This window comes from Myroides guanonis (genome assembly GCF_900114085.1).
In the GTDB taxonomy this organism is placed as follows: Bacteria; Bacteroidota; Bacteroidia; order Flavobacteriales; family Flavobacteriaceae; genus Flavobacterium; species Flavobacterium guanonis.
Window position 1 is genome coordinate 1 of record NZ_FORU01000007.1, and the last position, 57,671, is coordinate 57,671.

Here is a 57,671-nt window from a genome sequence, read left to right on the forward strand (position 1 = left end):
TTTATGGTCATAACACTTGTGATTTCATAAGCCACCTTAGCTTCCTGAATACTCATCTTTCCTTCTTTAATACTCAAAAGTACTTTCCGCTTTAGATTAGTTGAATATCTACGAGCTTGTCGAGTATTAAAAAACTCTTGACTACCGTATTTTTGCATCCAACCATTGACCGTGGTTTTATTTAAATTATATTTATTTATAACTGAAATTTGTGTAGCTCCAAACTCAACTTCCTGGACCACTTTTTCTATGAACTTTAGATGGTAACGTTGACTGGTTTTTTGTCCTGATTTTTCCATTTTTTCTTGTTTTGAACTGTACAGCTATTTCAGGACGGGTCAGAGGTTAAATGGACTTTGAATAGAGCTTTAAAGGATGTTGGATATAGAATAGGAGAGGTAAAGTATAGTTTTAAAGGAGATTGCGGATTGACGGTAGAGAATCTACCAACCAACCAGCAACATAACTTCCTAACCTCGTAACAGCATAACAACCAACGAATATCGAGCATCTAACAACTAACAACCAATTACTATTCTCCCTTAGCTTCTTTGCTCATTAGCCTCTTAGCTATAAAAGTGACTTTCAATTACTCAAATTATAACTAACCCAAGTCTCGAACTATCGAGTTCTGAGCATTTAGTGAGTAACAACATAACTTCCTAACCTCGTAACAGCATAACAACCAACGAACATCGAGCATCTAACAACTAACAACCAATTACCATTCTCCCTTAGCTTCTTTGCTCATTAGCCTCTTAGCTATAAAAATGACTTTCAATTACTCAAATTATAACTAACCCAAGTCTCGAACTAACCCAAGTCTCGAACTAACCCAAGTCTCGAACTATCGAACATCGAGCATCGACTAACGACTAACGACTTTCGAACATCGAGCATCTAACATCGAGCATCTAACATCTAAAAACTAAAAATGAAAATCCGTATTACTAACAAGGTTTTGCGACCTCAGATTGGAATTCTACACACTTGTTTACGGATACCTACAAGTAAAAACACACAACAATTTACGATGCTTTCAACGGGATGTTGGAACGCGTAACGGAAGAACTATGTCTTTAAAAAGGGGACAGTAGACAGTAGACGAGGGGGGGGGCGGAGCGTTAAATAAATGTCTAGTAGACATTTATAGCGAACGAGCCAGCAGGCGTGGTGGCCATAAAGGGGACAGGAAACTGAAGACAGTAATCAGATTTTAACTCCTTCGTCTCTTCGCAAATTTGCAGGACCGATCGTTAAGAAAATGTCTAGTAGACTAAAACTTTACGCTCGACCTTACTCCTTTGCTTCTTCGCTCCTTTGCAGGATCGAACGTTAAAAAAATGTCTAGTAAACATTTTTAGTGAAGAGGCCAGCAGGCGCAAGGGCTTCTAACAACAAATCAACAAATTCACAGATATACAAATCAACGAATTAGCTAATTAAAAAAATACAACCAAATGAAAAACTCATTACAACTATTAATCAAAACTATATTGATTATAACAACACTTATGCTAAGTGGAGCGAACTACGCTCAAAAGAAAGAAAAAGTAACCATTACAGGAAAGGTAACGGTAAAAGACACCGGAAAACCGCCGATAGGGATCATCACAGTCATTGAAAAGGGAGTAGCGGATTATTTGGTAGACGGAAATGAAATAGGAACAAACAGACACACCTTTGTGGAGAAAGATGGGAGTTTCAAGTTCACTATCAACAAAGGCGGAACAATCGTTATTCAAGATGGATATAACAGATATATGCCTAGAACACTTACTAAATTAGACAAGACTCAGACCATAGATGTTGTTTTAAGTCCGTCTAAAAGAACGAGTCCACCTCCTTATCCAGCCAATCAATTAACAGATTTTGAAAAGAAAATAGATATTCATAAGCGCATCAAGATATCAGGTAAAATCAGTTTTCCTGACGGCAAACCTATGAAAGATGCAACTATAGGGCAGGTAGATGTATTTACTGAAAAAGTGCCTGGTAATTGTGCACATATTTTCTCTGATAAAAATGGAAAATATGACTATACAGTGCTTAAAGGTGGTCGGATTGTTATAGGAGCACATGGCTATGAAATTTTAGAATTTACGGCAACTAAAGATACCGTGATTACCGTGAAGATGATGAAGGTTAATCCTTTTAAATAGCTTACTAGATGTTAGTTGCTCGATGCTCGATTTTAGTGGTATTGGGTCAGTCTATAATCTAATCACCAACAACCAGGGCCGAGTGTTAAGTTTTAGTCCAGTGGACTAAAATAACGATGGAGCCAGCAGGCGCACGGGCTCCTAACAACGAATAATTGCATTCACAAATCAACTTTTAAATTATGAAAAACAAATACAACATAAGCTGTATCGGCTTACTGTGGTTGTTCTTTTGTTTATCTACTTCACTCTATGCACAGGAAATTATTTCTGTGCAGGGTAGAGTAGATGGAGCAGAAGGTCCACTAGTAGGGGTGACCGTTCTTATTAAAGGAACACAGTCCGCTACAGTAACTGACTATAACGGATCTTTTAAGATTAAAGCACCTAAAGGAGCGAGTTTGCTCTTTGAATATATGGGATACACTTCCCAAGAAAGGGAGGTGAAGGCAGACGTGCTAATTGTAAAACTCAATGAAAACACTGAGTCTTTGAAAGAGATTACGATCAACACGGGGTACTATTCTGTAAAGGAACGAGAACGCACGGGAAGCATCGCTAAAATTACCGCTAAGGATATAGAGTTGAGTCCTGTGGTGAATCCATTGCAAGCTATTCAAGGACGAATGGCAGGGGTTCATATTACACAAAACACCGGAATAGCTGGAGGAGGGTTTGATATTGAAATACGTGGTAGAAATAGCTTTCGTTCAAGTGGGGTGGGGGCAAATATTCCTTTATACATCATAGATGGATTACCAATCTCAGAAAATATTACAGCTAATAACTCCCTGCTTTCAGATAAGCTTTTCCAAAATAAAATAAGTGTTTTAAATGGGATTAACCCGAAAGACATTGAGAGCATTGAGATTTTAAAAGATGCAGATGCTACGGCTATTTATGGCTCACGTGGAGCAAATGGAGTGGTGTTGATTACTACAAAGAAAGGAATAGCGGGTAAAACGCGTTTTACGATTAATTCTTCTACCAGCTTTTCAAAGGTTGGAAAGTTTATGGACATGATGAATACGCAACAGTTCAACCAAATGCGAGACGAGGCCTTTTCTAATGATGGAATCACCGTTTTTCCTGCAAATGCATATGATATGAACGGAATGTGGGATAGAAATCGCTACACCGATTGGCAAAAAGAATTGATAGGTGGAACTGCGATTAGTAAGGATATTGCGTTGGGTGTTTCAGGAGGTAATGATTTCACAAGGTTTAATGTAAATCTTGCACATGGTGAGAATGGAACCGTTTTTCCACAATCGGGTAAAGGTTTTGTTAGAAACTCAGCTTTGATTAATTTAAACCATCGTTCGCAAGATGATAAATGGAATATTAGTGTGATGGCGAATTATTCTGTTTCAACCAATGATTTACCATCAGCGGATTTAACCACTCCTGCGTTGAAACTACCTCCAAACGCACCTGCTTTATACCAGCCAAATGGAAAATTAAACTGGCAGGATGGTACTTTTAATAACCCTTTGGCTCCTCTGGGGAAAACCTATGATAGTGAAACACGACTATTGGTGTTGAACACACAAATCGGTTATAAGATTTTGCCATCAACGAGTATTAAGCTAAATGCTGGGGTGACCACTAATAGTATAGAAGATCGGGTTTTAGAACCTCATACTATTTGGAACCCTTCCTTTAATCGAACTAGTGATTTTTGGTCTATTTCTCAAAAAGGAACTAATAACTCCGATTCATTTATCATTGAACCTCAAATTCATTTGGAAAAGAAGTTTAGAGACCATAGTCTAAAAGCTTTGGTCGGGGGAACCTTTCAATCGAATTCAAGTGATTTATTTAGCAATATGGGAATTGGGTTCAGTTCTAATGCTTTTATAACCAATATAGGTTTAGCTCAAATGCAAATCATCAACCAAGTTAAAGGGAGTGAGTATAAATATGCAGCACTTTTTATTCGTTTGAATTATGCTTATAAGGATAAGTATATAGTGAACTTAACAGGGCGTAGAGATGGTTCTAGCCGTTTTGGAGATAACAATAAGTTTGGAAATTTTGGAGCGTTGGGTGCTGCTTGGATTTTTTCTGAAGAAACCTTTGCTAAAAATATGTCTTGGTTGAGTTTTGGTAAACTTAGAGGGAGTTATGGAACAACGGGCTCTGACAATGTAGGGGATTATATGTATTTGGATACTTATACCGCTAACACCGATCTTTATGATGGATTGTCGGGTTTATATCCCTCTCGTCTTTTTAATCCCAACTACAGTTGGGAGAAAACAACTAAGTTGGAGATGGCGTTGGAATGGAGCTTGTTTAAGAATAGAATTAATGCAAGTTTGGCGTGGTATCAAAACAGATCATCCAATCAGCTAATAGATATTAAACTACCCGGAATAACTGGCTTTCCTTCCATCACCGATAATTTCGGCGCTACCATTCAGAATAGAGGGTGGGAGTTCACTTTAAACACTATCAATGTTCGAAAGAAAGATTGGAGCTGGACTACGAACTTTAATATTTCACTTCCTGAAAACAAATTAATTGCTTTTGCTGGTTTGGAAGAATCTACTTATAAGAATAGCTATGTGGTTGGAAAGAGTATTAATCTAGTTTCGACCTACAATTATGAAGGTATTGATCTTTCAACAGGGCTTTACAAATTCACAGATTATGACAATAATAATATCATAAACACTCAAGATAAAAAAGTGTTTGTTGAACGAGAGATGAAGTTCCACGGTGGACTTCAAAACACCCTTTCGTATAAGAACTTTAGTTTAGACTTCTTGTTTCAATTCGTAAAACAAACAAATTTCAATTTTGATAATATAATGACCAGACCAGGCACTTTGATTACTAATTATCCCGAAAGAGTTGTAGATAGATGGTCACCCTCCAATTTAGAGGGAAAATACCTGCAAGCTCATTCTTCAAGTAGTGCAGCTTCTAATAGTTATGGATTCTTAAGAGAAAGCAACCGTGCTATTTCGGATGCGTCTTTTATTCGCTTGAAGAATCTGTCTTTAGGCTATCAACTAGCTTTACCTAAACTTGGTATAGAACTATTGAATTTATATGTGCAAGGACAGAACCTTTGGACTTGGACTAATTATTACGGTATAGACCCAGAGTTTACATCTATTGGAAACTTACCTCCATTGCGAACCATTTCTTTTGGAATGCAATTAACTTTTTAATTTATTTGTTATGAACAATTTATATGCTCCTATAAAAAAGGGGGTAGGCCTATTGATTTTAAGTCTATTCCTAATCGCCTGCGAAGACATGGTAGAAATCGAACTACCCGACAATCAACTCAACACGCCAGCTGTGTTTTCAGATAAGCACACCATCAATGCGGCGCTTTCAAACATATATTCCAATTTTAGAGGAGCCTTCTTATTTGATGGAATGGGAGATGGAAACTTAAGTAAATACACGGATGAATTGGAATCATTTCTTCAAGAGGATTTTTTTTATGCGAATAGTTTAACAGCTTCTGAACCTATTGTTAGCCAATTATGGAATCTATCTTATTCCGATATTTATCACATCAATGCTTTTATAGAAGGATTAGAGGCTTCGAATGCTTTGGAGGAAAGGGATAAGAAAGCGCTGTTGGGAGAAGCTTATTTTTTAAGAGGCTTGTATTATCATTATCTCACTCAGCTTTTTGGAGATATTCCCTATGTGACAACTACTGATTACAAAGCGAACAGTCGCATTGGAAAAAAGACCTATTTAGAGGTTTTAGATTTAGTGGAAAAAGATTTGAAAACAGCTTTGGAGTCTATGGATAATGCATATAGACATCCTGATCGTATTTATCCCAATAAAGCAGTAGTAGAACTGGTATTAGCAAAGAACTATCTATTGCAAAAGCGCTTTGATTTGGTGGAGCAATATGCTCAAAACATAATTGATAATCCACTTTATGTTTTAGAAACCGATTTAAACAAAGTGTTTAAAAAGAGTGCTTTTTCCACACTTTGGCAAAGAAGTCCTTACGATATATATCAAACAGAATCAAACACTCCAGAATCCGCAATTTATAATTTTACGACTTTACCACCAACTCGAATAGCTTTATCCAATACTCAAATGCAAGCTTTTGAACCAAATGATTTAAGATTGCAACAATGGACGAAAGAAGTAACCAACGGTGTGGATTCTTATTGGCATGTTTATAAATATCAAGGTCTTTTTAATGCACCTATAGAATACTCTATCGTTTTCCGTTTGGAAGAGGCTTATTTTATAAAAGCAGAAGCGTTGGCTTATCAAGAAAAAGTGTCAGATGCAGTGAATGTTTTAAACGAGATTCGAACTCGAAGAGGATTAATGGGTTTGCCTACTACCTTGAACAAAGCTGATTTTATAACCGAATTGCTAGCTGAATATCAACGAGAGTTTTTCACAGAAGGTGGGCATCGTTTTCTAGATTTAAAGAGAAACAATCGTCTACAAGATTTAGAACTCATTAAACCAAACTGGGAAACGAAGCACGCTTTACTTCCAATACCTGAATCTGAATTACTGTTGAACGAGAATCTAAAACCACAGAATTATGGGTATTAGGAAGTTCGGTTTGCTAGTAATTTTGTTATTATACTATACTATCTCGTTGGCTTCGCACCAACGGGATAGTATTTCTATAGATACTAGATGGAATCAATGGTTAATTTCATCCATTTCTTCGAAAGGAGATTGGGTATCTGTATATCTAAATTATCCAAATAACAGAAGTCAAAGTAAAGGATTCGCATTGCATATAGAAACTAAAAAGAGAATCGAGATAACAGGTATTTCTCAACACCAATTTACAGCGATAGATTTTCTAATCGGAAGGAGAGCAGCAGAAACAGTGGAGTTAGATTTAAAGACTCAAAAAGAAATTTCTTTAGGAAAGCTAAAACAGCAAGACTGGATAGAAGCCATGCAAACATTGTACTTTATAAATGAAAATAACCAATTGGTACTAAGAAAATATGAGAAGAAGGGCGCGAAAGAGATTCTTAAACTTGAGAAAATAGCGAGTTATTCCATGAACCCTTCCAAAAACCAGTTGTTATATCAAAAAGAAGGAGAAACCGTACTATACCATTTAGACTTAAAAACTTTGAAAGAGAAAAGGTTATTAGATTTAAAAGAAAGTTTCAGCGGAGCTACATGGAGTTTCTCAGAAGATGTCATAAGTAGTATTTTGGAAAATAAGAATATTGTATTGATAGATTTAAGCAAGGGAAGTTTTAAAACAATAGAACTGCCCAAAGAAGAAAGATCAATAAGTAATGTTTGGAGTAGTTTCTTTTCTAATAACGACCTTTTTATTAGTTATCAAGTTCTAAATGCTGTTGAAAAAGATCCTATTAAGGACTATTTAGATATATGGAATGGAAATGATCGAGAATTGAAATATAAAACAAGTGGTGCAGGATGGGGAGAATCGGGTGTTTATCCTCCAAAAATGGAAGGTGAAACGAAAGCGGTTGTTTATCAAAGTTCGAAAGAAGAACTTATTGTATTACCTCAGGATGCTAAAAAAAAGTATCTGAATATAGGAGTCCCGAATTATCTATTGGTATATGACCCTTTAGAATTGCAAGATTATTCAGAGACCTTTGAAAAGGTGCGCTATCGACTGTTTCAAATTGATACTGCAAAAGAAATAGGAGATTTAATTACCGCAATAAATTTTGAGAGTTACTATAGAAAATCACCTGATAATAGATATATTTTATACCCTAAAAACGATATATGGGAGATTTATGATTTTGAGACTGGGAAGCGAATGTCTTTTTTGAATACAGATACATTTAATTTTCCTATATGGTCGTCTGATTCTCGATTTATTTATTATCACAACTATGAAAACTTATTGCAATATGATGTTACAACCCAAAAAACTCGAAAGATTACGAATCTGAAAGGGAAGAATAGATTTTCAATAGTCAATTCAATACGAGAGGGCAATTCCGTTTATGTAGATGTAAATAAACCGACGCTTTTTTATATTGACCAACCCAATAATAAAACTTCATATTACAGTTTCTTTAAAGGAAAGTTGACAAATATTGTTGATACTACATCAAATAGATTAAACACCTCTTATTTGAACAGAGGAGTTTCAGATGATGGACAAACATTGGTGTGGACGGAGGAGAATTACAATCAACCCCCAACTGTGAAAGTATTTAGAAAAGGAAAGGTGACTACACTTTTAGAAGCTGCTGTTCCCAAAGAATTATACAATTGGAGAAAACAAAAAGTGATTCACTACAAAGACAAATATGGAGTGGACTTAACAGGAGTACTTTGGTATCCAAAAGATTTTAACCATTCTATAAAATACCCAATGGTGACTTATATTTATGAGAGACAAAATGCTATAGGTTCTTATTTTGAGATTCCTAAGGTTTTTGATACTAAAGGATTTAATAGAACAGTTTTGAACGAACAGGGTTATTTTGTTTTTCAACCCGATACCTATGTGTCGGAAGAAGGTGCTGGACTCTCTGCCTTGGAATGCGTTACTAAAGGCATTGAGACAATCACTGCTTTAGAACCTGCTATAGACAAAACAAAGCTTGGCTTAATGGGACATTCATTTGGTGGTTATGAGACTAGTTTTATATTGAGTCAATCAAAATTATTCGCAACAGGGGTAAGTGGAGCAGGGGCTCATGATTTAATTAGTTTTAATTATGAATATAATTATATGTTGAAAATGCCGAATTGGTTTAGAGTAGAGGGCCCTCAACAAGATTTAAGAGATTCATTTGGGGATAACTCAACCAAGTATTATAAAAATTCACCGATTCACTTTGCTCAGAATTTTGAAACACCTGTCTTGCTGTGGACGGGAATGAAAGACGATAATTCGAATTGGGAACAAACACGACATATGTACATTGCTTTAAAGCGTTATCAAAAACCTGTTATTGCACTGTTCTACAAAAGGGAAGGGCATAGTTTCAATAATAAAAAAGAACAACTCGACTTGACCTATAGAGTGTTGGATTGGTTTGATTATTATTTGAAAGGGGAGACGAATAAAGAGTGGATTGCAAAAGGAATTGACTACAATAATTATTAAAAAAGACGCCCAAAAAGGGCGTCTCTATAAATGGTTATTATTAAATTAAAGAGGTTTTCTAAGTGGTAACACACATATCCATGGACTGCTAGTGGATGGTCGTGTCATAAAATACATTGGATAGAGTATCTCGTCAATTTCTATAGTACATATATCTCCATTATTCATTATCGAACAATTTTGAGGGGGTACTGCTGAATGAAAGACACAGTTTCCTGAACCATCTTTATATCCATAACCCATTAAAACTTGTTGAGGTGCTTCTTCAACCACTTCTGTTTCAATAACTACTTTTACTGGCTCTGTCGGTGGATTGGTGTCCATTGCAAAACCGCTTACTATCATCATAGTGAAAACTCCTAGAGCTACTATGATATTTTTAATTTTATTCATAATTTTAAAAATTATAATGCTAGTCCTAATAGATTAATAGGAGAGGGCTAGCGTTCTCCTTTTAATGGCTGCCTATTCCTGAACTGAGAATAGTTCCATTAAGCATCACAACAGTTTTTGACTGCTGGTGTTGAAAGTGGAATGGTTCGTTTTGAATGCGCATTTCTAAATCGTCAACTCTTCTTTCAAAGGGCTTGGAACTCCAATATTTGCAGAAAACACTAATTTCTTTTGCTGTAGGAACTCTTTCCAATGCTATTATTTTTAGTAAATAGGTTTTCGCTTATATAGTGTTAAATATTTTTTTGTTCTATTTTCTTTTTGTAATTTTATAATACTAAAACGAAACAGTATGGATCTCATATTAATAGTTTTAGCAATAGCTCATATTACATTTTAAGGTTAAACGTCTTTTTTTTGTGAGACCAGAAAGGCTTTTGAAAACTTTTTTCAAAAGCCTTTTTTGTTTTTTTACTGATTAGTAAAATTCCAAAATAGATTTGAGAAATCTTTTTGCTATTTTCTCTATATTTTGGTGATAAAATCTTTTTTTGGACGATTCACTCCTCTTTTTGGGTGATATATTTTATTTTAGGTGAGAATTAGACTTAAATCGCTTAGTTTCAATTAAATGTTTTCACAGTAAATCCTTTGCTTTAGTGTAGTTATATCTTTTTATCTCTGAACTATTGTGTTTGAAGTGTTTTGAGATATCTCCATACAAGGTGTTGTCTGAATTATAATTTAAGTCAATAGCTATTTCTTTTATAGCCTTATCTTCAAAGTATAGTTTTTGCAATACGAGGTTCATCCGCTGATGAAAGTGATATTCCTTAAGTGTTAAACCAATAATTATTCTGAATTTTGAAATTAAATTAGGATACGATTGGCTTATATAGTTTTCCAAATTATGCTCATCTAAATCCAAAACCCTCTTTGGATCTTCTTTGTAATAGGTTGCACACATTAACTTTAAATTGAAGTATCCAATGTTTCTGGTATGGTTTGCATCAGGTGAAAAGTGAAAATTGAAATCATAAATCAATATCCATAAGCTTTCGGTAGTGCCGTCTAGATAGATATAGCCAAAAAGAGTAGTGTAGGTATCTTCTTTAAAAGGAAGTATAAATGAAAAGGGAGTTAGTTTGTTCTCTTCCCTAATTTGAAATTTAGATAGGTTTAGTTGTATATAGCTAGAAACAAACTCTTGCCGATCCGTAGTGGAATAAACAGAACTGAAGACAGATTGTATCTTATCATTATCAATTTGAAAACACATATCTACAGTATGTATAAGCGCTTTTTTTTCTTTAAAATTGTTAAAATACTTAGTCTCTAACTGTAAATCGAGTAATCGATTTATAAAGTCAGAACCCTTTTCTAAGAGACTTTGTGGTAAAAGCCCCTCAATTTCCAATTCCCTTTGTAAAATAATAGCGTATTGCTCGCAAAAAGAGATTAAGACATCTGTTAGATTTTGGTGTAGTTCTAGAGTCATTCCATGATGTTTTAGGTGTTTACATATTTAGTTTGTCATTAATTGTATTACTAATACCCTCTGTAGTAATTGTTTGAAAAATCTGTAAATATATTGCATTCAATTAAGATATAAAATGATAATTATCAGTTTCAGTGATTATTTTAATATAATTTTTAGATAAATTACTTGAATTAATGAGTGATGGGGCGCGGTTTGCGCATTTGCCTCTTTGCTCTTAGCGCTTTGCGCTTTGCGATTAGCTTTTTCGCTCCTTAACAAATTCTCTTATAATAAAATCATGCAAAATGTGTTTTTTAAAACATACAAATGATTAATGTTGAGATATTTAATTATTTATAGCCTGTTTTTATAGTGCGTTTAGAAAAATATGTAAAATTTAATATAATTTGCATAGATAAAATTTAAACTGTTTTATTAAAACACTACATTTATCGACTATAAAACACCCAGCTAGAACCTTGATAACTGGGTGTTTTGATACATAAAATCATAAATAGAAGCATGGAGAAGAGCCCCATTTTCGAGAGTGAAAAAAAGAGACTTGATAAACTGAGATTATTAGATCTCTTAAAAATTGAGAAAAACACAGAGTTGGATGTTTTCGCAGAGGCTGCTTCTCTTGTTACAGATTCTTTTGGTTCTCTGATTGGTATAATGGGAGCCGAAACTCAAATAGTTCAAAGTTGTGTGGGAATGTCTCTGGATGTTGTTGATAGAGAAAATACTATTTGTCAATACGTGATTGTGGGGAAAGAAACCCTTGTGATTAACGATACCCTGTTGGATGAAAGAACCGTTGGTAATGAATTAATGAAGAGTGGTGGAATTCGTTTTTATGCCGGGGTTCCATTAATTGATGAAGATGATAATGTTTTGGGAACAATTTGCATATTTGATACAATGCCTAAAACGCTTACTGAAAAACAACTTTCTTTTTTAGAGCGTTTAGGAGTAGCTGTTTCCAAAATATTAATTAGTAAAAGCAGGAAAAAACATGCGGAATACTTTTCCCAGACTTTTGAAATAACAAATAATATTATATGTGTTTTAGATAAGGACTTTACATTAAAGGACGTTAATCCGGCCTTTGAAAAGACTTTTAAAATAGAGGTTGATGAGATTATCGGTTCTGACTTTAGAGATGTTTTAGGGCATAGTAATACATTGGATATTCATGTCGACAGATTAAGCGAAGGAGTCGAATTCAATTCAACCACACAACTTATAGAAGGTGATTCTGTAGTAATAGAATGGCTTTTTAAAATGAATAGTGAGAGCAATGAAATCTTTTGTTTTGGAAGAAACATTACTCAAGAATTAGAAGAACGTTTAAAATTAGAACGATCTGAACGCAGGTTCAGGAATTTTTTCGAAAACGGTATCGGATTGACTAGCATGCATGACATGCAAGGTAATATTTTAGGTGTTAACGAGAAGGGAAGAGAGTTGCTCAAATATTCGAAAGAGGAAACAGCAAATATGAATCTGAACCAACTTGTTCCAGAACACCGAATTCCTTTGCTGAATCAATACCTAGAACGCATTGCTGAAAAAAAGGAAGATAGCGGTATGATGTTGTTGAAATCCAAAGATGGAAATGAGATTTTTTGGATGTATCACAATATGGTAGAAATTGACGACGATGGAAACCCATATGTTGTTAGTACGGCATTAAACATGACCGAACGTATTAATTTGGAGAAAGATCTACTTTATACAAAGAAAATATTAGAACAGACAAGTCTTGTTGCTCAGGTGGGTGGATGGGAAATAGACTTGAAAAAGAATACGATTTTCTGGTCTGAATCTACTAAGAATATTCACCAAGTAGAAAATAATTTTGTTCCAGATCTAGATACAGCTATTCACTTTTATGAACCTAAAAGTGAGGAACGAATTAAGTTTCTGTTTTCACAAGCTATAGAGAAAGGAATTCCATACGACGAGGAATTACAACTAATGAGAAAAGACGGATCTACGATTTGGGTTCGTGTGAAGGGAATTCCAGAGTTTGAAAATGGAGTTTGTGTAAAAGTGTTTGGAATAATAAAAGATATAGATAGTTTCAAAAACATGTATGACGAATTGGAACAGAAAGAAGCGATGTTACAGTCTTTCATCGATTATGTTCCAGCGGCTATAGCTATGTTAGACAAGGATCTTAATTATGTTTCTGTGAGTAAATGTTGGATGGATGAATTCCATATTAAAGAAGAGAATCTCATTGGAAAAAACATGTATGATATTTTCCCTCACATTACAGAGGAAAGAAAAAACATATATAAAAATGCTTTAAGTGGAATACCATATAAAAATGAGGATCAGGTTTTTGAAGTTAGTGGATTAGATGAACCACAACATCATAGTTGGGAAGTTCGTCCATGGAATATTTCAAATGATACTATAGGTGGAATGGTCATTTTCACACAGAACATCACTGCTTCTGTTAAGGTAAATCAGGAGTTAACCCTGGCTAAAAAACAAGCTGATATTGCCAATAAAGCAAAATCTGAGTTTTTGGCCAACATGAGTCATGAAATTCGAACACCTCTTAACGGAGTAATTGGCTTTTCTGATTTGTTGTTGAGAACCCCTCTGAACGAAGTTCAAAAACAATATCTCAACTACATAAATGAGTCGGGTAATAGTCTATTGAGTATTATTAATGATATCCTTGATTTTTCTAAAATTGAATCGGGCAAGATGGAATTGTTCATCGATAGACATAATATTTATGATTTAACACATCAGGTGGTTAACGTTATTCTATATCAAGCTCAGAAAAAAGATATTGAATTGCTGCTTAACGTAGAACAAGGATTGCCAAAAACGATACTCATTGATGAGTCAAGAGTAAAACAGGTGATGATGAATCTATTGGGGAATGCAGTGAAATTCACCGATCACGGAGAGATTGAATTTAAGGTAGAAAAGATTAAGAGTGAAGATAGAAATATGACACTTCGCTTTTCAGTTCGAGATACGGGAATAGGTATTCCTTTAGACAAACAACAGCGCATTTTTGATGCTTTTACTCAAGAAGACAGTTCGGTTAGTAAACGCTATGGGGGAACAGGATTGGGATTGACTATTTCTAATAATATCCTAAAGTATATGGGGAGTAGTCTTTCATTGGTTAGCGATTTAGGTAAAGGGTCTATTTTCTATTTTGATATTGAAGTGCCCTATGAAAAAGAAGAATGTGAAACCATGGATGAATTGGGGATTAACCGAGTGCTTATCGTAGATGACAATGAAAGCAATAGGGTTATTCTAAGTCACATGCTTGCTTATAAGAACATTGAGTCGGTAATGGCCGCAAATGGTATGGAGGCTTTGAACTTTTTAATGAAAGGAGAGCGCTTTGATATTATTCTGATGGATTATCACATGCCTGTTTTATCTGGTTTAGAAACGATTGATAAAATAAAGGAGTTGTTTATAAAACAAGGAGAGACGATTCCTCTTGTAGTGTTGCATACCTCTTCTGAAGAACACGAGGCTATTTCGTCATTCTTGAAGAACGATAGATCTTATTATTTGTTGAAACCTATTAAGTCTGAGGAACTATACAGTATTTTAAAAAGAGCCATTAACAATGCCAAAAAGGATGTTGAAGTTCTAAAACCTGTAACTAGCCTCCAGAATGAAGTCTTTTCGAAGTCTATGAATATTCTGTTGGCAGATGATAATGCGGTTAATAGAGTGCTTAATTTAAGAATGATGAATGCGCTTACACCAAATGCGAGATTGATTGAAGTAGTGGATGGAAAGCAGGCTGTGGAGCAATGTTTACAGGAGCAGTTCGATCTTATTTTAATGGATGTTCAAATGCCTGTAATGGACGGAATCGAAGCAACGAAACAAATTAGGTTGATTCCAAATTATGTTGAAGTCCCTATCATTGGTGTAACTGCTGGAAATGCAAATGAGGAAAGAGATGTTTGTTTGAATGCAGGAATGACAGATTTCTTGCCCAAGCCTCTTAGACAGGTTGATCTCTCTACAATGTTGGGTAAATATTTGAAATCAGATTCGTTGGATGCTGAATTGATTCTAGAGGATTTTGTAAATACCGAGATGCTTGAAGAACAGATTGGTAACGACCAAGAGTTTAAAGTTTTCTTCCTGAATCTTGTGATTTCAGAATTGAAACAATCTGCTGAAAAATTGTTGCATTTCTCTGATATACAAGCATTAGATGAGTTGAAGGCTTATTTGCATAAACTAAAAGGAACCGCTGGAACTGCAGGCCTGTTTAAATTGGCGGATAGCGCATCTATATGGGAGAAAAATATAACTCCAGATAACTTTCAACTGATGTTGGATGAAATTGGAAATGAAATAGAACAATCACTTAAAGTGATGAATAAACTTACTAACAACTAAATAAAATATTGAAATATGTTGATTTTAATTGCCGAAGATGATGAATTGATTTTGAAAACAATAGAATATAAGTTAATCAAAGAAGGGTACTCAGTTATTTGCACAAGAAACGGGAAAGATGCTATAGAAACTATTAAAAATACTGATATAGATTTAATTATTACAGATATTATGATGCCGTTTGCATCGGGTACGGAGATACTTGCTGCTATGAAAACACTTAATAAAAAAATACCTGTAATTATGCTTTCAAGCATGGGGCAGGAAGAAGTGGTTTTAGAGGCATTCGATTTAGGAGCTTCTGATTTTATGGTTAAACCCTTTAGCCCTAATGAATTGTTATTGAGAATTAAAAAGCTTTCAAATTTATAATTATGATAGGACTATCTTTAGCTATTGGAGTGCATAATTTATTTTTGGCTTTAGTAGCTGTCTTATTTATAGTTCTTGCTTTAATTGGTTTCGTACTCATTTATGGTTTTTATAGATATCGGGTTCAAAATCGCATTAACGTCTGGACAAGGTATATCGACATGAAAATTACGGAAGCAATCGTTAATGGATCGCATGAAGATCTAGATGAAAGTGTTTTCAATAGACTGATGAAGAGATCATCGTTCCGATCGCTATTTCTTGAAAGATTGGTTGCATCTGAAAAAAACTTTTCAGGGGTTGCACATGTTGAGATTAGAAATCTTTTCGTTAAGTATCAATTGCATTTAGAAGCTCTTAAGCGATTAAATCAAAGAAAGAGTTATATGATTATTGGCGGTATTCAAGAACTAACAGCTATGGAAGCTCGCGAGTTTCTTCCAGAAATAGAGCGCTTTCTACACTATAAATATGCCAATGTATATCATGAAGCTCAATATGCTATGGTAGCGCTTAAAGGTTTTGAGGGTTTTAACTTTTTAAAAACCTTTTCAAAACCTATCTCTGATTGGCAACAGCTACGGCTTTTAAATTCTATTGTGAATATTCCAGATACGGGAACTGAACAAGTGATGGAATGGTTGGATAGTCAAAATACTACAGTTGTTGTTTTTACTTTGAAACTAATTCGAAAATTCCAATTATTTGCCTTTTATGATAGAGTAAAAGAATGCTTGTATCATCAAGAAGTTAAAGTTCGTGTTCAAGCGGTGAGAACCTTACAGACTTTGGAGGGTTTTTCTACTGTAGATGATTTGATAGAAAGCTATGATTCGCAACCTCAAGAAATTCAATTAGAAATAGTTAAGGTTTTAAAAGCCGCTAAAGATTCAAGATTTGTCGAATTTTTTAAAACGCAATTGTCTAATCACACATTGGCTTCTATAAGAATAATTGCTGCTGAAGCACTTATTGCTCTTGGACTAAAAGATTATTTAATTGAACTTATAAATAATCAAGAAACATCAGAAGAATTGATTCTTATTGTTAAACATGCAATGCAGGTAAAGAGATGGTAGGATTTGCACACATATTATATGAAATATTTATCTGGTTGTTTCTGGTCTATTCATCGGCTGTTTTTCTAATATATGTATGGATAGGTATCTATGCATTGGGAGCGGTTGTGAGATACAAAAAGGAAAACACATTTACGGATTACAGTAAAATTGCTGTAAATCCTAATGGACCTGTTTTTAGCTTAATAGCCCCCGCATATAATGAAGGAATGACCATTGTAGATAATGTAAGGTCGCTTTTATCCTTGTTTTACTACAATTTAGAAATCATTATTGTCAATGATGGCAGTAAAGATGACTCGATGCAAAAGCTCATTGAAGTATATGAGCTAGAAGTGGTTTCATTTTTCGTTCAAGGCAAGCTGAAAACAAAGGATATTAAGGCTGTTTATAAAAGTAAGAATCCCGCTTTTAAAAAGCTTATTGTTGTTGACAAATTCAATGGTGGCAAGGCAGATGCATTGAATGTGGGAATTAACGTCTCATCTGGTCAATACATTGTTTGTATTGATGTTGACTGTATTTTGGAACAAGATGCAATTCTTAAGTTAGCCAAACCTTTTCTACAGCAAACAGATAAGAGAGTAATAGCTTGTGGCGGGGTAATACGCTTGGCAAATAACTGTGTGATTGAAAACGGTAAAATCACAAGTGTAAACATTCCAAAAACATGGTTGGGAAGATCACAAGCTTTGGAATATATTAGAGCATTTGTATTGGGAAGAATGGCATGGTCTCGAGCATCAGGATTGATTTTAATCTCAGGCGCTTTTGGTGCTTTTGACAAGGAAATTGTTTTGAAATGTGGAGGTTATGATAGCAGTACAGTAGGTGAGGACATGGAGTTGGTCGTTCGTATGCGAAGGTATATGGAAGATAAAAAAGAGGCTTATGAAGTAGTTAATATACCAGATCCTTTGTGCTGGACAGAAGTTCCTGAAACGAAAGAGGTCCTTATGAAACAGCGTAATCGATGGATGCGTGGAACCATGGAAACTCTTTGGAAACACAGAGAATTAATTTTTAAAAGAAAATATGGTAAGCTTGGTATGATTAGCTTTCCATATTGGTTTTTCTTTGAATTTTTAGGTCCTTTAGTGGAGTTCTTCGGTTATATAGTTTTTCTGCTTTTTTTAGTTTTAGGTATTATAAACTGGTCGTTCTTTTTGGTTTTATTTGCCCTTGTTATTTCTATTGGAATACTATATTCTATCTATGCCATATTGGTTGATCTAATTAGTCATCAGGTTTATACTAAAAGAAAGGATTTCCTTATACTGATTGCTACGGCTGTTTTTGAGCCTTTTTATTTTCACTTTATCGTTGTTAAAGCAAGTGTTGGTGGATTTATTGATTATTTTAAAAAATCGACGGCTTGGGGCGATATGACTAGGCAAGGTTTTGCTCAAAACACAAAAGGTTTAAACCGCAAAGAAAGAATCGTTGCAATTGGTAAATACGCATTACAGTCCTTTGGATCATTTGCTCTTGTCTTCACAATGTTATTTGCTATAGCGGTGTTGGCAGAATGGTTATGGTATATGCATGTTTTTGGAGAAATGAATCTAGCTGTTATTGGGAAAAATCTCTTGTTTCAAAATTTTACATTTGTAATAAAGACACTCCTTATAGGCGGAATACTTTTTATTGTTCTTAATTTTTTGAAAGAAAAATGGGCTAGAATTACCATACAAATAGTTGGAACACTATTGGTAGTGGGACATTATATTTTGTTTATCTATTTCTCTGAATCGAATAATCTTTTGGGAGCTGATTTATTTTACTACTCCAAAAACGAGTTACAACAGATTCTGCAAGCTGGAGATATGTTGAATTTTCAGAATATAGCCTTGCTAGTATTGCTATTTATGATAGTATATATACCATTTTGGTTAGCGGACAAGTATAGGTTAAAATCAATTTATACAAGTGTGATTTTGTTGGGTATCGGGTTTTTAGCCTTTTTAATTCCTGATACCATTCTTTCTAAATCGTTTGGTGAAATCAACGAATTCGAACTAAACGCAGGAAAATCTAAATGGTCTTATTTTGCAGAGTCTTCTTCTGTTGATTTTGTTCAAAATCAGTCTTTTATTGCTGAGTTTACAGGTCTATTCAAAGGTGATACTAAAGAAGATTCAAGCACTAATAAAAACTATCCATTTCTTAAAAAAGAGAATACCCCCGACCTTTTAGGGAGCTATTTTAATAAATCAGACGTGACACCTAATTTAGTTGTCATAGTAGTTGAGGGATTAGGTCACGCGTATAGCTCTAAGAATGGTTATATTGGGAATTTTACACCCTTCATAGATTCTCTAGCTGGTAGAAGTTTGTATTGGGAAAATAATGTTAGTTCTTCTGGTAGGACATTTGCTGTGCTGCCTACTCTTTTGGGATCGCTTCCTTTTGGTAAGAATGGATTTTTAGAGATGAAAGAAACAGCCGATCATTTCAATTTGTACAATGTATTGAAAGCAAATGGATTTGAAACAGGTTATTTTTATGGTGGTAATGTATCTTTTGACAATGCTAAACCTTTTTTAAAATATAGTCAAGTTGATTCGATTATAGGTGTTGAATCATTTGGACCACCTTATCGAAAATTACCTGAAAGTAATGGAGAGAGTTGGGGCTATGAGGATCAAGCGGTATTTGGAAAAATGATGGAAGTTAAAGACGTTCAAAAAGAACCCTACTTTAATGTGGCATTAACACTCTCTACACATCACCCTTTTCTTATAAATGATACTAAACATTTCGAAGAGATCTTTCAGAGAAGAGTGAAGTCTAATGAATTATCAGACGATCAGAGAAAATGGGCTTTAGAAAATAAAAAGCAGCTTGTATCGGTTTTAAATTTAGATGAAGCTTTGAAAGATTTCTTTAAAGAATACAAAAAACATCCAGATTTTAAGAATACAATTATTGTTATTACAGGAGATCACAGTATGCCAGAAATTCCTTTTGAAACCAAGATAGACAGGTATCATGTGCCTTTGATTATTTATTCACCTTTATTAAAGCAAAATAAGCATTTTCGAAATATTGTGAGTCATTTTGATATTGCACCATCGGTTTTAGCCTTTTATAGAGAGAACTATGGTCTGATAACACCAACCAATGTGACTTGGATAGGAAATGGTTTACAGATAGATGAAAGAGACAATAGAGTAGGTATTCCTATAATGCAAGCTAAAACCATATTGAATGATTATATATATGGGAATTACCATTTAGTGGGTGATCAAGTTTTTAAGTTAGACAATAGACTTTCAGAAGAAAATGTCGAAGATGAGCTAGAATTGAATAGACTTAAAACAAACTTTGAAAAATTCAAGAAAAGAAATGCTGTGTTCTATGAACAAAAGAAATTAATGCCAGATTCTATATATAATAGTTACAAAAAAATAAATATTCCAAAACCCTAAAAGGTTTTGGAATATCCTATACTAAAATCGTATTGTGATCCTTTTTGATTTGGTTTAAACTCTTGATTATAATACGTAGCAGATACTGAAAAAGCATTTGTCTTATTAATTGTGAAATTATAATCAGCTCCAATTTTGTACGTTTTGAGCTTATAGGTATCGTTTATCAATAGGTTGTTAATGACCTCTTCTGGACTGATTCCCGTTCCAATTTGAAATGCAAAATAATCATTAGCTCCTTTGGTATAATAACGTACAGTTCCAGTATAGGAATGTGAGATGTTTTCGTTACTAGGAGTGATGTAAGTACGTAAATTGAACCAAAAGTCTTTGTAATATTTTCCTATAGATGCTGTATACATCCAAATATCGCTGCTGAAATAAAGATAACGAAAACCAATTTCCCCTTCAAAACTGCGAGGGAGATTTGCATAAAGAGAAACACCTGATCTGTATTTTGAGAAAATTCCTACATCATCAGAATATCCTACACCCGCATAGAGGTAAAAGGTTTTGGAAATACTTGGATAAGCCTCTAACTCTATTTGTGTACCATTCTCATTAAACTTATTTGCAAAATTACCCTTTAAAATAACCGAACCTAAAGGAGTTGTTCTCTTATAACTTACTGTTGCAATATGCCAATTATCGTCGAATTGCTTGTCGAAATGCGAAAAATTATAGGTTATTCCAATACTATTCTTTGCAGTTAACTCTTTAATTCTAGCCAAAAGCGCTCTTGCTTCTGCATTTTGTGGATTGATATTTAAAAGCGCAGTTAAAGTGTTCTCTGCTTCTTCATAAGCGTTAGATCCAGAACTAACTTTCGCTTTTAAAAGTAAAAGGTCTTCCGATTTAGGGTGATTAGTTAAACCTTTATCAAGTATGAAAAGTGCCTTTTCAGGTTGATCATTCCAGTATTCTAAAGAGGCATAAGCCATGAAGAAATCTTCATCTTGTACATTTCTTTCATCAAGGGACTCAAAGACCTTTCTAGCTTCTTCAATCTCATCTTTCCAAGTGTAGAGTCTACCTAGGAAAACAGATATATCGACATAATCAGGGGATAGTTCTAAAGCTTGTTTTGCCAATATGATTGAAGCTGAATAATCTTTTTCTTCAAAAGCTTTGTTACGAGCCATCGAAAATAATTCATCGGAGTTTTTAGTTTCTTGACTATAAAAAGTAATGGGGAATACTAACAACAATATTAAGCCAATATATCTTTTCATTTAACTTTGTTTTTTATGTAAAACTAAGTGTTTTTAGACAGATTTTATTGATTAGAACCTTTAATTTTAGAATGAATTGTAAATCTTAAAATGTAAAAACTAAATGTTTATATACAAGCATTTTTGTGTTTTTAAACTACTAGGAGTTGAATATATTATGATAAGATGTTATATACTAAATGAGATTGTGGATCAAGCGCGAAATGATTGGACGAAAGTTAGATGCAGGAGATTGAATAGCCGAATTTGTACATTCACGAATTTACGCATTAGCTTCTTCACATCAACAACTCACCATATCAACGCATTAACACATTGACAAATCAAGAAATCAAGAAATCAACAAATTCACGAATTTGCCTCTTAACCCGACGCGCCTGCTGGCTCCGTCTCTATTTTAGTCTACTAGACTAAAACCTAACGCTCGGCCCTGCTTCTTTGCTTCTTAGCCTATTAAAATCCTGTTAATTTTAATAATTAAAACTATATTAGCGCCCTAATAAATATCACACTTTAGAAAGATTAAAATGTGTTGTTTAAAAAGAATAATTAGGAAAACTAATGAAAAAAATAGAGAAAATAGTATTGCTCATAACGGTCGTTATCTATCTACTAGCTTTTATAGATTTTGGCAGTTATGAGGGGCTGTATAATGTGATCTTTTATACCATTCATTTAGTATGGATGTTTATTTATGGAATGCTGGGGTATAGGGTTTTAAAACTTCATGGTGATTACATCTACTTATCTATGATAGGAGGCTTTTCTTTTGCTATGGCCATTTTTGCTTTCTTGATAGCTTTTTATAGTGTTGAAGTAGATGGTCTAAGAATGCTGGTTTTTTTGGGACCTAATTATGTTATTGCGATTGGGATATCTATTGTTCTATTGATAGGTAAACTATTTTCTAAAGATTTTCAATTTCTAAAACCGATTTGGTGTCGTTCTCTTATCTTGGCTCTGTTTGTTACTTTTTTTATATATACCCCTAGATATTCGAAAGTATATACAAAAACTATGTTGGCTTTACATAATGGAAATAAACCACTTTGGTATAATCTAAAGGCTTTAGATTATATGGTGGCTTATGAAAAATTCAGGGATGATGGGAAAGTAGATAAAGCTATCGAGGCCGCAGAAATAGGTGTAGAATATGCTTTAAAATGGGTGAATCTAGGTCATGAAAATTTTTTTACTGAGTTTAAAACGAGAGCGCAAGTGCTTCTATTGGAAGATTATGAATCTAATACCATTAAAGAAGACTTTAGTTGGTTATTAGGTGATGAGGATTTTAATAAGTTTAGAGGGGCAATAGAACAGTTAATGGATGCTTATTTAGCTAAAGCTGAATCTGAAATGGATGTTAACAATTACGAGGAAGCAATTTCATTTTTGAATAGAACGTTTGTTTTATCTGAAATTTTGAAAAATGAAAGTGAAGGATGGAATCTTCATATGATTTCTGTTTTTTGGAAGCTAGCTATTTCTTCTATGAGATTGAATGAATTGGAGAATGCTGAATATTTCAATTCACTAACTTCTGAATTGATTGCAAAAACCGAAACTGAGAAACAGTTTTATGTTGGTGATTTCTTAATGAATATTGCCGAATTGGCTGTAAAACGTCAAGAGTATGATGCAGCAATCAAATTTTTAGAAGAAGCATTGAATTACTTTGAAGTAGATCCACAGAATAAAAACTATAAGAAATATAAAGTTTTGACCTATACAGATTTGGCTCAAAACTATATGCTAACTGACGGTATTGAAGAGGCTGAACATTATTTACAGCTAGCTTTAGAACTTTATGATGAGAAGCAAAACAATGCTGATATAGCACATATGTATCCTAAAGTAGTTCTAAACCAGGCACTATTGAGATATTTGAAACAAGATTATTATGGCTGTAAAGAGATTCTAGAGCGCAATTTCAATTTAATACCAGAGGGGTCTTTTGAATATATTACTTTTAATATGTTGTTTCACTTCTATATAGCGCAATGCAATTATGTATTATCTGAATATGAGGCTTCTGAGAAATCTTTAAAAGAAGCTTTAGAATATGCAAATAAAGGTGAATCAGTCAGAAGTGAGCTTATTTTGTTATCGGCAAATCTAAATTTTGCAGTGGGGAATTATGACAAAGCGGCAACCTTGTTTCAAGAAGTTTCGGTGCTTTATGAGCAAACTAATAATGAAAGTGGTTTTATTCCTCTTTATATGCACTTAGCGAATTTCTACGTTAAATTGATTGATTATTCTAAGGCAGAAGAATACTTGGAAGAATCAACTAGTTTATCCAAAGAGGAAGGGTATATGGTCGTAGCTAGAAACTTAGAGTTTTACAATACGATGGCTTATGTGAATTATCATTTGGGCAATTATCAAAAGGCAGATTCTATTTACAGTGAAGTTATCCACTACAACGAGTCAAAAGGAGAACCCAATGCTGCAAGTTCTGGTTCTGCTAAAAATGGATTGGGATTGGTTAAAATGGATACTCGTAAACACGAAGAAGCAGAGCGATTGTTCAAGGAATCAATCGAATCATACAAACTGAATTTCGAGGGTAAACACGCACATCTAGGAACGGTCTATTTGAATTACGCTATAGTAATGATAAAGACTAATCAATTGGAAAAAGCTTCTCAATTATTGTCGGATTCAAATGCAGTTTTTAGCGCGTTTTACAAACCTACACATGATCTTTTTGGGGATTTGTATTATGAATATGGAGTTCTATATGAAAAGAAAAATGATGCCATACTTGCTAAGCAATTTTTTCAAAAAGCCCTTCGAATCTACACAGATGCATTCGGAGAAAATAATTTAAAAGTGAAATTGATAAAACAGAAATTATGATTAAAAAACTAAGTGTTGTAGTTCTATTGCTGTTGAATACAGTTGCTGTATTCGCACAGGAAGAAGTGTTGTTTAAGGCTGTATTTAAACCCAATAAGGTTTATAAAACCTATATGAAAACCACCTCTTATACGGAAACTGATTTTACAGGAAACGCCGCGATAATAGAAGAAATAACTAAGAATGGAGTTAGTTTACCAATGATTTCAGATAATGAGATGTTTATTAATCTTGAACTTAAAACATATAGTTCAAATGATTTAGGCGAATTTAAGGGAGTGTTGGAATACAAAAACATGGTTAATAACATGACCGTCAATGGACAAACTACCGATCAAGGAAACCCGTTTTTAGGAGTAAAGATTATGGGAACCTATGATTCTAATAATAGATTTTCATTGGACACTATAGTTGGAAATCAACTCACAGACCAATTGAGAGATATTATGAAAACTACTGCGGAGAACATGCAAGAGGCTGTCAAGTTTCCAGCAAACCCTTTGAAAATAGGTGATTCTTTCGATATGGATATTCCAATGAGTATTCCTATTGATGGTATTGGTACTATCTCATTTATAATAAGAACCAATTATTTATTAAAGGAAATCAAGGGAAGTTTAGCACATTTTGATATAGTACAATCAATTGAATTAGAAACTACTGGATCCAAAACCAATATGAGTGCTAGTGGAGAAGGAGTTGGTACTTTAGACTATGACATTAAGGAAAATTATATAGTGCGTAATGATGTAAATCTACCGATGGAAATGTCTATAATTATCAATGAAGATTTATCATTAGTGGTTAAAGTTAAATCTATAACAGAACAACGAGTTGTGATGAGTAAAGGGTAATGCATCTCCACCTCTCACGTCATTGCGGGCTTGACCCGCAATCTCTTTATGAACGGACTACTCTCGTGAGTGATTTCGATACGATTATCAAAAATGCGAAAACACAATTACCAGAACAGAGCATTAATAAATAGTCTAGTAAATTGTTTCAGTGAATGGGACATTCTAGCCTTCAGGTTATATAAAAGTAGTCAGTTGGCTGGATAGGAGTTGAAGATTACTGAATTATTTTTTAAATAGTGAGACTATAAGAAATAGAACGACCAAAACCAGATACATGTAATACATTTTTATTGGTTAAGTCTTGTAAATCACGAGTAGCAGTTGCTTTTGAAATCTTTGTAATTGACATGTATTTTTTTGCTGTCATTCCTCCTTCAAATCCTTCACCATCTTTGTCAAGCATTTTGAGAATTACTTTAAGCTGACGTTCGTTTAGTTTTGACTTGTTCTTATCTAGAAAACTTGATTTATTTAATATAAAATGGATTGTCTTTTTTGCCTGTTTCTGAGCATGTACAATTGTTTTTGAAAAGAAATAAATCCATTTTGAAATTTCTAAAGTTCTTTGTGCATTTTTAAGAGCGTCATAATAAGATTTTTTGTCCTTTTCAATTGAACTTGATAAACTCATGAGTAGAGGTCTTTGTAAACATTGAGCTAAGCACTTTTCTGCAATAGCACGACCAATACGTCCATTTCCATCTTCAAATGGATGTATAGTTTCAAAATATAGATGAGCTATAGAAGTTTTAATTAGAGTATTTTTTATGTCACTGCTTTGTATATTGTAAGAATTATACCAATTTACAAAATCTTTCATCTCATTAGGTACATTTGTTGAAGGAGGCGCCTCATAGTGAATAACTTCACGACCATGAGCACCTGAAACTATGACCATAGGTTCGTTACCTTTGCGATATTCCCCTGCTAGAATTGTCCCTGTATTATTAAAAAGTAAACTGTGCCAATGTTTGATTAAATTCTCGCTTAATTCGGTATTATATTGTTCCCTAACCTCTACCATTAATTCTCCAATTCCACGAGCTTTTATGTCTTTGATATGACTGATAGAAGGGTGGATACCTATTCTGTTCTTAATAGACGACATAATATCTTTACGACTATAAAACTCTCCTTCTATTTCAGAAGTTTTTATTGCTTCATCAATCATGAACTGAATGATGGTGTCTTGTTTTATATCTTCAGCAAGCGTGTTTACAATTCCCTTAAGTTCACCAGTCTCTAATGCAAATTCTATGACTATTTCGTCTATAATAGAAGAATCATATTCGAAGTTTTTCCAGTTTTCATGTTGCCAATTGTATTTCATGAGCCAATTAATTGTAGTAATCGGCTCAAATATACGAAAATAATGAGCCGATTATCTAGTTTAATCGGCTCATTGTATAATATTATTTTAGGGAATTAATAGATTTATAGTTTTGGCTTTTCATTTTCCTGTATTTTGCGATTTAGTGTAATATATTAAGTAGTACTATTTCAAGCATTCACGTATTTACAGATAACCAAATTCACGTATTAACGAACCAACACATTCACACATTCACGCATTCACGTATTTACAGATAACCAAATTCACGCATTAACGAATCAACAAATCACCAAATTCACACATTCACGCATTTACAGATAACCAAATTTACGCATTCACAAAAACACAATAAAAATTATTTCCCTATCTTTGAAATTCATTCTTCTACATAAATTGAACAAATAATGAATGCTACATTTCCATCATCTGGGTTTGAGTTTTTAAAAGAACTTGAAAACAACAATAACAAAGAATGGTTTACTGATAACAAAAAGCTTTTTGACACTACTTTTAACGAGGTTAAAGCATTTTTTAAGGTAATACACGATGAAATGGCTACGAAGGACTCTATTGAGAAATTCCACGTGCACAGAATTTATAGAGACGTTCGCTTTTCTAAAGACAAGACTCCTTATAAAACCTATTTTGGTTTGCATTTGGGAAGAAAGAAACCTTTTCTACGTGGTGGATATTATGTGAATATTGAACCAGGTCGTAGTTTTGTTGGTGGTGGATTTTGGGAACCTAATAAAGAAGATTTAAACCGCATTCGAAAGGAGATTGAATTAGACGATTCTGAATTGAGAGAGTTGATTTCAGCACCGGAGTTTGTAAAGTATTTTGCAGAACTAACTGGAGAGGAACTCAAAACAGCTCCTAGGGGATTTGAAAAAGACCATCCCGCTATAGATTTATTGCGCAAGAAACAGTTTTTAGTCATGCGTCCCTTTACAGATGAGGAAGTTATGAGTCCAGAGTTCATAAATGAGGTTATGAATACTTTCGAAGCAATGCGTCCTCTTTTTGATTATTTCTCACAAGTATTGACTACAAATGCCAATGGTGAGCCATTGTTTGAACTAACTATCTAGGTTCATTCATCCAAAACTATCTTTTCAGATTTTTATTTTCAGCTTTTTTATGATTTGAATCATAAAAACCATTTTAAAGTGGAGACTATCTTTGTGTGAAATCACGGAATAAAACAAGGTCTACAGTTTGAATTTAAGCTGTATTTATAAAAACATCAGAAGATGAATCACAAAACCGATGCTATAAATTGGAAGCAATTTATCATCAAATGCAAAGTAGAAGAATCTAGTAACGTATACTCCTTTTACTTAACTCCACTTAAGGCTGGTATGGTTACCCTACACAAGCCAGGGCAATATGTTCCCATTCGAATTTATAGCAATAAATCAAACGAGTATTTTTCGGGCAATTTCAGTATTTCTTCTGCTCCTAATGAAGATTACTATAGAATTACAGTTGCCAGTACAACTTCCAATCAGTTAGAGAATTATCTGATTGCGTATGTAGAAGAGGGCTTTGTTGTAGAGGTTGGTGAACCAGTGGGTAGCTTTGTTTTGCGAGACAACAATCACAATAAAGTTTTTATAGCAGATTCCTTGGGGCAAGCTCCTTTGTTATCTATGTTGGAAACGCTCGATTTGAAAGAAACACTCAGTGAAAAGATTATATGGATAAGCCAGTTAGACAGTCTGGAAAATCAAGCTTTTCGAACGAAAATAAACTACATCAAAGATAATTGCAGTGCATTGCAAACCCATGTGTTTTGCAATTCCTTAGAAAATGGAAACGCAGATTCTCATATCTATGAAGGAACTGTTGATTTAAATAAAATCAAAGGTTGGGAATTGGATTCTTCTGCGGATTACTACGTTTGTGGATCTTCGTTATTTACCCAAAAACTTCAGAGATTTTTGAATAAGCAGGATATAAAGACCTCTCAATTATACGTTGAAAACACGACTACATCTCTTAATTAACTATATAAAAAACGGAAAGGAAAACAGGGCAATGAAGGTTACTGAATTGTTTTATGGATTGATATTATGAGTGTAAAATTACAAGTTTCTAAGAGAAACGTTTATTGGATTAAATGGAGTAAAATTGCTATATGTTCTTCGCTACTTGGTTTTGTAGCAGCCATTTTCGCATTGTTATTTAAAGAGTTGGTAGAGAACTATGAGCATCTGTTATTGAACAGAGCTTTTGATTCAAAGTGGTTGTTTTTCATACTTCCATTAATAGGGTTGTTGGTTATTTACTATTTGCGTTTATACGTTTTTAAGAACAGAAAGAACAAAGGAATCTCTGAAGTATTAGAAGCGATTGAGTTTAAAAAGAAGCTACCGAGTTTTAAAATACCTTCTCACTTTTTCAATGGTTTTTTAACTGTTGTCTTTGGAGGAACAACGGGGATTGAAGTGTCTACAGTGGTATCTACAGCCACGATGGGGGAGTTGGCGTCTAAGAAAGATCCCATTTTTAAAAAGTATAAAAAGGAATTTATGGGGGCGGCAATTGCTGCGGGAGTTACTATCTTATTTTGTAGTCCACTAGCGGGTTTCTTCTTCTCTTATGAAACCATAAAAAAACAACATTCTAAGGTTTTTATAGTCACTCATTTTTTCTCTATACTAGTTGCAGTGGGGCTTTTGTTTTTGGTAGAGCTAAAAACTCCTTTCAAACCCTTGATACCAATATTAGGTTATAGAACTGAGGCATTGCCTTATTTTCTAGGGTTGGCTTTGATTGCTTCTTTTTATGGTGTTTATATGACTCGTATGGTGAAATGGGTAAAGGGTAGTTTGCCTATGGGAGACAAACCATTGTTGCAGTTACTGATAGGTGCTCTTTTGTTGGGAACTACTTTGTTTTTCTTGCCGATGCTCTATGGGGACGGATACCACGCTATTCAAAAACTAACTGCCACGTCGAATTGGAATGAAATACCTTTCTCTATTTTAATGATTGTTTTAGCATTGATCATAAAGCCATTGATTACGGGTTTAACTCTTGGTTTGGGAGGAGATGGAGGTGTTTTCGCACCGAGTATTTATTCTGGTGCTTTCCTAGGGTTGTTGATTGGAATCTTTGTCAAAACCTATATGGATACCGATATCATGTTGTTGAATTTTGTAGTGATTGGTGTAGCAGTAACCGTTAGTGCGGTCCTTCATGCTCCATTGACTGCTTTGTTTTTAACCTGTGGTCTTTTTGATGGTTATGAATTGTTCTTTCCTTTGTTGGTTTTAACGCTACTTAGCAAAACGATTGCTAAATATATCTTTCCATACACCGTATATAGCCTAAAAGCAAGTTCTTAAAGCAGTTTAAGGGGTAGCAATTGTTGTGTATAAAAAGACTTTAAAAGAGTTATATTGCAGTAAATTACAAGAGAGATATGATTGATTTGAATCTTTTGCTAGAGTTCGGAGGTGAGCACAGAAAAGTAAAGAAAAACGAACTGATATTTGAAGAGGGAACTTTTCCTGCTTTTTACTATCAGATTGTAGAAGGAGAAGTGAAAATGAACAATTTTACAGAAGATGGAAAAGAGTTTATTCAAAATATATTCACTCAAGGACAGAGCTTTGGTGAGCCACCTTTGTTCATAGACGAACCCTATCCAGCAAATGCTGTTGCCATTACACCTTCGGTTTTGATGCAAATTCCGAAAAACGCATTTTATTCACTCCTAAATCAATATCCAGAAGTATCGTTTGCTATCAACAAAAGTTTAGCGAGAAGACTTTATTATAAATCGGTTATGGCACCTGAAATCTCTTCTCAGGATCCGGAAAAAAGGTTATTGACTCTAATGGATTATTTAAAGTCTCATTACAACGAAGATTTAAAAGAGGAATACATTATTCCCATGACTAGACAACAATTAGCAGATTTAACTGGTTTGAGAGTGGAGACTGTTATACGCACTATAAAGCATCTTGAAAGACGAGGAGAATTGAAGATTATTCAAAGAAAAATATATCGTTGATTCTATATGATTAGGCTCATAAAATAACGCTTTTTAGGCACTTACCTTTACTGTATTAAATAAGTAAATGGTAGGATTATGTTATATACAAAGGTTTTCAATCAGTTTAAAGAAGGTTATCTAGGTTATGCTACATTAGGTTTGTTATTTCAAAGTTGTTTAGGTGGTGTAGCCGCTATGGCAATACTACATGAGAGAACGGGTTTTTCACAACACGCTCAATTGTTAACGGCCGTAGTGTTGTGTATGATGTATAACGCCTCGATGATGGCAGGGTTTAATAAAAAATGGGTGTTTAACTTACTTATTGCAAGTTTGTTATTAAATGGTACCTTTATATTATTAGCTATTTTAGTATGAAAAAAGAGATAAAAACAAGAGAGGATTTGTTCTTTCTAGTAGATGAGTTCTACAAACGCGTCAGGCAGGATGAAGAGATTGGATGGGTTTTTAATGAAATAATTACCGATTGGCCCAAACACTTGGAGTTAATTACTGATTTCTGGGAGTTTCATGTGTTTAAGACCAGTAAGTATAAAGGAAATCCTTTGCAAGCACATATAGATGTAGATCAAAAAATAGGGCAGAAGATAACTCCAAAGGATTTTGGAACTTGGTTGTTTCATTGGCTAGGTGTTATAAACGAATATTTTGAAGGTGACAACGCAGAGGTTTTAAAGTTCAAGGCTCGAAAGATGCAAACCATGCTATATATGGGAATTCACGAGAGTAGAACTACAACGGATTAAGTATTTGAATTAAAATATATAGAACTATTTTAAAATTATATTATGAAAAAAACGATTGTAATGGCCTTTGCATTAGTAGCAATGGTGGCTTGCAAGAATCAAAATTCAGCTGCTCCTGAAACGGAAGAACCAACAACGGAAGCTGTGGTTGAACCTATTGTTGAGAATGAAGAGCAACCCGTTGCTTTGGTTCTGGATAATGGTAAGAAATGGGTAGCAAACGCTGAAACTACTGAAGGAGTTGCTATACTTTCTCAAAAGATAAACGATTTTGAGGTTTCTGAGAATATAGATTCTTATCACACCTTAAACAGAGAGCTACAATCTGCTTTTAAAGACATTTTTCAAAAGTGTACGATGACTGGAGAAGGGCATGAGCAACTACACAATTTTCTAATTCCAATACACGAAGAATTATTAGTATTAGAAGGAGACGATTTGGAGGCATCAAAAAAGAGTATTGCCAAATTGAAAGAGCAATTGGTAGTCTATCCACAATTTTTCGAATAGAGTTCTTATAAACAAAAAGCGCAGAAATTTAAATCTGCGCTTTTTTTATTTAAGGATTTAGAAGTAGGGTTACAGTATTTGAAGTTCTTTCATACACATAACGATATTTTGAAAAGTTCTTTCGATATCGTGATCCAAACCAATTGAAATTCGAATTAATCCATCACTCAATCCCATTTCTTTTTGTTCTTCCATTGGTATTTCAGAGGAAGTAGATGTGCCAGGAGCGCTGAACAAGGTTTTATAAAAACCTAAACTAACCGCTAAATAACCGATATTTCTCTCCTGCATTAATTCCATTAGTGCATTTGCTTTATCTAAACTCCCTGCGTCAATGGTCATCATTCCCCCAAATCCGAATTGAGCATTTATCATTTTTTTGTAACGCTCATAACTTGGATGATTCTTCAATCCGGGATAAACGGTTTTAACCCCCAATGCGTCTAGCTTTTCGGCTAGGTAGCTCGCATTTTTACTGTGTTGCTGCATTCGAATAGGTAAAGTGCGTAGGTTTTTCAAAATACTAGCAGCTCTTAAACTATCCATAGTCGGTCCTAGCAACATAGTAGCTCCTTGATTGACATCTTTTAAGCTGTTTATAAAGTCTTCTGTACCACAGATTACCCCACCAACCGTATCACTACTTCCGTTGATGTATTTGGTTAAACTGTGGATTACCACATCTGCACCTAATTTAATAGGAGATACAGAAAGAGGAGAGAAAGTATTGTCTACAACTAACGTTACGTTGTGCTTTTTGGCAATTATTGAAAGTGCTTCTATATCTGCAACTTCTAGTAACGGATTACTCACAGTTTCGCAATAAAGCACTCTAGTTTGTGGTGTTATACTATCTTCTACTTGTTTTAAGTTTGTTATGTCTACAAAACTCGTTTGGATTTGATATCTCGGCAAGAAGTTCTTCATGAAGGCATATGTACCCCCATATATAGTTCTACTAGAAACGATGTGTTCACCAGATTTACACAATTGCATTAGGGTAGAAGTAATAGCTCCCATACCAGAAGCGGTAGTATTAGCAGATTCACTGCCTTCCATAGCAGCCAAAGCCGCCGATAAATATAAATTACTTGGACTTGAATGTCTTGAATATAAGTAACAACCATCTGCATTACCTTCAAAGGTATCGAACATGGTCTTAGCTGCCATGAACGTATAGGTTGAGGAATCGGAGATAGATGGATTTACTCCACCAAACTCTCCAAAGAATTGCAAATCTTGTATCTCATTTGCAGGTTCAAAATCTTTCATATTATAGGTTTTTAATTGGGTAATCAATATAATAAATAGTTTTGTATCTGCAATGGTGATTAAACTTCAATATTTCCGTGATTTTATTGATGTTTACAGAATATATGGATTGAAATTAAAGAAGTTTAAGTAGTATTATAGAAAAAGATGTTCAGTTGGAGATGGTAGAAATTGGATAAATTAAAAAAATTAAGACAAGCGTTGTAATTAAAAACGGAATCAGTCGATAGAAGCTTAAAACTTTCTTGTAAAACCTTCCTCGATTCGTTAAAAATCGTAACTTTGCTCTTCATTTATTAAAATAAAAAAAACGATAATACTATGAATTCATTTGACGTAGTTGTAATAGGTTCAGGACCTGGAGGATATGTGTCAGCTATTCGTTGTGCACAATTAGGATTAAATACAGCAATCATTGAGAAATATTCAACTTTGGGTGGGACTTGCTTAAATGTAGGTTGTATTCCATCTAAAGCGTTACTAGCCTCTTCACACCACGTTGAAGAAATGGGGCATTTTGCAGAACACGGTATTGAAATCGGTGGAGATGTGAAAATTGATCTACAAAAAATGATTGACCGCAAGCAAACAGTAGTTGACCAAACTAGTGCTGGGGTTAAATATTTGATGGACAAAAACAAAATTACTGTTTTTGAAGGAGTAGGTTCATTTGAAAGTGCAACTAAAGTTATCGTTACTAAAGCAGATGGAACAACTGAAACTTTAGAAGCAAAAAACACTATTATTGCTACAGGTTCAAAACCATCTAGCTTGCCATTTATCACTTTAGATAAAGAGCGCGTAATTACTTCTACTGAGGCACTTAAGTTAAAAGAAGTTCCTAAACATTTAGTAGTTATCGGAGGTGGAGTTATCGGATTAGAATTAGGTCAAGTTTATTTGAGATTAGGAGCTCAGGTTTCTGTTGTTGAATTTGCTGACCGCGTTATTCCAGGTATGGATGCAGCTTTGTCTAAAGAATTGACTAAAGTTCTTAAGAAACAAGGTATGAAGTTCTATACTTCTCACAAAGTTCAATCTGTTGTTAGAGCAGGTGATCTAGTTACTGTATCAGCGGAAAACAAAAAAGGAGAAATCATTACTTTAGAAGGAGATTATGCATTGGTTTCTGTAGGACGTCGTCCTTATACTGATGGATTAAATGCTGATAAAGCTGGAGTTAAAATTACAGAAAGAGGTCAAGTTGAAGTAAATGATCATTTACAAACAACTGCATCTAATATTTATGCAATTGGAGATGTTGTTCGTGGAGCAATGTTGGCTCACAAAGCAGAGGAAGAAGGTGTAATGGTAGCTGAGTTTTTAGCTGGTCAAAAACCACACATCAACTATAACTTAATTCCAGGTGTTGTTTACACATGGCCAGAAGTTGCAGCTGTAGGTCAAACTGAGGAGCAATTGAAAGAGAAAGGTATCGCTTATAAAGCAGGTAGTTTCCCATTCCGTGCTTTAGGTAGAGCTCGTGCTAGTTCTGAGACTGATGGATTGGTTAAAATCCTTGCAGATGCTACAACAGATGAAGTTTTAGGTATCCATATGATTGGAGCTCGTGCGGCAGATTTAATCGCTGAAGCAGTAGTTGCAATGGAGTTTAGAGCATCGGCTGAAGATATTTCAAGAATGTCTCATGCGCATCCAACTTTTGCAGAAGCAATCAAAGAAGCAGCGTTAGCAGCAACTGATAATAGAGCATTACACGTGTAATTAACACCGTAATCTGATAATATTAAAGGCCTATTTGTATTTTTTGCAAATAGGCTTTTTTTTAGCTCGTTTAAATTATATATTTGAAATCTTTTAAAAAATTTAGTTATGAAAAAGTCAATATTGTTTCTTTCACTGCTTTTTATAGGAGTTTCGTGTGAATCAGATGATAATAGTAAACCAGATCCAGGCGATCCGTTGTTTGAATCTGAATACACTCCATTGAAAAGCTTAAATGAATTGAATTCTACATATGTATATTATGGAGCTAAGATTGGAAGTAGACCTTTTGGAGCTATAGCTAGTTCGAATTGTTTATCTAAAAACACATTTTCAACTTTTATAAGCGGATCAAACGATTTCTTTTCTAAGGATTCTATTGTTTTTCAAAGCTATTTGCAAGATAAAGTAAAAGGGGAATGTGCAGTAGATTTTATTCGTACTTTAAGAAAAGTAAAGTTAGTAGAAGAAGGAAAGATGTATGCCGATATTCACGATTTTTCTTACGAGGAAGTAAAAGTTAATTATCAGGACAAGATTACTGGTGAATTTTTAGATTCAATTAGGATTGATACTATTAAAAATGTCTATTTTGAAGGAAATATTGATATTGGTGTTCAAGGTGGTTATTTGAGAGTAGAAGATAAATTTTCTCGCTATAACGGTAAAGATAAAGTGTATCAATATTTTAAAAAGAGGTAATGTTATTTAAAAGGAATTTGATTTACGTCAAAAGGACTTATTCGATTTTAATGTTGTTGTTTGTATTAGTATCATGTAATTCAGATGACGGGAAGGATGTAGAAAAAGATCCTGTTTATGATTCAGAATACACTCCTTTGAAAAGTTTAAACGAATTAAGTGGAGTATATTTTTATGAAGGAGCTAAGATAGGTGATCGTCGTTTCGGAGCTATTTCAAGTTCAAATTGTCTATCTGGAAACTTAATGATTTTTGGGAGTAATAATGAACCGGATAGCGAACGTAATTTTGTTTTTAAAAGCCATAAGCAAGATAAATATGTAGATAATTTATGTACTGATGATTTCACACGTATCATTTTTAACATGGAGATGTCTTCTGAAGAAAAATTACTTGTAAAAATATCTGGTCCACGATATGGAGAAGATGGCTCTATATCTTCTATGAAAAAATTAGATGACGATAGAGAAGAATTAGAAATAGGATTTCAGGCCGGATATCTTAGGATTGAAGATAAATTGTCTTTAAACGATAATAAGAGTAAAACATATCTATATTTTAAAAAAATGTAGTACTGTTGAAAAGTATTAGAAAAAGGGAGCCTATTTTAGGTGTCCCTTTTTTTGTGATTATTGTTTTTGAATCACTAAAGATTGATTTAATGGTTGTTTTAAATAAACTAAAATAGTACTATATTCGTTTTATGGTAACAGGTTTTAAGAATGAGCAATGTGAATTAACGTCATTGCCTAAACATGAAGAGGTTGTCTTGCAACCGCTTCATGAAGATTATAAGAAAGTGGTGTTGATTGAATCTATTTTAATTGGTTTGGTTTGTGTTGTTTTTGGGTTTATTCCCTTATTTGCTAATCTACTAGTGGAAGAGGATTTTCATCTCAGCACTTATATGTTAGTCTCTATAGGTGTTGGTGTCGTGATTGCCATCTTGCAAGCTGTTATTAGAATATTAGGTGTCGACAAGAAGGGATATGCGCTTCGAGACCACGATTTGATTTATAAAACGGGATTGATCAACATCAAAACTACGGTGGTTCCTTTTAATAGGATTCAGCATGTGAAAGTATTCGAAGGTGTACTTTTAAGAAGCTTTGGTCTTTCTAAACTTATCTTCTATACAGCTGGTGGAAATTTTGGAGATTTGATTATTCCTGGTGTTTCTAAAGATAATGCGGATTCTATTCGCGCTTTTGTCATGCAAAACATAGAAAAGCAATCTGAATTAGTAGAATCAACTCAGAATGATGAAGATGAGGAATAATTCTTTTAAGACCCCTACACGTCAATCTAAAATTGGGATAGTCGCTAATTTTCTGTTCTTTATGCAGAAGTTCGTAAGGGCTTTTATACCTGTCATTATATTATTTATTGTTAAGGACTCTTCGCGTATTCCTCTTCCATGGGTTGTTATAGGATCTGGTATTTTGTTCTTACTGGTAGCAATTTGGTCTTATTTAGCTTATAGAAATTTTTTCTTCTACATCGATGAAAAAACTGATTCTTTTATAATTATGAAAGGGGTACTAGCAAAGTCTAAAACGATTGTACCTTTAGAGAATATTCAGCAAGTTACGCTTAATCAAAAGTTTATACACAAATTAGTGCAGGTTTATGCTGTTGAAATTGATTCAGCGGGGAGTACCGAGAAAGAGGTTGAAATTCCTTCTGTTTCTCATGATATTGCTTTGGAACTAAAGAGCTTACTGTTGTCATACAATAAGACTGAAGTCAATAATCATATTCTTATTGATGCTAATACTACGGAACAAAATGATTTGGTTCAAAAACTAAGTATTTGGACTCTTATTAAGCTTGGATTAACTACTAGTTATTTGCAAACACTTGGTTTGATCTTGGCGTTCTTTATAACTTTTTTTGAACAGTATTCTAATATTTTTCTCAAAGATTATTCGGATGAAGAGGTGTTTGATATGTATAGAACGTCGGATGTTGAGTCTTTGGTAATATTATACGTTTTAGTAGTGTTGATTTCATTGGTTCTGATGGTTAACGTGGTTAGGGTTATCATGAAATTCTTCAATTATAGTATATCTGTTCAGAACAACACTTTTTTAGTTAACTATGGTTTGTTGTCTACCCATAATGTTATACTACGACCAAGGAGGATTCAATTATTAAAAGTTACTCAGAACTTTTTTCAAGCTAAGATGGACTTGTTTCACTTGAAGATAAATCAAGTTATCAGTGGTGAATCTAAAGGAAAGAATGTTGGTTTAGAGATACCGGGATATTCAAAGGCTGAAAAGAATGCGTTTTTTAATTTAGTTTTTGAACATGAAACAGAAAAGTCTCTTTTTGAATTGGCTCCTAATTATCGTTTTTGGGCTTTTCGATTCTTTATTTTCGCAATCATACCCGCAACAGTTGGTGTGTTGATTTATATGAATCATTATGATTGGAAGATTGTTTCTGCGTTCTGTATGGCCTATATATTATTGATGGGACTGATACAGTATCGCATTTTTAAAGTTCGTAAGTTGATAGTTTATAAGGATTTGATTTGCTTGCGTAGCGGTTTTTGGGATGTTACAGAAACTTGGTTAGAACCCAATAAGATACAGAAGCTTTCTGTTTCTCAATTATTTTGGCAAAAGAAATATGACATCGGGACTTTAACTCTGCATACTGCTGGAGGGAATGTGAGCTTTCAAACAACATCTTACTCAGAACTAACTCAATTATCTGATCTGTGGTTATATGAGATTGAGAGCGCTAACAAAGGTTGGATGTAAGTGTTTTTCATCTGTTTTGGTTCTCTTAATGTATGTTTTATAACTTAGAATAAATTCAAATATGTAACTTAGTTATAAATTGTAATTATGGAAATAAGTCATATAAGTAAAAAAGATATTGCGGATGGGGAGGCTATTCGCGGTCTAGATATTAGAGCAGGCATATTTAGTTTGTTGCAAGCTGATTTTCCTGGATTTACTGAGGATGATTTCATTTCTATCGACGAACTGAATCTCTATAGAAGGCTTTATCTCGCTTCTCTAGTGTCATTAGAGAAAGGAGAACTGGCTGTTATTGATCAGGATGTGATGGAAGCGATTAAGAACAACTCTATTCTTTCTGAAAACATACAGGATGAGATTGAGGCTGAGCTTACTTTTGCACAAAAGATTGCTGACAAAGTAGCTGCGTTCGGAGGTAGTTGGACATTTATAATTTCTTTCTTTACCTTTATTTTAATATGGATGCTTATTAATATTTGGTTTCTTTCTACCAAGCCATTCGATCCATATCCTTTCATCTTACTAAATCTTATTCTTTCGTGTTTGGCGGCTATTCAGGCTCCTATTATTATGATGAGTCAGAATAGACAAGAGCAAAAAGACCGACAAAGAGGGGAGCATGACTATAAAATAAACCTGAAGGCTGAGTTGGAGATTAAACTATTGAGTGAGAAGATAGATCATTTGCTAGTTCATCAAAACAAAAAGCTTTTGGAGATTCAAGAGGTTCAAATAGATTATTTAGAAGATTTGATGAAGGAAATCAAGAAAGGGAATGCTTAATCAAATTGTTTTAAAGGCTTTAGGTATTGCAATTGATACTGACAGAACACGTTTTTATTATTAATTTCTTTACTTAAATAATCGATTCTAGATTATACCGACTTTGTGGGGTTTAGGTTCAATTAAATAAAATTCGGAAGCTCGTATTTTCTCAGTATTTTTGGCAAAATAAACACCATATTGATATTTTAAAGGTTCGTATGACTTCGTAAGAGGGATAGTTTTATGCTAAATGCTAGAAGTTATTTCTCTTTGTAATTGTCTGATATACTTCTTTAAGAGCGTTCAGTAGAGAGGAAATATTTTAAATGTATTATGAATAAATTTAAAGCTTGGGTGGATGCAGCCCGATTGAGAACCTTGCCGCTTTCTGTTTCTGGAATAATCGTTGGTAGTGCATGTGCATATGAGTCTTTTGAGGGGAAAACTTCCTTCTTAGGTATTTTCAGCTTAGCAATCTTAACTACTTTGTTGTTGCAGATTTTATCCAATTTCGCAAATGATTATGGAGATGGGGTTAAGGGAACGGATAATGATACGCGAGTAGGGCCAAAGCGAGCTGTTCAAAGTGGAGTAATCACTGCGAAAGAAATGAAAAATGGGGTTATTGTTACGTCTTTGTTGTCGTTGATTTCTGCTATTTTATTGATTTACATCTCTTTTGGTAAAGATGATTTTGGTACTTCTCTATTCTTTTTTGTATTAGGTATAAGCTGTGTAGGTGCTGCTATTAAATATACAGTTGGTAAATCTGCTTATGGCTATAGAGGGTTAGGAGATTTATTTGTCTTTATTTTCTTTGGCTTGGTGAGTGTTTTAGGGTCTTATTATCTCTATAATCAAAGTTTAAATGCTTGGCTGTTACTACCAGCAATTGCTGTTGGCAATTTGAGCATAGCGGTTTTGAACCTAAACAATATGCGTGACTTAATAAGTGATAAAGCGTCAGGTAAAAACACTTTGGCTGTGAAGTTAGGTGCTGTTCGCGCAAAGTATTATCACTATTTTATTATTCTTTTCGCTTTAGTGGCTATTCTTATTTATGCTATTCAAAGGGATATTCCATGGCAAGGTTATTTCTTTGTTGTAGCTTTTATTCCTTTCATCAAACATATTGTTGTTGTATATAACAATAAAATCCCAAGAGAGCTTGATTCTGAAATGAAGAAGGTTGCATTGGGTACATTTTTCTTATCACTATTATTTTCTATAGCTTTATTACTTAAAAATTTTATATTATGATTATTACATATTACGGACACGCTTGTGTGGGGATTGAAGTAGAGGATGTGAAAATCATTGTAGATCCTTTTATTTCTGGAAATCCATTGGTTAAGGATCTTGATGTAAATGCACTTGAAGTTGATTATATCTTGATTACACATGCACACGGTGACCATATTTTAGATGTGGAAACTATTGCAACCAACAATCCAGAAGCAATTATTGTTTCTAACGCTGAGATAGCGGGATATTATGAAAATAAAGGATTTATCGCTCATCCTATGAATCACGGTGGGAGCTGGCAGTTTGAATTTGGAGTATTGAAGTATACAACGGCTATTCACTCTAGTTCTTTTCCTGACGGTACATATGGTGGACAACCAGGAGGTTTTGTGATTGAGAGTGAACGTAAGAACATCTATATCGCTGGAGATACTGCATTGACAATGGATATGAAGTTAATCCCTATGCGAACCAAACTAGATCTTGCTATTCTTCCTATCGGAAGCAACTTTACAATGGATGTAGAAGATGCTGTAATAGCTGCTGATTTCATACAGTGTGATAAGGTAATGGGGTATCATTATGATACTTTTGGTTATATAGAAATAGATCATGAAGAGGCAAAGAAGAAGTTTTTCGAAGGAGGAAAGGACTTGATGCTTTTGAGTATTGGTGAATCAATTGAGTTGTAATATGAAAGCTAGTTACGCTAAATATGAATTAAATTTTAAACGCCCATCTGGTACTTCCAGGGGCGTTTTACATATAAAAGAAACTTGGTTTTTAAAGATAGAGAATGAGGATAAAGTTGGGGTAGGAGAGTGCGCTATTTTTAGAGGATTAGGGTTTGATGACCGACCAGATTATGAAGAAAAGTTGCAATGGGTTGTTGACAATATCTTTTTAGGTAAGGATAAATTGTGGGACGAATTGCGAGATTTTCCTTCTATTCAATTTGGTGTTGAACAGGCGTTTTTGTCTTTGGAAAGCAGTAATCCATTTATTCTTTTTCCATCTCTATTTACAGAAGGGAGAGCGTCAATTCCTATCAATGGATTGGTTTGGATGGGTGATGAGAATTTCATGAAATCTCAAATAGACGAGAAGATAAAAGAAGGGTTTTCGTGTGTGAAGCTTAAAATTGGTGCTATTGATTTCGATCGTGAAATAGGGCTTTTGAGTTATATTCGCGAGCAGTTTTCTCCTCAAAAAATGGAATTAAGGGTAGATGCTAACGGTGGATTTAGTAGTAGTGAAGCTTCAGATAAGTTGTTTATTTTATCTGAATTTCAAATACATAGCATCGAACAACCTATTAAACAAGGCCAGCATGACAGCATGGCAGGGTTATGTAAGATTACTCCATTGCCTATTGCCTTAGATGAAGAGCTAATTGGAGTTGTAAATTACAGCGATAAAGAAAATCTATTGAAGAAAATCAAGCCACAATGCATCATTTTGAAGCCTAGTTTGGTCGGTGGTTTTAAAGGAAGTATGGAATGGATTGAAATAGCTAATAGGTTGGGAATAGGATGGTGGATTACCTCAGCATTGGAAAGTAATATCGGTTTAAATGCAATTGCCCAATGGACATTTACATTACAATCTGCGATGTTGCAAGGTCTGGGTACTGGTGGTCTTTATACCAATAATTTCGATTCGCCATTGGAAGTTCGTCAAGGTGCTTTGTGGTATAATTCAACTTTAGATTGGGATTTCAATTTGAATAAATTGGCTTTTTAAAACAAGAATAAAAGGTCTTGTTTTTCGTTTTATATAGGCATAAAAAAACCGCTCTCTCCAAATCGGATTTAGCGGTTTTAGTATTTAACCAAACCAAATTACTGCTGTTTTAAAAACAGTATTCGTTCTTGTCAATTAATTTGCTAGCGATAATTTCTCTAAGCGCATTGATATTTGGAAGATTGGTGTATTTCGTAAATCTTCTTAATCCCATCAACATCATTCTTTGTTCGTCTCCTTCTGCTAGAGCCGCAATTCCTTCTTTTGCTCTTAATGAGATTATATCCACAGCGTGGTATAAGTATAATTGAGCCATTGCTATTTCTTCCTTCACAGCTTCTTCACCTTTCGCTTTAGCAATTTTTTCTGTTCTTAACAAAGCGCTTTCCGCCATGTATATTTCAATAAGCATGTCTGATGCAGCTAATAAAAGTGCTTGATGTTTCTCTAAGTCTGGTCCGTATTTTTGCACGGCACTTCCTGCAACCATTAAGAATGCTTTTTTCAGCTTGCTTATAATCTCTTTTTCTTCGGAGAACAATTCTGAGTAATCAGGTACATCAAAATCAGGAATAGATAGAAGCTCATCAGCAACTTTCATAGCAGGGCCGATTAGGTCTACATGTCCTTTCATCGCTTTCTTGATTAACATTCCCACTGCTAGCATGCGGTTTATTTCATTGGTACCTTCATAAATTCTTGTAATACGAGCATCTCTCCAAGCACTTTCCATTGGAGTGTCTTCTGAGAAGCCCATTCCTCCAAATATTTGAATTCCTTCATCTGCACAATTTTGCATGTCTTCAGAAACCGCTACTTTTAAAATAGAACATTCGATTGCAAATTCTTCTACTCCTTTTAATTCTGCTTCTTGATGCGAATTGCCTTCTTCTATGCGTTGATTAATTCGATCCTCAATAGCAGCTGCTGCTCTATAAGAAGCACTTTCTCCAACATAGGCATTGGTTGCCATTTCTGCCAATTTTGTGCGTATCGCTCCAAACGAAGAAATGGGTGTGTTGAATTGAATGCGCTCATTGGCGTATTGTACTGATTTGGACACGATTCTTCGCTGTGAGTCTAAACAGGCAGCAGCGAGCTTAATACGACCCACATTAAGGGCGTTCATTGCTATTTTAAAACCATTGCCTCTCTCAGATAGCATATTCTCAACTGGTACTTTTGTTTCATTGAAAAATACTTGTCGAGTAGAGGAGGCTCTAATCCCTAGCTTATGCTCTTCTTCTCCAAGTGTAATTCCATTTGACGGATCGTTTTCAACAATAAATCCAGTAATGTTTTTATCATCTTCAATTCTCGCGAAAACAATGAACAGGTTACAGAATCCCGCATTTGAAATCCACATCTTTTGTCCGGTGATAGCATAATACTTACCATCAGCAGAGAGAACTGCTTTTGTCTTACCAGAGTTGGCATCAGAACCTGCATCTGGTTCTGTTAAACAATAGGCTCCAAACCATTCTCCTGTTGCTAATTTGGGTACGTATTTTTGTTTTTGTGCTTCATTTCCGTACAATGTAATTGGCATAGTTCCAATTCCTGTATGTGCTCCAAAGGCTGTTGAAAAAGATCCTGTTGCACCGGATATGTAATCACACACCAACATCGTTGAGACAAATCCCATTCCTAACCCTCCATATGCTTCTGGTACTGCTACTCCTAAAAGACCTAATTCACCTGCTTTTTGCATACTTGATTTTGTGAAACCATAGTCTTTGCTCTCAAAGCGGTGTTTGTTTGGCCATAATTCTTTATCAACAAATTCCTTAACGGACTCACGCATCATGCGTTGTTCTTCGTTAAAATCTTCTGGTGTGAAAACGTTTTCACATTTTGTTTCCTTTACGATGAATTGTCCTCCTCGTGTTATATCTTTTGTCATAATAGTTTTTTTTGTTGGTTTAATACTGCTTATAATAATTCATAAATACCTGCTGCTCCTTGACCTGTTCCTACACACATGGTTACCATTCCATATTTGTTTCCTCTGCGCTTCATTTCATCAAAGAGTTGTACTGATAATTTTGCTCCTGTACAGCCCAAAGGATGTCCTAGAGCAATGGCACCTCCGTTTACATTTACAATCTCGGGATTGATATCCAATTCTCTCATTACTGCTAAGGACTGTGAAGCAAAGGCTTCATTTAGTTCTATTAGCTCTATGTCTTTTAACTGCATACCCGCTTGTTTCAATACTTTTGGTATGGCCTTTACTGGTCCCATTCCCATAATTCTTGGTTCAACTCCGGCTGCTGCAAAGTTTACCAATCGCGCAATGGGTTCTAGGTTCAATTCTTTTACCATTTCTTCTGACATGATGAGTACAAATGCTGCTCCATCACTCATTTGAGATGAGTTTCCTGCTGTTACTGATCCGTTAGCAGCAAATACTGGTCTCAGTTTATTTAGCGCTTCTATTGAAGTCCCTGCTCTTGGTCCTTCATCTTTGGTTACTGTATAGCTTTTACTGTCTTTTTTACCTTTTTCATTTACGAATATTTCTTCGATCGAAATAGGGACGATTTGTTTGTCAAATTTGCCTTCTGCTTGTGCTTTTAAGGCTTTCATATGTGAATGGTATGCAAACTCATCTTGATCGGCTCTTGATACATTAAATTGATTTGCTACGGCTTCTGCTGTTAATCCCATTCCCCAATAATAATCTTCATGTCCTTGTTTGGCCAATCCGTAATCGGGAGTGGGTTTATAACCTCCCATTGGTATAAAACTCATGCTTTCTGCCCCACCAGCAATGATGCATTGTGCCATTCCCGATTGTATTTTAGCGGTTGCCATTCCTATGGTTTCTAATCCAGAGGCACAATATCTATTTACTGTTACTCCTGGTACGTCTTCAACTTTTAATCCCATTAATGAAATTAGGCGTGCCATATTCAATCCTTGTTCTGCTTCTGGCATTGCATTTCCAACCATTACATCGTCAATTCTTGTCTTGTCGAAATCTGGAAGTTCATTCATGATATGTTGAATGATTTCTGCGGCTAACTCATCTGGTCTTTTGAATCGAAAAACACCACGAGGCGCTTTTCCAACAGCTGTTCTATATCCTTTTACTATATATGCGGTTTTCATCTTTTACTTTTTTAGGGTTTTGGTATCGTCTAGTTTCTCAAAGGTTTTCCTTTGGTTAGCATATATTGAATGCGTTCCAACGTTTTGCGTTCTCCACATAATGATAAGAATGCTTCTCGCTCTAAATCCAACAAATATTGCTCTGTTACTAAAGTTGCCTCTGACAAATCTCCTCCAGCCATTACGTAAGCTAACTTGTTAGCGATTTTCTTATCGTGTTCTGAAATGTAATTGCCGGCTTCCATACTATCTGTCCCCACTAAAAACATTCCCAATGCTTGACGTCCTAATACTTTTATATCTTTCCTTTTAACAGGTTGTGTATATCCAGCATCTGCCATTAGTAGAGCCCATTTTTTTGCTTCTGCTATTTGACGGTCTTTGTTGATGACTACAACATCTTTACCTTTCTGAAGTATGTTTAAATCATAGGCTTCATAAGCAGAGGTAGATACTTTTGCCATTGCTATGGTTAAAAAATGCTCTTGTAAAATATTTAGCTCCACATCGTTTTTCTGATATAGATCAGAAGCTCTTATTGCCATTTCTTTTGAACCACCACCACCTGGCAATAGTCCAACACCAAATTCTACGAGTCCTATATAAGTTTCTGCCGCTGCAACGACTCTATCTGCGTGTAAGCTAATTTCGCAACCACCTCCTAAAGTCATGCCATGGGGTGCCGAAATCACTGGAATGGCTGAGTAACGCATTCGCATGGTCGTGTCTTGAAACATTTTGATTGCCATATTTAGCTCTTCATAGTCTTGTTCTATAGCCATCATGAAAATCATTCCGAGATTTGCTCCCACCGAGAAGTTGGTTCCTTCGTTTCCTATTACTAGCCCTTTAAAGTCTTTTTCTGCTATTTCAATTGCTTTGTTTAATCCTGCTAAAACACCTCCACCAATAGTGTTCATTTTAGAATGGAATTCTAGATTCACAATTCCATCTCCTAAATCTATTAAGCTTGATTCTGAGTTACCCCATACTTTATTGGTAGATCGTATATTATTAAGTATAATTAAACTTTCTTGACCTGGTATGTTTTCGTATTTCTTGCTGTTTTGATTGTAGAACAGTTTTCTTCCGTTTTCTAGTTTATAAAAGCCTTTGGCTCCACTAGCTTGTAGTTCTTTAACCCATTCAGCTACATGATAACCTTCTGACTCAACTAGTTCAATTCCCTTTTCTAATCCTATTAAATCCCAAGTCTCAAAAGGACCGTATTTCCAAGCATAACCCGTTCTCATCGCATCATCAATAGGGTAGAAGGTATCTGTTATCTCTGGTACTCGTTGAGATACATAAGCAAAAAGTGAAGCAAAGTGTTTGCGTATTAAGGTTCCTTCTTTTCCTTTGTCTGCTAGTAAAACGCCAAGCTTTTTAGATGTTCCTCCTGCTTGTTTTGCTAATTCTACTACGGTTATGTTATTTCGTTCTAATGGACGATATTCTAATGTGTTTAAATCTAAAGCAAATCTATTGGTGTTGCCTTCTTTGTCTGTTTCTTTATAATAGAATCCTTTATTGGTTTTGTCTCCCAAGAACTTATTCTCAATTAGAAAGTTTAAGACTTTTGAATCTTTGATTTCTTGAATCATAGAATCTTTGGGACAGTTTTCTTTAAGTCCTTTGGTTACATTAAAAGCAGTGTCTAATCCTACTAAGTCTCCTAACTTGAAAGTTCCCGTTTTTGGTCTACTTAAAATTGAACCTGTTAATGTATCTGCTTCTTCAATTGATAACCCAATTTCTTGTGTGAGCTGCATAATCATAGCCATGGAATACACTCCTATACGATTACCTATAAATCCGGGTGTGTCTTTACAAAGTACTGGAGTTTTACCTAGGAATTTACTTGCATAGTTTTGAAAGAAAGATAACACCTCAGGATCTGTTTTAGGTCCGGGTATGATTTCAAATAGTTGGAGATAACGAGGTGGATTAAAGAAATGGGTTCCGCAAAAGTGTTTTTGAAAATCTTCTGAACGACCTTCTGTCATCATATGCATCGGAATTCCAGATGTGTTTGATGTAATTAGCGTTCCTGGTTTTCTGTATTTTTCTATTTGTTCAAAAACAGATTTCTTTATATCTAAGCGTTCAATGACTACTTCTAGTACCCAATCACAATCTTTTATTTTTTCTAAATCATCTTCCGTATTTCCAATAGTGATTCGCGATGCAAATGCTTGACTGTATATAGGGGAAGGTTTTGATTTTAGTGCATTGGTAAGATGCATTTGAGCTATTTTGTTTCGAACAACTTTACTTTCTAGTGTTAGTCCTTTCTTTTCTTCATCTGCAGTTAATTCTTTTGGAACTATATCTAAAAGCAGTACTTCTAATCCAATATTAGCAAGATGGCAAGCAATTCCAGATCCCATTACACCGGAACCTATAACTGCTGCTTTTTTAATTATTCTTTTCATATTATTAGTTTATATTGGTTTCTTCTTTTGACTTCAATGTACGAATTCTTGGTCTATTTTGAAGTTAACTTATCTTTAAATTGTTTAATCAGAGACTTATACGTCTTCTTCAAATATTTGTCTTTCAGCTATCAAGCTATTTATAGTCTCTGTAACTTCTAGAAAGTGTTTTATTTTTTCTTCAGATACGTGTTGTTTGATAACATCGTTAAATTGAAGAACACCTGCTTTAGATAACTCTCTTTTTTTTATACCCAAAGGGGTTAACTTTATAATGACACCTCGACCATCCTTTGGATTCTTCTTCTTTTTAATCAATCCCTTTTCTTCCATGTTCTTTAGTGTCCTGGTTAGGCTTGTGGCTTCCATTCCCATTTTTGGACCAAGTGAAGTGGAAGGGGTTCCTTCTTTGTCTATGCTTAATAAAGCAAAAGCAATAGCCATAGTAGCATCATATTTAGCTGCTTCTTCATTGTACATACGTGCAACGGCTTGCCAAGTTGCTCGAAGTGCGTAATCTATTGTCTTTGTATTCATATTGTTGGTGTTACAATCAAATATAAAAAAAAATAGTATGCGTGCATACTATTTTTAGAATTATTTATTTTAAGATTGCTTTTCAGCTTGTTTGATTAATTTGTTCGATAGATCTTATCATACAAATCTTTGTATTTTGCCAAAATGATTTTCCTTCTTAGTTTTAAGGTAGGAGTAAGGTGTTCGCTTTCGGTTGTCCATACATCAGGTGTTAATTCAAACCTCTTTATTTGTTCCCACTTACCAAACTTTTTATTTATTTCTTCTATTTCCTCTTGAATGCGTTCAATAACTTTAGGGTTTGCAGCTATTTCTTGATTTGTATTTCCAATATTATAGTTTTTTAATGATGCCCATTTCTTTACGAATTCAAAATTTGGCTGAATGAATGCTGCTGGCATTTTCTCTCCTTCTCCAATTACCATAATTTGCTCTATAAATCTAGAGTGTTTCATAGTGTTTTCTATTACTTGTGGAGCTACGTATTTTCCTCCAGAAGTTTTAAACATTTCTTTCTTACGGTCTGTTATTTTTAAAAAGCCCTCTGAATCTATTTCTCCGATATCTCCAGTGTGGAAATACCCGTCTTTGATCTCTTCTTTTGTGCGTTCTTCGTCTTTATAATATCCTAACATGATGTTGGGTCCTTTACAAAGTATTTCTCCGTCTTCAGCTATTTTTACTTCTACATTGCTTAAAGGTTTTCCAACAGTTCCAATTTTAAAGCTGAAGTTCCTCATATCATTTACTGATATTACAGGTGAAGTTTCTGTAAGTCCGTATCCTTCCATAACCGGTAGATCTGCAGCTGTGAATACTCTGGTTAATCGACTTTGCAATGGTGCACTTCCCGAAACTAATAATTTTAGATTTCCTCCTAATGCCTCTTGCCATTTTGTGAAAACTAATTTTCGTGCAATCTTTAGTTTAAATTCATACCAACCACCATTTCTTTGATATGGTTCATATTGAAAACCTACTTCCATTGCCCAGAAGAAAATTCTCTTTTTTAGTCCTGTTAATTGAGAACCCGTAGTGTATATTTTATCGTATACTTTTTCAAGTAGTCTTGGAACGACAGTCATCACATTCGGAGATACTTCTTTTAGATTTTCACTCATCTTCTCAATGGATTCTGCATAATATACAGAAACACTATAATATTGATATAGATAAACAATCATTCTTTCAAAAACGTGGCATATTGGTAGGAAACTCAATGCTTTATAATTGTCTTTGGACGTGAAAGGTACTCGTTCTGAACTTCCTATTACGTTAGACAAAATATTGTCATGACTTAACATGACTCCTTTGGGTCTTCCTGTTGTACCAGAGGTATAAATTAATGTTGCTAATTGATCTTTGTGAACTGCGTTTTTGCGACTTTCAACTTCTTGTTGATTATCATTGTTTTTTCCTAATTGAACTAGTTCATCCCAATGCTTACATCCATTGATAGGCGTGAAAGAATAGACTTCTTTTAGCAATGGAAGGTCTCCTTTTACTGCTATTAATTTATCATATACTTCTTGGTCAGAAACGAAACAATATGTTGCTTCTGAGTGAGACAGTATAAATTGATACTCTTCGGGAGAGATAGTGGGATATATGGGGACGTTAATTGCACCTACTTGTAATATTCCAATATCTAAAATATTCCATTTGGTCTGATTGTTCGTTGATATTACAGCAATCTTTTCTCCTTCAATTATTCCTAATCTTAGAAGTGCTCTTGAAATCTCATTGGCTTGATTTATATACTGCTGAGTAGATGTTTTAACCCAATTTCCATTTTCTTTTGTAACAAATGCATCTTCTATTGGATGTACTTGTTGCTGAAAATAAGGAATATCAAAAAGTCTTGTAGGTTGCACCATGTTTTAGAATGTTTATAACTGCAAAATAGTGAAATAAATTCTATTCTGCTAAAATTTTTAGAAAAATCATAATACAAAAGTTTTCTGTAAATTTGCATCTTTATCAAAACCAACTACACTTATATGTCATCCAATATTTTTAGAATTAAAGAGGTTTTTGTTCTTTTTTACAGAATGTTTTTAGCCTTCTTCTTTTACTTTGTTGCAAGGGTCTTTTTTTACTTTTATAATTTCGATTTATTGAACGTTAGTTCAGTTGGAGAGTTTTTCAGTATCGCTTATCACGGTATTGCCTTTGACAGAATGGCACTGTTTTATGTGAACATTCTGTTTGTTCTACTTTCTATTTTACCTTTAGTTGTCAATACTAAAAAAGGGTATCAACGAATGTTATTCTATGTCTATTTTATTTTCAATTTAATTGCATATGCTACGAATTTTATTGACTTAATATATTATCGATTTATATATTCTAGAACAACAATTGCAGTGATGGACAGTTTGGAGCATGAGTCGAACAAATTGACCTTGTTCTCAAAGTTTTTAATTAATTACTGGCATGTTTTTGCTCTGTTTGTATTTACATCTGCATTGTGGGTTTATTTATACAAGAAAGTTGGTTTTAAAGAGCAAATAGTTATAGAGAATAAGAAGCAATATTTCATTAGTTCAGCAGTATTGTTTATTGTTGTTGGTGTTGGATTTTTGGCTGGTATTAGAGGGGATTTAAAGAAGAGTACGCGTCCGTTGAATTTAATTGATGCGAATCGTTATGTCTCTAAACCTGAGCATGCTGACTTGGTGTTAAACACTCCATTTGCAATAATTAGAACTTTTGGTAAGACAAGTTTTAGCAAAGTGGACTTTATGACTGAGGAAGAGAAGAATAAGTATGTAAGTTCGGAAAAAATGTATTCCAACAATCCTGCTACTACGCCTAATATTGTTTTATTTATTACGGAGAGTTTTTCTAAGGAATATATCGGTGCTTTTAATGAGGATGAAAACATACCAAATTACGTGAGTTATACACCATTTATAGATTCATTGTCAAAGCAGAGTTTAATATTTACAAATGCCTTTGCAAACGGTAGTAAATCTATTCATGGAATGTCTTCCGTTATTGCCGGAATACCTTCATTTAAAGATGCTTTTACATCTTCACCTTATCCGAAACAAGAGATTGAATCATTGGTTTCTACTTTGAAAAGCAAAGGATATGATACTTCATTTTTCCACGGTGCACCTAATGGTTCTATGGGATTCTTAGGGTTTGGAAACATATTGGGTTATGACCATTATTATGGGAAAACAGAATTTAATAATGATGATGAGTTTGATGGTGTTTGGGGTATTTGGGATGAACCTTTCTTTCAATACATGAGAGAAGTATTAAACACAAAGAAGCAACCCTTTTTTAGTACATTATTTACGGTTTCATCGCATGAACCTTTTAATATACCTGCAAAGTATGAAGGGAAATTCCCTGTAGGAAATAAGCAAATTCACAAAACCATTGGGTATACTGATTATGCATTTAAACGCTTTTTTGAAGAAGCAAGTAAAGAACCATGGTTTGAAAACACAATTTTTATTATTACGGCCGATCATACTAATCAAGTGGATTATGATGAGTATTTAAAGGTTGTTAATAGAGCGGCTGTTCCTATATTGTTTTATACACCAAACGGAACTTTGCACGGAAAAAACATTGATTTAGCACAACAAATTGACATTTTTCCAACTGTTTTGGATTTGATTGGGTATGACAAACCATTTAGAAGCTGGGGAAGAAGTTTGGTAGGGGATAAAGAGGTGACTCCATTTGTGATTAACTATGGAGCTAATCAATATACTTTTCAAAGAGGAAATTATATCTGTCGTTTTGACGGCAAGAAAGTAACAGGCTTTTTCGACATCAAGGACAAGGCATTGGAGAACAACTTGATCAATTCTAAGAACAAGGAGATGGAAGAGCTTGAAATGGCTTGTAAAGCGTTTTTACAGGATTATTTTGAGCGTATTGTAGACAGAAAGCTTAATTAGATTTTAAACCTAGGTTTAATCGAGAATATAATAAAACCCAACTATTTAGAAATAATTAGTTGGGTTTTTGTTTGGTATATATATACAATGTTTCATATTAATTTTACTGAAAAGCAATTAAATTAATTTAAGAAATTAACCAGACTGGATCTTGGTTCATCTATACTAAATATTAACAAGTCTCAATTTTTATATCCAAGCGGAAGCAGAGAGTTGCGATAGGGGATTTCATGGTGATTTGATAAAGACTTTTCCTACTTGAGCAGTTAATGTAACCATACATGAAAAGATAATTAGCTTTCTAGATATTTTGGATTCTCATTTAAAGTAAGGAGTAAATTACTAAAAGTAAAAACTTCTGATTCAGCCCAAGTCGATCTGTTCGCTGGATTTCTGAATCAGAAGTATTCTTGAAAATTATTCTTAAAATATTATTTTTCTAGTTTCAGTAATTTTAGTTCCAGGAGGTAAAACACCGAAATCACAAAAATAATCTTGTATTTCTTGTAGTTTTTCTTCATGAGATTTATCCCAAGATGAATTCGGTATTGAACATATTTCAACTTTGTATACCCACTGGTTAGAAGGGGCTCCATTTACACAAGTATATACTTCAAAATCATATGCACAAAAAGGTATTGGATCTGGTGGATAAAACTGAGCAAAAGCACTAAATGAGATTAAAGCAAAAGCCGATAAAATTAAATTTTTCATAATTATAAAATTAAAGTTAAATATAAATCTATAAAAACTTAATTGATTTAACAAATGTAAGTCACATAAAAATGATTATTTTGAAATTAAAATGAAAGCTACCAACTTTCTGAAATACTGAATGGTTTAATTGATTGGTCATGAGTTGAAGTAATAATTTTAGTTATACTGGAGTACCTTAAAGTTCTATGGAAATGGAGTTACCTAAATCTTTTACTAAATATAAAATTTATCATTTTAATGAATTATAATGAGCAAAAGTGATCAAATAATCGCTTTTGCTATTTTAGATTTGTAAATGTTATTCCGGAGAATGCTAAAATTCATTGTGATATTAAAAGAATATATTAGGACCAATTCATTCTAATTAAATTCATGTTCTATATATGCTAAATGATAAAGAAATTGAATTTAAAAAGTGCTTTTATAAAGTAAAATACTTTCAGTCTGGAGTTTGTATAATTTCTAAAATGAATCTATAATATTAAAATTTTGAATCATAAGAAAGTTATTAGAAATAATAGAATTAATAACATTACTAAATATTTAAGCAATAAAATCTCTTTATTTAGATATTTTTAATATCTTTAATTCAGGATAAAATAAGTGTCCTATTATATTTCTAACCTAAATTTTTATAAAATGAAGAGATTATTTTTGTTCATGCTGTTTTTTATTGCAGCTGGAGCTTTTGCTCATAATTGTCCACAACCAATAGGTGGAGGGTTTGTTGGGAAACAAACTTTTGATAAAGGTCCTTTAGGCCATGCTAAATATCCCGATAGAATAGGAAGTAATAAAGGACCTTCTGGAGCTATTTGTCCAAACACTTATCGTATACACGCAAAGGATAGTCAAGGAAATATAGTAAAAAGTAAATTTGTAATTATTTGTGCTTATTCAAAAATGGAAGCACAAATTATTCAAGACATGGTTATTGGCAACAATTTACCTAATCCTTGTGAGTCTTCTTTGAATGAGTGGTGTTCTTCAGTCTTTAAAAATCTGAACTAACTATCTAAGTTAAGTATTCTTTGCAAGTTTAAAATTTTCAATAACTATGCTTTATTTCTATTGATTTTTAAGCTTAGTGACAATCAATTAAAATTATTTATGTTATTATGAAAACAAAAAATAAGAATCTATATCTGGCATTATTTGGTTCATTAGCTATCGTCTCTTGTAGTTCGGATGATATTTTATCAAGTCAGAATGCTCATTCCAATTTAGTAACTTCATCTGAGGATGCTCAGTATTACATAAAAGAAGATTCATCAAAACAACTTAGTAATGGTTATACTAAATTAAAAGAAGATGATGGAAGTGGGGGGCAGGATGGTGGTGGACCAGAAGGTGGTGGAGGTGGTTTTAATGGAAGCCCGGGTGTTAATGGCCCATCAAAGGACTCATCATCTAAAGGATCATTTGGTGATCCATTTAATGTTCCAGGAGGTACTAACATGAACGGAGTGGATAAAGATAAAGGATATTATCCCCCAAAGAATGGGGGTCCTTCTGGAGGAGTACCTAGTGATAAACCGAAAGAAACAGTAAAAAAGGGAACTCCTGGTGGCTTACCTAACCATAATTTTGAAAAAAAAGGGGAAGAAGATGAACCGGTTTATTAAAAAGGAGACAAAAAAATATAATAAGGTTTTAGTTTTGATAAACTAACTTTCTTAATGTTTGAATATCGATATATGTATTACAAACTTCTATGAGATTTTGAAAGAATTCGTTTGTTTATCATGAGGATTAATCCAATTTGAAAAAACTACATAAATTGAAGTTAATAAAAAAAGCAACTTACTGAATTAAAGTAAGTTGCTTTTTATTTGGTGGAGTCGCCGAGAATCGAACTCGGGTCCAAACGAGCAATCCGAAAGCTTTCTACATGTTTAGTTTCCTATTAGTTTTTCGATAAACAGCTCGGCAGAAAACGACCACTGTTTACTTAGCCTCTAAATTTTCAAAACTGTACCGAAGCAATACAATCTCTAGGTTTACTTTTACGGTTCTCCTTTTAAAAACGCCATAAACCAAGGCTTTTTAGGAGAATCTAGCTTTCCCACCTGGTGGGAACTAGGCAAATCTTACTATAAATTCAGATTAAGCAGCTAAAGCGTAATTATTTTCGCCGTTTGAAAAGTTTGAAATATGATATTTACGAGCTGTATCTCAGCGCTCGACATGCTTACTAACCAATTCCACCCGCTGTCAAAGCCAATCGACCCCATTAATTAGAGATGCAAATATACAATATTTTTATACTAGTAATCCTAATTATTTTGGAACAAAAAGTTAACCCCTAATTTAAATTCATGAGGATATTACAATATTTCTTTTAAAATGATTTTATAAGCTTTATATTTGAGAGTTGACTTATAGTGTATAATGTCACATGAATTCTTAATATAATTATATGAAAATAGGTATTATCAGAGAAAGAAAAAATCCACCAGATAGAAGAGCTGTTTTTTCGCCAAGTAAAGCTAGCGAAGTAATGAAAGAGTACCCCGATGTAGAAATTGTTGTGGAAAAATCTGATAATCGTTTTTTTAGTGATGACTCTTACAGAGAAAGCGGAATAAAAGTAGTTGATGATTTGTCGGATTGCGATATTTTATTGGGAGTGAAAGAAGTGCCTATTGATGCTTTAATTCCAAATAAAACATATTTTTTCTTTTCCCATACTATCAAAAAACAGAAACACAATAGAAAATTATTACAAGCTTGTTTAGAGAAGAATATTAGGCTGATTGATTTCGAAACTTTGGTTGATGATTCAGGTCATAGATTGATTGGTTTTGGTCGATATGCGGGTATTGTTGGAGCATATAATACATTGAGAACTTTCGGTATTAAATATGAACTCTTTAATCTTGTTAAAGCGGAAGGTTTACAGCATCAGAATGAATTAATCGAACGCTTAAAACGCCCGTATTTACCTCCTATTAAAATAGTCTTAACTGGATTTGGCAAAGTGGGTAAGGGAGCTAAAGAAATGCTGGATGGTATGAAAATGAAAGAGGTTTCAATAGATGATTTTCTTTCTAAATCATATGATGTACCTGTTTATACGCATATCGATACTAAAGACTATTATAAAAGAATTGACGGGCAAGATTTTGATAAACAAGATTTTTATCTACACCCAGAAAAGTATACTTCAAATTTCGAACGCTTTAGTCAAGAAGCAGATGTTTTTATAGCAGGTCATTTTTATAAGAATGGTTCTCCTAAAATTCTTACTAGAGAAATGTTGAATGCTGCTAAGAATACTATTAAAGTCATTGGAGATATTTCATGTGATGTAGATAATGGTCCTATTGATTCAACTCTTAGGGTTTCTACTATTGCAGAACCTTTTTATGGGTATTATCCTAGAACTGGAGAAGAGGTTCATTTTGAACATCCAGGTGCTGTAGTTGTAATGGCAATTGATAATTTACCATGTGAATTACCACAAGATGCTACAGATGGTTTTGGTGAAATGTTTACAGAACTTATTTTACCGGAAATTTTAAAGATTGAACGTTCAGAGATTTTGAATCGCGCTACAATTACAGAAAATGGAAAGTTAAGAGAGCGATATCTTTATTTAGAAGATTATGTAAACGCATAATTGATTATTTAAACTACATATACCATTGACAAAAAAGGTTCTTTCATTATAACGAAAGAACCTTTTTTGTTTGTATTTGCTTGTTAATTTGAGATTTGAAGTTAATTTTCTGAGCGATTTTTAGAATTTTATCAGAGAGTTTTACCATCCACATAAGTTGTTCTATTACCAATACAGATTCTTCCATTTTTTCTTGAATGTCTAAATCATTACTTAAGCTTTGCTTTAATTCTGTTTCTCGTATTTCTTTTAAATATAGATAGCTTATTTGAAATTCCTCTTTGGCAGCTACAGATGGTACTTTGCTCTCCAATTCCTCTAATATTATAGAGGTAGTATTCAAATTGTTAATGATGTAGTCCATAACAGAATTAAATGCTTTGGAAGCTTCTGTTGTCTTTCTTGATTGAATATAGGTGCCTATTGAAGCTGCTGAGGATAATAATGTATGATTTAGTACAGCTAACTCATATAGCTCTGCTCGATATTTTTGTTTAGATTTTGGTTCTTGTATCATCCTCTGAAAGGAAGCCATTAAATTCCCTACCTCTATGAAAGCATATTTTCTTGCTAATTTGTAAGGTAGAGTAACAGCTCCTTTTTCATTGTAGTATATGGAAATTTCTTTGATGTAATCTCTATTTGCTTTAATTGAATTGGATAGATGTTTATTTACATTTAAAAACTCCCAAGAAGGCCACAATAGATAATTTGCTCCAAATGCTAGAATAGCTCCTAAAAACGTATCAATAATTCTGTATACTAATAGGTCCATAAAATTCGGAGTTAGTATTCCGAAAATTAATACCACATATATAGTAATAAAGGTGACACCTACTTTATAATCTGTATGTGAAAACCAATATCCCATTATCATGGTAAACACAGTTAAATAAGCTAAGTAGTTAACTTCTTTTATAAAATAAAGTAGCGCAAAAGCTATTAATCCACCTATAACAGTCCCTATAACACGCTCAAAAGAACGCTGTTTTGTTAGTCCATAACCCGGACGCATAATAACTACAATGGTCAGTAAAATCCAATAACCATTCAATAGATTGAAGATCTGTCCAATTAGAAAACCAATCAAAATAGTAATTGTAAGACGAACCGCATGCCTGA

General features: G+C 34.0%; 44 protein-coding genes and 1 other RNA gene (1 of these 45 running past the window's edge). 30 read left to right on the plus strand and 15 right to left on the minus strand.

Going from position 1 to position 57,671, the window contains the following annotated elements:
* Positions 1–299 (minus strand): hypothetical protein (locus BM024_RS07190; protein WP_394333273.1); only part of this gene is annotated, 299 nt, incomplete at its 3' end.
* 1,161 nt (positions 300–1,460) lie between these two features.
* Between BM024_RS07190 and BM024_RS07195 the strand changes: the two genes are divergently transcribed.
* The 4 genes from BM024_RS07195 to BM024_RS07210 all read left to right on the plus strand — a co-directional run bounded on the left by BM024_RS07195 (position 1,461) and on the right by BM024_RS07210 (position 9,243).
* Positions 1,461–2,162, plus strand: coding sequence for a hypothetical protein (locus BM024_RS07195; protein WP_090678791.1), 702 nt, complete (start codon positions 1,461–1,463; stop codon positions 2,160–2,162).
* A 182-nt stretch (positions 2,163–2,344) separates the two neighbouring features.
* Positions 2,345–5,344: a SusC/RagA family TonB-linked outer membrane protein gene (locus tag BM024_RS07200; RefSeq protein WP_090678792.1), complete on the plus strand. Its 3,000-nt coding sequence runs from the start codon at positions 2,345–2,347 to the stop codon at positions 5,342–5,344.
* Positions 5,345–5,354: 10 nt separating this feature from the next.
* A complete protein-coding gene (locus BM024_RS07205; RefSeq protein ID WP_245753873.1) occupies positions 5,355–6,725 on the plus strand; it encodes a RagB/SusD family nutrient uptake outer membrane protein in 1,371 nt (456 codons plus the stop codon).
* Positions 6,715–9,243 carry an alpha/beta hydrolase family protein gene (locus BM024_RS07210; RefSeq protein WP_090678793.1) on the plus strand — a complete coding sequence of 843 codons (2,529 nt, stop codon included), beginning with the start codon at positions 6,715–6,717 and terminating at the stop codon, positions 9,241–9,243. Before BM024_RS07205 ends, BM024_RS07210 begins: the two co-directional genes overlap by 11 nt.
* 45 nt (positions 9,244–9,288) lie before the next feature.
* On the opposite strand, the gene BM024_RS07215 is transcribed toward BM024_RS07210, so the two are convergent.
* From BM024_RS07215 to BM024_RS07220, 3 genes are all read right to left on the minus strand, one after another.
* Positions 9,289–9,636, minus strand: a complete 348-nt coding sequence (locus tag BM024_RS07215; protein WP_090678794.1) for a hypothetical protein — start codon at positions 9,634–9,636, stop codon at positions 9,289–9,291.
* Between the two features lie 61 nt (positions 9,637–9,697).
* The gene (locus tag BM024_RS13640; RefSeq protein ID WP_143077736.1) at positions 9,698–9,889 is read right to left on the minus strand and encodes a hypothetical protein; all 192 of its coding nucleotides are present in this window, start codon (positions 9,887–9,889) and stop codon (positions 9,698–9,700) included.
* 384 nt (positions 9,890–10,273) lie between these two features.
* Complete coding sequence (locus tag BM024_RS07220) at positions 10,274–11,134, minus strand: helix-turn-helix transcriptional regulator (RefSeq protein WP_143077737.1); 861 nt, start codon at positions 11,132–11,134, stop codon at positions 10,274–10,276.
* Between the two features lie 504 nt (positions 11,135–11,638).
* On the opposite strand from BM024_RS07220, the gene BM024_RS07225 reads away from it, so the two are divergent.
* From BM024_RS07225 to BM024_RS13865, 4 genes are read left to right on the plus strand one after another with little or no spacing between them, the layout of a single operon-like run.
* Positions 11,639–15,526: a response regulator gene (locus BM024_RS07225; RefSeq protein WP_090678796.1), complete on the plus strand. Its 3,888-nt coding sequence runs from the start codon at positions 11,639–11,641 to the stop codon at positions 15,524–15,526.
* Between the two features lie 15 nt (positions 15,527–15,541).
* Positions 15,542–15,898, plus strand: coding sequence for a response regulator transcription factor (locus BM024_RS07230; protein ID WP_090678797.1), 357 nt, complete (start codon positions 15,542–15,544; stop codon positions 15,896–15,898).
* A 2-nt stretch (positions 15,899–15,900) separates the two neighbouring features.
* A complete protein-coding gene (locus tag BM024_RS07235; RefSeq protein WP_090678798.1) occupies positions 15,901–16,977 on the plus strand; it encodes a HEAT repeat domain-containing protein in 1,077 nt (358 codons plus the stop codon).
* A complete protein-coding gene (locus BM024_RS13865) occupies positions 16,971–20,408 on the plus strand; it encodes a sulfatase-like hydrolase/transferase (protein ID WP_090678799.1) in 3,438 nt (1,145 codons plus the stop codon). The genes BM024_RS07235 and BM024_RS13865 overlap by 7 nt, the downstream gene beginning before the upstream one ends.
* Here the strand turns inward: BM024_RS13865 and BM024_RS07245 are convergent.
* Positions 20,405–21,640 (minus strand): YaiO family outer membrane beta-barrel protein, encoded by a 1,236-nt coding sequence (locus BM024_RS07245; RefSeq protein WP_090678800.1) that lies wholly within the window; start codon positions 21,638–21,640, stop codon positions 20,405–20,407. The two genes, BM024_RS13865 and BM024_RS07245, sit on opposite strands and share 4 nt — an antisense overlap.
* Before the next feature lie 561 nt (positions 21,641–22,201).
* On the opposite strand from BM024_RS07245, the gene BM024_RS07250 reads away from it, so the two are divergent.
* Positions 22,202–24,502 carry a tetratricopeptide repeat protein gene (locus tag BM024_RS07250; RefSeq protein WP_090678801.1) on the plus strand — a complete coding sequence of 767 codons (2,301 nt, stop codon included), beginning with the start codon at positions 22,202–22,204 and terminating at the stop codon, positions 24,500–24,502.
* On the plus strand, positions 24,499–25,356 hold the full coding sequence (locus BM024_RS07255; RefSeq protein ID WP_090678802.1) for a hypothetical protein: 858 nt from the start codon (positions 24,499–24,501) through the stop codon (positions 25,354–25,356). Before BM024_RS07250 ends, BM024_RS07255 begins: the two co-directional genes overlap by 4 nt.
* A 232-nt stretch (positions 25,357–25,588) precedes the next feature.
* Here BM024_RS07255 and BM024_RS07260 read toward each other — a convergent pair whose 3' ends face one another.
* Complete coding sequence (locus BM024_RS07260) at positions 25,589–26,689, minus strand: Fic family protein (protein ID WP_090678803.1); 1,101 nt, start codon at positions 26,687–26,689, stop codon at positions 25,589–25,591.
* 407 nt (positions 26,690–27,096) lie between these two features.
* Between BM024_RS07260 and BM024_RS07265 the strand changes: the two genes are divergently transcribed.
* The 7 genes from BM024_RS07265 to BM024_RS07295 all read left to right on the plus strand — a co-directional run bounded on the left by BM024_RS07265 (position 27,097) and on the right by BM024_RS07295 (position 31,975).
* Positions 27,097–27,783 carry a DUF2461 domain-containing protein gene (locus BM024_RS07265; RefSeq protein WP_090678804.1) on the plus strand — a complete coding sequence of 229 codons (687 nt, stop codon included), beginning with the start codon at positions 27,097–27,099 and terminating at the stop codon, positions 27,781–27,783.
* Between the two features lie 162 nt (positions 27,784–27,945).
* A complete protein-coding gene (locus BM024_RS07270) occupies positions 27,946–28,701 on the plus strand; it encodes a ferredoxin reductase domain-containing protein (protein ID WP_090678805.1) in 756 nt (251 codons plus the stop codon).
* Positions 28,702–28,767: 66 nt separating this feature from the next.
* A complete protein-coding gene (locus BM024_RS07275; RefSeq protein WP_090678806.1) occupies positions 28,768–30,045 on the plus strand; it encodes a chloride channel protein in 1,278 nt (425 codons plus the stop codon).
* A gap of 77 nt (positions 30,046–30,122) precedes the next feature.
* On the plus strand, positions 30,123–30,716 hold the full coding sequence (locus BM024_RS07280; protein WP_090678807.1) for a Crp/Fnr family transcriptional regulator: 594 nt from the start codon (positions 30,123–30,125) through the stop codon (positions 30,714–30,716).
* Between the two features lie 78 nt (positions 30,717–30,794).
* Positions 30,795–31,076 carry a hypothetical protein gene (locus tag BM024_RS07285; RefSeq protein ID WP_090678808.1) on the plus strand — a complete coding sequence of 94 codons (282 nt, stop codon included), beginning with the start codon at positions 30,795–30,797 and terminating at the stop codon, positions 31,074–31,076.
* Positions 31,073–31,465 carry a group III truncated hemoglobin gene (locus tag BM024_RS07290; protein ID WP_090678809.1) on the plus strand — a complete coding sequence of 131 codons (393 nt, stop codon included), beginning with the start codon at positions 31,073–31,075 and terminating at the stop codon, positions 31,463–31,465. The genes BM024_RS07285 and BM024_RS07290 overlap by 4 nt, the downstream gene beginning before the upstream one ends.
* A gap of 42 nt (positions 31,466–31,507) precedes the next feature.
* Positions 31,508–31,975, plus strand: coding sequence for a hypothetical protein (locus tag BM024_RS07295; protein ID WP_090678810.1), 468 nt, complete (start codon positions 31,508–31,510; stop codon positions 31,973–31,975).
* A gap of 69 nt (positions 31,976–32,044) precedes the next feature.
* On the opposite strand, the gene BM024_RS07300 is transcribed toward BM024_RS07295, so the two are convergent.
* Positions 32,045–33,247: an aminotransferase class I/II-fold pyridoxal phosphate-dependent enzyme gene (locus BM024_RS07300; protein ID WP_090678811.1), complete on the minus strand. Its 1,203-nt coding sequence runs from the start codon at positions 33,245–33,247 to the stop codon at positions 32,045–32,047.
* 321 nt (positions 33,248–33,568) lie between these two features.
* Here BM024_RS07300 and lpdA point away from each other — a divergent pair, with 321 nt between their 5' ends.
* The 9 genes from lpdA (at position 33,569) to BM024_RS07345 (ending at position 42,201) form a co-directional block, all read left to right on the plus strand.
* A complete protein-coding gene (gene lpdA, locus BM024_RS07305; RefSeq protein WP_090678812.1) occupies positions 33,569–34,972 on the plus strand; it encodes a dihydrolipoyl dehydrogenase in 1,404 nt (467 codons plus the stop codon).
* A gap of 108 nt (positions 34,973–35,080) precedes the next feature.
* Positions 35,081–35,674, plus strand: coding sequence for a hypothetical protein (locus tag BM024_RS07310; RefSeq protein WP_090678813.1), 594 nt, complete (start codon positions 35,081–35,083; stop codon positions 35,672–35,674).
* A complete protein-coding gene (locus BM024_RS07315; RefSeq protein WP_143077738.1) occupies positions 35,674–36,246 on the plus strand; it encodes a hypothetical protein in 573 nt (190 codons plus the stop codon). The genes BM024_RS07310 and BM024_RS07315 overlap by 1 nt, the downstream gene beginning before the upstream one ends.
* Positions 36,247–36,377: 131 nt before the next feature.
* Positions 36,378–36,953: a PH domain-containing protein gene (locus BM024_RS07320; RefSeq protein WP_090678815.1), complete on the plus strand. Its 576-nt coding sequence runs from the start codon at positions 36,378–36,380 to the stop codon at positions 36,951–36,953.
* Between the two features lie 61 nt (positions 36,954–37,014).
* Positions 37,015–38,445: a PH domain-containing protein gene (locus BM024_RS07325; protein WP_218148708.1), complete on the plus strand. Its 1,431-nt coding sequence runs from the start codon at positions 37,015–37,017 to the stop codon at positions 38,443–38,445.
* Between the two features lie 87 nt (positions 38,446–38,532).
* Positions 38,533–39,231, plus strand: a complete 699-nt coding sequence (locus BM024_RS07330) for a DUF1003 domain-containing protein (RefSeq protein ID WP_090678817.1) — start codon at positions 38,533–38,535, stop codon at positions 39,229–39,231.
* 315 nt (positions 39,232–39,546) lie between these two features.
* Entirely contained in the window at positions 39,547–40,473 is a 927-nt protein-coding gene (locus tag BM024_RS07335; RefSeq protein WP_090678818.1) for a 1,4-dihydroxy-2-naphthoate polyprenyltransferase, read from the plus strand.
* Complete coding sequence (locus BM024_RS07340; RefSeq protein ID WP_090678819.1) at positions 40,470–41,150, plus strand: metal-dependent hydrolase; 681 nt, start codon at positions 40,470–40,472, stop codon at positions 41,148–41,150. The genes BM024_RS07335 and BM024_RS07340 overlap by 4 nt, the downstream gene beginning before the upstream one ends.
* A gap of 1 nt (position 41,151) precedes the next feature.
* The gene (locus BM024_RS07345; protein ID WP_090678820.1) at positions 41,152–42,201 is read left to right on the plus strand and encodes an o-succinylbenzoate synthase; all 1,050 of its coding nucleotides are present in this window, start codon (positions 41,152–41,154) and stop codon (positions 42,199–42,201) included.
* A gap of 109 nt (positions 42,202–42,310) precedes the next feature.
* Here BM024_RS07345 and BM024_RS07350 read toward each other — a convergent pair whose 3' ends face one another.
* The 5 genes from BM024_RS07350 to BM024_RS07370 form a co-directional block, all read right to left on the minus strand.
* Positions 42,311–44,104, minus strand: a complete 1,794-nt coding sequence (locus BM024_RS07350) for an acyl-CoA dehydrogenase family protein (RefSeq protein WP_090678821.1) — start codon at positions 44,102–44,104, stop codon at positions 42,311–42,313.
* A gap of 29 nt (positions 44,105–44,133) precedes the next feature.
* Positions 44,134–45,315, minus strand: a complete 1,182-nt coding sequence (locus BM024_RS07355) for an acetyl-CoA C-acyltransferase (RefSeq protein ID WP_090678822.1) — start codon at positions 45,313–45,315, stop codon at positions 44,134–44,136.
* A gap of 29 nt (positions 45,316–45,344) precedes the next feature.
* Positions 45,345–47,750: a 3-hydroxyacyl-CoA dehydrogenase/enoyl-CoA hydratase family protein gene (locus BM024_RS07360; RefSeq protein ID WP_090678823.1), complete on the minus strand. Its 2,406-nt coding sequence runs from the start codon at positions 47,748–47,750 to the stop codon at positions 45,345–45,347.
* Between the two features lie 96 nt (positions 47,751–47,846).
* Positions 47,847–48,287, minus strand: a complete 441-nt coding sequence (locus tag BM024_RS07365; protein WP_090678824.1) for a MarR family winged helix-turn-helix transcriptional regulator — start codon at positions 48,285–48,287, stop codon at positions 47,847–47,849.
* Positions 48,288–48,382: 95 nt separating this feature from the next.
* Positions 48,383–50,164, minus strand: coding sequence for an AMP-dependent synthetase/ligase (locus BM024_RS07370; RefSeq protein WP_090678825.1), 1,782 nt, complete (start codon positions 50,162–50,164; stop codon positions 48,383–48,385).
* A gap of 123 nt (positions 50,165–50,287) precedes the next feature.
* On the opposite strand from BM024_RS07370, the gene BM024_RS07375 reads away from it, so the two are divergent.
* Positions 50,288–52,210 (plus strand): LTA synthase family protein, encoded by a 1,923-nt coding sequence (locus tag BM024_RS07375; protein WP_090678826.1) that lies wholly within the window; start codon positions 50,288–50,290, stop codon positions 52,208–52,210.
* 423 nt (positions 52,211–52,633) lie between these two features.
* Here the strand turns inward: BM024_RS07375 and BM024_RS07380 are convergent, their stop codons facing one another.
* Positions 52,634–52,924, minus strand: coding sequence for a hypothetical protein (locus BM024_RS07380; RefSeq protein WP_090678827.1), 291 nt, complete (start codon positions 52,922–52,924; stop codon positions 52,634–52,636).
* Between the two features lie 642 nt (positions 52,925–53,566).
* On the opposite strand from BM024_RS07380, the gene BM024_RS07385 reads away from it, so the two are divergent.
* Together BM024_RS07385 and BM024_RS07390 are read left to right on the plus strand one after the other, a co-directional pair.
* Positions 53,567–53,938, plus strand: a complete 372-nt coding sequence (locus tag BM024_RS07385; protein WP_143077739.1) for a hypothetical protein — start codon at positions 53,567–53,569, stop codon at positions 53,936–53,938.
* A 107-nt stretch (positions 53,939–54,045) separates the two neighbouring features.
* Positions 54,046–54,552, plus strand: a complete 507-nt coding sequence (locus BM024_RS07390) for a hypothetical protein (protein WP_090678829.1) — start codon at positions 54,046–54,048, stop codon at positions 54,550–54,552.
* Positions 54,553–54,760: 208 nt separating this feature from the next.
* Here the strand turns inward: BM024_RS07390 and ssrA are convergent.
* Positions 54,761–55,159, minus strand: a transfer-messenger RNA (tmRNA) gene (ssrA, locus tag BM024_RS07395).
* A gap of 187 nt (positions 55,160–55,346) precedes the next feature.
* Between ssrA and BM024_RS07400 the strand changes: the two genes are divergently transcribed.
* On the plus strand, positions 55,347–56,549 hold the full coding sequence (locus BM024_RS07400) for an NAD(P)-dependent oxidoreductase (RefSeq protein WP_090678830.1): 1,203 nt from the start codon (positions 55,347–55,349) through the stop codon (positions 56,547–56,549).
* A 46-nt stretch (positions 56,550–56,595) separates the two neighbouring features.
* Here the strand turns inward: BM024_RS07400 and BM024_RS07405 are convergent, their stop codons facing one another.
* Positions 56,596–57,671, minus strand: the end of a protein-coding gene (locus BM024_RS07405; RefSeq protein WP_090678831.1) for an FUSC family protein. 1,177 nt of this gene lie beyond the right edge of the window; the window shows 1,076 of its 2,253 coding nt (coding positions 1,178–2,253); the start codon falls outside the window, past its right edge — the gene reads right to left on this strand; the stop codon is at positions 56,596–56,598.

Coding starts and splice junctions, on each gene's coding strand:
- BM024_RS07195 (WP_090678791.1), top strand. CDS start 1,461: ATGAAAAACTCATTACAACTATTAATCAAAACTATATTGATTATAACA.
- BM024_RS07200 (WP_090678792.1), top strand. CDS start 2,345: ATGAAAAACAAATACAACATAAGCTGTATCGGCTTACTGTGGTTGTTC.
- BM024_RS07205 (WP_245753873.1), top strand. CDS start 5,355: ATGAACAATTTATATGCTCCTATAAAAAAGGGGGTAGGCCTATTGATT.
- BM024_RS07210 (WP_090678793.1), top strand. CDS start 6,715: ATGGGTATTAGGAAGTTCGGTTTGCTAGTAATTTTGTTATTATACTAT.
- BM024_RS07215 (WP_090678794.1), bottom strand. CDS start 9,636: ATGAATAAAATTAAAAATATCATAGTAGCTCTAGGAGTTTTCACTATG.
- BM024_RS07220 (WP_143077737.1), bottom strand. CDS start 11,134: ATGACTCTAGAACTACACCAAAATCTAACAGATGTCTTAATCTCTTTT.
- BM024_RS07225 (WP_090678796.1), top strand. CDS start 11,639: ATGGAGAAGAGCCCCATTTTCGAGAGTGAAAAAAAGAGACTTGATAAA.
- BM024_RS07230 (WP_090678797.1), top strand. CDS start 15,542: ATGTTGATTTTAATTGCCGAAGATGATGAATTGATTTTGAAAACAATA.
- BM024_RS07235 (WP_090678798.1), top strand. CDS start 15,901: ATGATAGGACTATCTTTAGCTATTGGAGTGCATAATTTATTTTTGGCT.
- BM024_RS13865 (WP_090678799.1), top strand. CDS start 16,971: ATGGTAGGATTTGCACACATATTATATGAAATATTTATCTGGTTGTTT.
- BM024_RS07245 (WP_090678800.1), bottom strand. CDS start 21,640: ATGAAAAGATATATTGGCTTAATATTGTTGTTAGTATTCCCCATTACT.
- BM024_RS07250 (WP_090678801.1), top strand. CDS start 22,202: ATGAAAAAAATAGAGAAAATAGTATTGCTCATAACGGTCGTTATCTAT.
- BM024_RS07255 (WP_090678802.1), top strand. CDS start 24,499: ATGATTAAAAAACTAAGTGTTGTAGTTCTATTGCTGTTGAATACAGTT.
- BM024_RS07260 (WP_090678803.1), bottom strand. CDS start 26,689: ATGAAATACAATTGGCAACATGAAAACTGGAAAAACTTCGAATATGAT.
- BM024_RS07265 (WP_090678804.1), top strand. CDS start 27,097: ATGAATGCTACATTTCCATCATCTGGGTTTGAGTTTTTAAAAGAACTT.
- BM024_RS07270 (WP_090678805.1), top strand. CDS start 27,946: ATGAATCACAAAACCGATGCTATAAATTGGAAGCAATTTATCATCAAA.
- BM024_RS07275 (WP_090678806.1), top strand. CDS start 28,768: ATGAGTGTAAAATTACAAGTTTCTAAGAGAAACGTTTATTGGATTAAA.
- BM024_RS07280 (WP_090678807.1), top strand. CDS start 30,123: ATGATTGATTTGAATCTTTTGCTAGAGTTCGGAGGTGAGCACAGAAAA.
- BM024_RS07285 (WP_090678808.1), top strand. CDS start 30,795: ATGTTATATACAAAGGTTTTCAATCAGTTTAAAGAAGGTTATCTAGGT.
- BM024_RS07290 (WP_090678809.1), top strand. CDS start 31,073: ATGAAAAAAGAGATAAAAACAAGAGAGGATTTGTTCTTTCTAGTAGAT.
- BM024_RS07295 (WP_090678810.1), top strand. CDS start 31,508: ATGAAAAAAACGATTGTAATGGCCTTTGCATTAGTAGCAATGGTGGCT.
- BM024_RS07300 (WP_090678811.1), bottom strand. CDS start 33,247: ATGAAAGATTTTGAACCTGCAAATGAGATACAAGATTTGCAATTCTTT.
- lpdA (WP_090678812.1), top strand. CDS start 33,569: ATGAATTCATTTGACGTAGTTGTAATAGGTTCAGGACCTGGAGGATAT.
- BM024_RS07310 (WP_090678813.1), top strand. CDS start 35,081: ATGAAAAAGTCAATATTGTTTCTTTCACTGCTTTTTATAGGAGTTTCG.
- BM024_RS07315 (WP_143077738.1), top strand. CDS start 35,674: ATGTTATTTAAAAGGAATTTGATTTACGTCAAAAGGACTTATTCGATT.
- BM024_RS07320 (WP_090678815.1), top strand. CDS start 36,378: ATGGTAACAGGTTTTAAGAATGAGCAATGTGAATTAACGTCATTGCCT.
- BM024_RS07325 (WP_218148708.1), top strand. CDS start 37,015: ATGCAGAAGTTCGTAAGGGCTTTTATACCTGTCATTATATTATTTATT.
- BM024_RS07330 (WP_090678817.1), top strand. CDS start 38,533: ATGGAAATAAGTCATATAAGTAAAAAAGATATTGCGGATGGGGAGGCT.
- BM024_RS07335 (WP_090678818.1), top strand. CDS start 39,547: ATGAATAAATTTAAAGCTTGGGTGGATGCAGCCCGATTGAGAACCTTG.
- BM024_RS07340 (WP_090678819.1), top strand. CDS start 40,470: ATGATTATTACATATTACGGACACGCTTGTGTGGGGATTGAAGTAGAG.
- BM024_RS07345 (WP_090678820.1), top strand. CDS start 41,152: ATGAAAGCTAGTTACGCTAAATATGAATTAAATTTTAAACGCCCATCT.
- BM024_RS07350 (WP_090678821.1), bottom strand. CDS start 44,104: ATGACAAAAGATATAACACGAGGAGGACAATTCATCGTAAAGGAAACA.
- BM024_RS07355 (WP_090678822.1), bottom strand. CDS start 45,315: ATGAAAACCGCATATATAGTAAAAGGATATAGAACAGCTGTTGGAAAA.
- BM024_RS07360 (WP_090678823.1), bottom strand. CDS start 47,750: ATGAAAAGAATAATTAAAAAAGCAGCAGTTATAGGTTCCGGTGTAATG.
- BM024_RS07365 (WP_090678824.1), bottom strand. CDS start 48,287: ATGAATACAAAGACAATAGATTACGCACTTCGAGCAACTTGGCAAGCC.
- BM024_RS07370 (WP_090678825.1), bottom strand. CDS start 50,164: ATGGTGCAACCTACAAGACTTTTTGATATTCCTTATTTTCAGCAACAA.
- BM024_RS07375 (WP_090678826.1), top strand. CDS start 50,288: ATGTCATCCAATATTTTTAGAATTAAAGAGGTTTTTGTTCTTTTTTAC.
- BM024_RS07380 (WP_090678827.1), bottom strand. CDS start 52,924: ATGAAAAATTTAATTTTATCGGCTTTTGCTTTAATCTCATTTAGTGCT.
- BM024_RS07385 (WP_143077739.1), top strand. CDS start 53,567: ATGAAGAGATTATTTTTGTTCATGCTGTTTTTTATTGCAGCTGGAGCT.
- BM024_RS07390 (WP_090678829.1), top strand. CDS start 54,046: ATGAAAACAAAAAATAAGAATCTATATCTGGCATTATTTGGTTCATTA.
- BM024_RS07400 (WP_090678830.1), top strand. CDS start 55,347: ATGAAAATAGGTATTATCAGAGAAAGAAAAAATCCACCAGATAGAAGA.